The sequence below is a fragment of the Streptomyces sp. NPDC058295 genome, from assembly GCF_042880655.1.
Classification (GTDB): Bacteria; Actinomycetota; Actinomycetes; order Streptomycetales; family Streptomycetaceae; genus Streptomyces; species Streptomyces coriariae.
On record NZ_JBHVYO010000030.1, the window covers coordinates 55,353 to 108,371 of the forward strand.

Consider the following 53,019-nt stretch of genomic DNA (forward strand, 5'->3'; position numbering starts at 1 on the left):
GCACGGTCGTGGCCGCCGTCAACGGCGCGGCCCCGGGCGGCGGTTACGAGATCGCGCTCGCCTGCCACCACCGCGTGGTACCGGCAGGCCCGACGCCCGCGTGCGCCTGCCGAAGGTGACCTTCGGGCTGCTGCCCGGCGCAGGCGGGGTGACCCGCACGGTACGGATGTCCGGCATCGCCGACGCGCTGCGAAACGTACTGCCGGAGGGCCGTCGATACGCCCCGGCCGACGCCCTCGCCGCCGTCTGATCGACGAGATCGCCGCATCTGCGGCTGTACGTCCGCCCGGAGTTCCCTTCCCACACCGACCTGATCCAGTGAGCTGTCAGTGCCTGCTCCTGACAGGGGCCGTGCCATGGCGGCCCTGGTGGATCCTGGGCTCGTTGCGCGGGCTTGTCAGCCGTGCTTGGCTCGCCCGATGAACCTTCTGCTGACGGCGAGTGGCCTGCGCAACGAGACACTGCGGGACGCGCTGCGAGACATGCTGGGCAAGCCGTTCGGATCGGCGAACGTCGTGTTCGTTCCCACGGCGTCGGTCGCCGAGCCCGGGGACCACGGATGGGTCGTCGAGGACATGAACCGCCTGCACGGCCTCGGCTGGCGGGAGTTCGACGTCCTGGAGCTGAACGGCCTGCCCCGGCAGATGGTGCTCGACCGGCTGCTCCACGCCGACGTCATCTATGTCGAGGGCGGCAGCCACTACCACCTCGCGCGCAGCATCACCGGCAACGGCCTGGCCGACGGATTCCTGGAGGCGCTGGAGGGACGGGTTTATGTGGGGGTCAGCGCCGGATCGATGATCTTCAGCCGTCATCTCACCGGACACTCCGCCGACGTCATCGGGGACGCCACCGACCTGCACGTGCTCGGCGCGACGACGGTGGAGCCGCCGTTCGGCCTCTTCGACTGGTATCTCAAGCCCCACCTGTACTCGCCGGACTTCCCCGAGCGGGACGACGCCTGGGCTGATCGCATCGCTGCGCGGGCGGACTTCCCGATCTACTTCATCGACGACGACACGGCCCTTCGCGTCAGGGACGGCAAGGTGGATGTCGTTTCGGAAGGCCGGTGGCGGTTCCATCCGTGACGCGACGCGTGGCGGGGAGCCCCGGACAGGGCACTGCCGGGCCCAGGGGCGGGCTGCAGCGGAGCTGCGGGGGTGAGCACCTGCGTCAGGCGGCCTGCGCGAGGTAGTACGGCCCGACGTCACGACGTCGCCGCCCGGGCGGGTCGGCTGGTGTGCGGAGCGCGCTTCCTGCGTCAGCTGCCGAGCACATCGTCGACCACGGTGGGCCGTTCCGGCGCTCCAGCATCGGCAGCGCTTCCGCGCCGGCCCAGTGCTCATCGTCGGCGGCACGCTCGTGCCCACCCGCGACCACGGCGCCGCCGAGCTCCGATCATCAGGCACCCGGTGTTGAGACGCGGTGGCGCGTTTCAGGGAGTGCCGCAGTCAGTGGCTCCGCCGGGGAAGGTGACGCTGTCGTTGGACGCCAAGCCCGCGCTCCGCCGCCCACACCCTTCCGTGCACGCAGTATTCGGCCAGGAAATGGCCGGCGTTGCGATGTTCTCCGTCTCGCCGCCACCCGGGTCACGGAACGGGCGGGCGGCGAAGCCGGCAGCGAGGCAACGCCGCATGGCCATGAGCCGTCTCGTCAACCGAGATGGCGCCGAGTCGGTGCCCATCAGGAACGGAGCACATCGTGTTGATCGGCTTGTTGACCGCCGTCGCGGCATCCGTCTGTTACGGCACGGGCTCAGTCCTGCAAGCCATCGGGTCCCGCAGGTCCGCGCGGAGCGGTGCGGCCACCACTGCCAGCACCCAGTACGGGGGGCCCAGCCTCTCCTCCACCGCGAAGGCCGCGATGACCTGGGAATTCGTCGTCGGTACCGTCCTGGACTTCGTGGGATTCGCACTGGGTGCACTGGCTGCTCGGCTGCTGCCCCTGTTCCTCTCGCAAACCGTGATCAGCGCCAACCTGATCATCACCGCGGTGCTGAGCGTCAGGCTCCTCCGTATCCGGCTGACTCGCGCCGAGTGGACGTCCATCGGCGTGGTCTGCGTGGCGCTCGTTCTGCTTGCGACGGCGGCGGGGGAGGAGGGCAGTGGAGACGGTATCCCGGTCGCCACGCACTGGTGGCTCCTGGGGATCTCGCTTGCTCTGATGGTGGGCGGCACGCTCGCGGTACGCCTCCTCGGCCCCCGCGCCGCGATCCTTGCCGGACTGCTGTCCGGACTCGGATTCGGCGCGCTCGGCGTGGGCGTCCGTGTCCTGAACGGCATCACCCCCTTCGATCTGGCCGCCGTGCTGACGGATCCCGCCCTGTACGCGATCGTGACCGCCGGCGTAGGTGGGATGTACCTGCACACCGTCGCCTTGCAGATCGGTTCGGTCAACGCGGCCACGGCGGCCCTGGTCGTCGGCGAGACCGTGTTGCCCGGCGCAATCGGCGTGCTTTGGCTCGGCGACGCCTCACGGGCTGGTCTCGCCTGGATGGCGATGCTCGGCTTCGTCCTGGCGGTGGCAGGTGCGGTCGCGGTGGCATGGTTCGGCGGGCCTGCGGCGCCCGTGGAGGAGCAGCCGCAGCAGGCGGCAGAACTGACTCCCACGCGCTGAACGCCCGACTCAGGCCGGTGGTACGGCCCGTGAGGATCTCACCCATGCGGAGTGGGACCTGCCGGAGTCGTTCCTTGCTCGCGGCGGTATGCGCGGGGGCCGTCGGAGTGATCACCATCGGGTGATCAATGGGGTTCTGACTCTGCCCGCCCGGCGTACTCGCGCTCACTTGGGCCGCGCCGAGACTCATCGTCTCCCGCCCAACCTTCGACCATGAGTTCGGCACACCGGATCGACCCGTTGGAAGAGGAGGCCCGCCCGCAGCTGACCGGCGCGTGGTCACTCATGCTGGGCAGCATGGCTGTCGTGGCAATCGACTGCCCCACGCTTCCGGAGTCGGTCCCGAACCAGCCCCGCTACTCCCCTGTCTACCGCGTCCCGCCTGTGGGGGCGCACGGCCTGGAGAAGCTGGAGATCGAGTTCAGCCGTTCCGGCAAGCAGTGCTTCTGACGGCTACGAGAGACGGCAGGCGGTGACCGTCCGGGGCTTCGCTCCGCCGGTCGATCTGACGTCGTTCGCGACCCCGGCCGCGACGAAGGCCAGGGCCGTCGCGCTCATGCGGTGGCTGCACTCCCGGCGCTGACCGCGCGCAGGGTCAGGCGTCGAGCAGCGGCGCGAGGGCTTGACCTACGGCGCCAAGCCGGTCCTGCCCGCGGCCGTCAGTTGAGGAGGAAAGAGACTGCGACGCGCACCATCGGCTCTGCCGCGCAAACAGGTCGTCGAGGCCCGGCCGGCTGCATCGAACTGGACGACGAGGAACAGGCCCGCGCCCGCCGATGGAGGAGGGGAAGGACGACATGCCCTGCGCGGTGGGCTGAGAGGCGGACACTATGTGCATTTCTATCCCTCGTGGTGTTTTCCTTACCCTTAGGGCTGTAGGCCGGGATCTCGTATATGGGGTGGCGTCGAGAGAGTCGAAGATACAAAAGCTATTGACTTGTCTCACGGGCGGGGGCGCCAATACTCCGGACGCGACGGAGGAACGGAGGCGTCATGATCGGCGTGCCGCCCACGTCAGACCGATCATTTCGGCTGCATTCAGCGGTTGTTGAGATATCCGCGCAGATCCGGGCGCCGCGCGGGGGAGGGGTCGTCCGGCGCTGGGTCGGCGACGCCCGCGCCACCCTGATGGCACCCCGGCTGCTGCTAACTGAACGAGTACTGCCGCGGGATGCGGGACGTGGGCCGCGTACGGGGTCTGAAGGAGCAGTACCTTCCGCCGGACTGGCCCGCGTTCATCGACTACTACGACGAGATGGTCACCCACCGTTCCCTGGGAGCGTGCCGACGTGAACCCCGGTCCCGAACACCCCACGACCGCCGCCGCCCGACCCGGACGAGGCGACCCCGGCGCCCGTCCCGGCCCGGAGCCGTTCGGTCCGGGAACGATTCTCTGGGACATCGCCGGTGACGTACGTCTGCTGCTCTCCCTGCCGGCCGCCGTCGTGCTCCAGGTCGCCCACCCGGCGGTCGGAGCCGGCGTCGACGAGCACTCGGTGTTCCGCACCGACCCCTGGGGCCGGGCGCGCCGCTCCCTGGAATCCCTCCAGCTGTGGATCTACGGGGGTGAACGGGCGATCGAGGAGGGCCACAGGCTGCGCACGGTGCACAGGAGCATCAGCGGCACCGACACCCGGGGCCGCCCGTACCACGCGCTCACCCCCGCCCACTACGCCTGGGTGCACGCCACCGCCTACCCGACCTTCCTGTCGTCCGCCCGGTATCTGTCCCGTCCGCTCGACGAAGGCGAGGAACGCCGGCTGTACGACGAACTGCTCCGGCTCGGCGACATCCTCGGCATCGGACGCCGGGACATGCCGGCCACGCCCGAGGAGTACTGGCCGTACTTCGAGCGGATGGTCCGGGACGAGCTGGAGAACACGGTGGTCGTACGTGAACTGCTCGACCCGCGGCGGCCGGTTCCCCCGCCCGACGGCTCGGGCGCTCTCGTGCGCAGGCTCTGGCCCCTGTTCCGCCCGCCGCTGGCCCGGCTCCACGTCTTCGTCACGACCGGTCTGCTGCCGCCCGTCGTCCGTGACCGTCTGGGGGTGACGTGGACGGCGCGGGACGAGCGCAGGATGCACGCTGTGGGCTTCGTCGTCCGTACCGTCGTCCCGCTGCTGCCCGAACGCCTGCGCTACCTGCCCGTGGCCCGCGCCGCCCGGCGTGCCGCCCGGGCCTAGCCCGGCCCCCGTCTTCGTGCCGTCCAGGGACGGGACGGGCCGGGCCGGCGGGATCAGGAAGGGGACTCTGCTTCGAGCTCGCGCTTCAGGTTGCGCAGCGTCCTGGCGATGTTGTCCGTCTGGAAGTCGGCGAACGTCCGGCCGCCGGTGGCGACCCGGTCGAAGGCATGGGCGACGGCGGACGGCCATGCCCGCCGGTCGTCCGTCCAGGTCTCCGTGACGCGGGTGGCCCCGCCTTCGGGCTCGAAGCGGTACTCCCAGGTGGCGATCGGCCCTCGCAGCCGCGGCCGGTTCAGCCCGATGGCGTGCACACGGAAGGCGAAGCGGCGCCCGGAGTCCGCCGCCGTCACCGTGCACCGCGTGACCCAGCGGAACGCCCCCCGCTTGTTCCGGCCCTCGAACGTGGTTCCCAGCGCGGCCGACGTGTCCGGTGCCGACACGGTGGCCCCGAGGTTCTCCGGACTCCACCGTCCCATCTGCGCGGGCCGGCTGACCGCCTCGTAGGCCGCCTCCGGCGGGACCTCTATCACGATGCTGTCGGACACGGTGAACCTGCGGACCACGACGACTCCAATCTCCGGGAACGCGCAGCTTACTCGTCAGTAGTAAGTTGCGGAACGTACCGGTGCCGGTACCGGGCGGCAAGCCTCGCGGCAGCGATCCACGTCGGAGGGGGCGTCCTTCCAGGGGTGTCGGAGGGGTGTCATGCGGGCCCGGGAGCCTCCAGGAAGCGGAGCAGTACGGCGGCCTCCGCGCGGAGCAGCGCGGCACGGTCGGCGTGCGCGGGTGCCGTCAACCGCGCTGCTGCGTCGAGACGTTCGTCGGCTTCGGCGCGCACCACGGCCAGCACACTCTGCTCGCTCAGTTCACGCCGCGCCGCCTCGGTGGCGCCGGCACCGACCGGCGACTGCTCCAGGGCCGAGCCGCGGAGCTCCACCTCGCCCACGGGAACCGCCTCGGCGTTGTCCAGCGCCGCGAGTGTCGTGCGCAGGGCGCTCACCGCGACCTTGTCACGGGCGCGCATGGCTTCCGGCAGTGCTTGACGCATACGAAGACGTAGAGACATGTCGGCGACCCTATGGCGGCGCTCCTGCGGTCACAACGCGATAGGGGCGAGGGCATCGGACGTACGGCCGGCCGGGGAGGTCGTGGCGCCCCCACGCCCCGAGAAGATCGCTCGCGCCCGATCGGGTCAGAGGCGCTCGGCATCGGGTCAGAGGCCCTCGTCGATCCCGCCCGCGACTTTCACCGCGATCTCGATCGCCCGTGCCGCGAGCGGGGAGCGAGTGCGATGTGCCTGCCCCAGCAGGAAGATCTTCGCGTGGCGGGAGTTCCGGCTCGAGTGCGTGCACGCGCAGCGACGCGTCGGAGCCGAAGTCGGCACTGTGGACGGTGAGTTGGGGCAGGACCGCCGAACCCATGGCGGCGGGCGCCATCGACAGCGCGGTCTCGTTGCCCGCGGTGCGGGACACGATGTGCGGCCGAACGCCGTGACGGGCGAGCGCCTGCTCCATCCGGGCCCGGTCGCAGATCGGCGGGTACGCCACCATCGGTGCGCCGTCGAGCTGGGCCGGGAGCACCGGACCGCTTGCTCTAGCGTGGCGTTCATGACCGATCACCCCTCGCCCGGCGAGCAGTTCGTCGAGATCGACGATGTCGGGCTGTGCTTCGAGACCTTCGGAAGCCCCGCGAACCCGGCGATCCTGCTCATCGACGGTGCGACCGCCTCGATGCTGTGGTGGGAAACCGAACTGTGCGAACAGATCGCGCACGGCAACCGGTTCGTGATCCGCTACGACAACCGGGACACCGGCAGATCCACCAGCTACCCGCCGGGGCGGCCGGGCTACACGTACACCGACCTGGCAGGAGACGCGCTCGGCATCCTGGACGCCCTGCGGGTCGAGCGCGCACACATCGTCTGCCGGTCCATGTCCGGCGGAATCGGGCTCATCATCGGGGTGGACCACCCCGACCGGGTGGAGTCACTGACGTTCGTCTCCACCTCCACGGGCGAGGACGGACTCCCGCCCCCGTCGGAGGAACTCGACGGCGGCATTCCCGCAGACCCGGACCCCGCCGATTCCGGCGCGGTGGTGGACTTCGTCGTCGCCTCGGCCCAGGCGTGCTCGGGCGGCTCGCCCTACTTCGACGAGGCGGCCACGCGCGCGCTGGTCGAGCGGGACGTGGCCCGAACTCGCAATATCGCGTCGACCCTCGTCAACCACTACGCGATGAGCTTCGACGGGTCGTCCCGCGATTTCGCCGCCGTCGAGGCGCCGACCCTGGTGGTACACGGCGACCACGACCCGGTGTTCCCGCTCCCGCACGGACATGCCCTGCGCGACGCGATTCCCGGCGCGACGCTGCTGATCCTGGAGGGCGCAGGCCACGACCTGCCGAAGCCGCTGTGGGACGTGTTCGTCCCGGCCCTGCTCCAGCACACAGGCGGCGGCCGACCACGGTAGCGTCGAACCGCCGCGCCGTTCGCCGGAAACAGTGTCGCGGGACCAGGTGCGGGGCGTACCTCGCGGCGGCCCGGCCGACATCAGTATCGAGAGGACCCGGTGACGGTGATGTCCGACCTGTTCGACTACGACGCGGAATTGCGCCTGCACAACGAAGTCTTCCGCGCCGCCGCCCGCGTCGGCCCTCGCGACCGGGTGCTCGACATCGGCTGCGGCACCGGCCAGTCCACGCGCGAGGCCGCCCGTGCCGCCGCCGACGGAAGCGCGCTGGGCGTCGATCTCTCCGCACCCATGCTCGAACGAGCCCGCCGGCTCAGCGACGACCAGGGACTGGCCAATGTCACCTTCCAGGAGGCCGACGCCCAGGTCCACCCCTTTCCACCGGAGCGTTTCGACCTCTGTATCAGCAGGTTCGGAACGATGTTCTTCGCCGACCCGGTCGCCGCGTTCACCAACATCGGGCGGGCGCTGCGCCCCGCGGCGCGCCTGGTGCTGCTGGTCTGGCAGGAGCGCGACCGCAACGAGTGGGCCACCGCGATCCGCCGGAGCCTCACCGCCGCAGCGGCCCCACCCCACGGACCGAACCCGTTCTCACTCGCCGACCCGACTGTCACGGAAGGCATCCTGACGGCAGCCGGCTTCGCGGAGGTCGGCTTCACCGATGTGCGCGAACCTGTCTACTACGGCCCCGACGACGCCATCGCCTTCGATGCCGTGCTCCGCCTGTGGGAAGTCAAGGAACTGCTTGCCGGCCTCGACCCCGCGGCGGCCGACCAAGCACGCACACGGCTGCGCACCACCCTCGACGCCCACCACACCGACGGCGGCGTGTACTTCGACTCGCGTGCCTGGATCGTCACGGCTCGCCGCCGCCCCTGACACCCGATCGGACGGTCGGACCACCGGCGGTCGGACGGGTGCGGAAGACCTACGGCCCGACGCACTTGCCTGACGCGAGCATGATGCGCCGGACAGGTCCTACACGGACTACGCCACCGCGCTCATGGTGTCAGCGAGCCGGCGCCGGGTGGCGCGGGTCGCCGGCAGCGCCGCCAGCGCCAGGGCGCCCAGCAGTGCCGCCCCGCCGAACGCGGACAGCGCGACGGGGGACGGAGCCTGTGCGATCCCGGCTCCGATGCCGCTCGACCGGCCCTGGGCGTCGATCAGCCAGGAGGAGAGGGGAAGCCCCAGAGCGATGGCGACGGCGACCGCGGCGCCCACGGTGAAACCCGTGGCCGTCACGGTGATCGCGGTGATCTGCCGGGGCGACAGGCCGATCGCCTTGAACGCGAGCAGATCCCGTTCGCTCTCGCGCAGCGCACCGCCGATGATGGTCAGCAGATCGACGAGCCCGATGAGCGCCAGCACGCCGAGCAGGCCGACGACGACACTGCGCAGCGGCGACAGACCGTCGGCGGGGTTCGTCACGGTGTGCACGTCCAGCTGTCCACGCCCGGCCGCGGCGCTCAGTTCGGCGGCGACGCGGTGCGGATCCGCACCGTCCCGCAGCCGGACCTGGTACAGGGTCGGCCGGAGTTCGGCGTCGTTCTCCCGGAGGGTGTCGAGCGACGTGGAGATGACCCGGCCGGCGTTCTCCGGCTCGATGCTGCGGCCCACGATGTGCAGGATCTGGGGCCGGCCGCTCACGGTCATGCGCACCCAGTCGCCGACCCGGACGTCCAGCAGGTCCAGCAGTCCCTGCCCTGCCACCGCCTCGTCGGAACCGTGCGCGGGGCGGCCCTCGGCCAGCGTGTAGGGGTACGGATCCGTACGGGTGCCTAGACCGCGCAGGGCGATCGTCGCCGTCTGGCCCGGCACCAGGGCCGCCACCTCGACGCCCGGATAGGCGGCGGCGACCTCGGGACGCAGCGCCAGAAGCCTCCGGGTCGCGGCGTCGCTCGGACCGTCGTCGGCGCGGACGGTGAGCGCGGCCGCCAACCCCATCTCCTGCGGTGTGCGGTGGAAGCGGTCGATGGTCGTCCACGCGCTCATCGCCACCACGATCAGCGTCAGGGGCAGCGCGAGTCGGGCGATCGTGGCCAGCGAACGCGGGCGACGCGTGAACGCCTTGTGCCAGCCGAGGACCAGCGCGGGCGGCAGCCGCAGGCCGAGCGCGCGACGCGCCACGCCCGACAGGCGTCCCCCGGCGGGGGCCGCGGTCCGCGGTACCGGAACCGGCGGCACCCGTCCCGCCCGCCACGCCGCGAGCCCGGTGGTCGCGCCGATGAACAGCACCACTCCGGCCGGCACCACGACCAGGGTCGCCGCGTGTCCGGGCAGCCCCTGCCACACCCCGACCGCGTCACCCAGCCGCCCCGGCAGCCGGCTGCCCAGCGCCTGGGTGAGTGCTGCCGCGGCCACGGCGCCCAGCAGCGCGTAGGCGAGATGCTGGAGCAGGAAGACCCGCGTGACCTGGCCCGGTGTGAAACCGATCGCCTTGAGGATCGAGATGTCCCGCAGATGCCCCCGGATGCGGGTACCGATGGCCCCGTGCACGGCGAGTCCGGCGGCGACGAGCGCGCCGAGACCGAACAGGCCCAGTATCTGGCCGAGCAGCCGGTCGTCGCCCTGCGCCTCGGCTCGCGCCTGCTGCCAGGTGGCGACCTCGCGCACGGCGCCGGCGCCGAGCACGGTGACGGCGCGCTGGACGGCGTAGTCGGTGTCCCCGGGTTCCGTCAGGCGCAGCCCGATCACCTGGCCGCGATCGGTGCCGGCGCGCGGCACGGTGGACGGCAGCGCCCAGGCCAGTCCCGGCTGCTCACCCTGGCGGTAGCGCGGCTCGGGGCTGTCGGCGACACCGAGGACGGTCAGCGGCGCGGCGCCGCCCGGCAGGGTGAGCACATCTCCGGGCTCGGCCAGCAGCGCCCGGGCGAGGCTGCTCTCCAGCACCACTCCGTCGGGGGCCGCCGGGTCGAGCCAGCGGCCGGAGACGAGCAGGGGCCGTCCGACCGCGGGTCGCTCGGTGGTGTCGCGCAGCTCGACGGAGGCACGGGCGCCGCGGGAGGCGACCGTGGTGGAAGCGGTGGGGTAGGGGCCGGCGACGGACTCGACGCCGGGCAGCCCGGCGAGCTTGGCCACCTCGGCCGAGGGGCCGGTGTGGATCGACACATGTGCGCCACGGGACTGGGTGAAGACCCGCTCCCAGGGGTTCGTCGCATATCCGAAGAGCGCCGCCGCCAGCAGCAGGGAGGTGACGACGCCGGCGGTGGCGAGCACCAGGAACAGCGCTTCACCGCGATGCGTCCGCAGGTCCGAGTGCGCCCAGCGCAGCGTGGCTCGCATGGGTTCAGTCCTTCAGTTCCAGCACCGCGGATATCCCCTTGCGGGGCGACAGCGTGCCGTCGAGCGTCGCGTCGTCGGCGATCCGCCCGTCGAAGAAGCTGATCACCCGGTCCGCGGTGCTCGCCATGCGCGCGTCATGGGTGACCAGCAGGATGGTCTGGCCGCGCTGGTGGAACCGGGACAGCAGCCGGGTCACCTCGCGGGTGCCCTTGCTGTCCAGACTGCCCGCGGGCTCGTCCGCGAGCAGCAGGGGCGGATGGTTCACCAGGGCCCGGGCCAGTGCCACCCGCTGCTGTTCGCCGCCGGACAGCTCACCGGGCATGCTCCGCTCCTTGCCGGTCAGGCCGAGCTCGGCCAGCAGTTCCTCCCGCTCCGCGCGGGCCCGCTTGGGGGAGACCCCGGCCAGCAGCGCGGGCAGCTCGACGTTGTCGGCGACGGACAGGTTGGAGACCAGGTTGAAGAACTGGAAGACGACGCCGATCCGGCGCCGGCGCGCCACGGCCCACTGCGCCTCGCTGTAGCGGTCCGTGCACACGCCGTCCAGCCAGATGCTGCCGCTGTCCGGCCGCTGGAGGCCGCCGAGCAGATGCAGCAGCGTCGACTTCCCGGCGCCGGACGGACCGGTGACGGCCACGAACTCGCCCTGCCGCACGCACAGGTCCACCCCCCGTACGGCATGGGCGGGCGCGCCCTCGCCGTGGTGGGTCTTCACGAGACCCTCGGCCCGCAGCGCAGGAGTGGGGGTGTCGTTCACTCCGGCTCCTCCAGTTCTTCCTGGCAGCGTTCCAACCAGTCGAGGTCGGCCTGCAGGTGCAGCATGGCGCCCTCGATGAGCAGCCGGGCCGTCCGGTTGTCGCGGTTCTCGCCAGTGACGAGCTTCGACAGGGTGCGCATGGTGTTCAGGTAGTGGCGTCGTTGCTTGTTGATCAGGGCGATCTGGTCGGCGAGACCGGTCTGCGGGGCGAGCGCGAGCTTCATGAAGAACTCGTCCCGCAACCGCGGCTCGTCCGCCGTCTCCTCGTACCAGACGCGCAGCGCTTCCTGCCCGGCGTCCGTGAGGTGGTAGATCTTCTTGTTGGGCCGACTCGACTGCTCGACCTCCTCGCCCTCGATCAGCCCCGTCTTCTCGAGGCGGCTCAGAGTCACGTAGATCTGGCCGATGTTCGGCTGAGGGTACGCGGCGCCCAACAGTCGCTCAAGGTCCTGCTTGAGCTCGTAGCCGTGGGCCGGGCCGCGTGCCAGCAGGGCCAGGAGGGGCAGGCGCACTCGTGCTGTCCTCCTCGCAGCCTCGTATTGTGTTCCAGGCCCTAGTATCGCCCATACCTAACGGGTATACATAGCCTCTGACTCCGGGCGAGGGTGCCCGGTGCCGGTGTACTGGGAGGAACCTATGCGGTGGATGCGTGCCGCCGGTAGGGGCCTCCTCGTTCTCGCCGTCGTCCTGGCCGGTTACGGCGCGTCCGGCGCCCGGGCGGCCGGCGGGCTGGAGGGTCGCGGACCGCTCACCCTCGCCACCGCGGGCGACCTCACCGGCTATCTGGGCCCGCTGCTCCAGGGCTGGAACCGGGCGCATCCCGGGGAGAAGGTCACCCTCGTCGAACTGCCGGACTCGGCGGACGAGTCGCGCGCACAGATGATCACGGATCTGCGCGGCGGCACCCGCAGCCGGTTCGACGTCCTCAACATCGACGTCGCCTGGACCTCGGAGTTCGCCGCCGCCGGCTGGATCCGCCCGCTGCCGCGCGACCGTTTCCCGCTGGGCGCCTTCCTGCGGCCGGTCGTGGACACGGCGACGTACGACGGCCGGCTGTACGCCGTCCCGTACGTCACCAACGCCGGGCTGCTCCTCTACCGCAAGGACGTCCTCGCCGCGGAGGGCGTGCCGCCGCCCCGCACCTGGGCCGAACTGGAGCGGGCCGCGAAGACCATCGCGCCCCGGCACGGGCTCGACGGCTACGCGGGGCAGTTCCTGCCCTACGAGGGCCTCACCGTCAACGCGGCGGAGGCCGTGTACTCGGCGGGCGGCACGATCCTCGGCGACGAGGGCGACCGCGTCACCGTCGACTCGGCCGCCCGCGAGGGAATCGGCTTCCTCGCCCGTGGCGTCCGTGACGGCTGGGTGCCGAAGGAGGCCCTGACCTACACGGAGGAGGAGTCCCGGCAGGCTTTCCAGGACGGTCATCTCCTCTTCCTGCGCAACTGGCCCTACGCGTACGTCAGCGCCTCCGCCGCGGGCTCCGCGCTCGCCGGGAAGGTCGGCGCCGTACCGCTGCCGGGGCGTGACGGGCCCGGCACCAGCGTGCTCGGCGGCTCCAACCTGGCCGTCAACGCACATGCCGAGCACCCCGATACCGCCGCGCGGCTGATCGCGTACCTCACCAGCGAGGGCGTCCAGCGGCAGGTGCTCACCCGGGGCGCGCTGCCGCCCGTACGTGCGGATCTGTACGAGGACCCGGAACTGGTGCGCCGGTTCCCGTACCTGCCGACCCTGCGCGCGAGCGTCCTGACGGCCGCACCGCGGCCCAAGAGCCCGCGCTACGACCAGGTCAGCATGGTGGTGCAGGCGGTCGTGCACGACGCGATGGCCGGGCACTCGACGCCCGAGGCGGCGGTACGGCGGCTGGCCCGGGAGCTGGCGGACATCTCCCGCCGCGGCTGACACTCCTCAGCCGAGACCGACTCTCCTAGTTACATGTTAGGTAACGCCGACGTATCAACCGGGTGTGATTTGCCCAGGTAGATCCGATTATGTCGCACGCGCTCGTGAGATGGCTGCTGCCTGTTCGTTGACACCCCCGTGAAACGCCTACATAACATGCATGCATAACAGTCAGCCCGCACAGACAGGCCAACGGGTGAGCCTCCAGCACATCGACACGCGCATGGACACGCGCATCGGCACGCACCACTGGTGGCGTGACGCAGTGATCTACCAGGTGTACGTCCGCAGCTTCCTGGACAGCACGGGCGACGGCGTCGGCGATCTCGCCGGAGTCCGCGCCGGGCTGCCGTACCTGAAGAAACTGGGTGTCGACGGGATCTGGCTGAGCCCCTTCTACCCCTCCCCGCAAGCCGACCACGGCTACGACGTCGCCGACTACTGCGACGTCGACCCGCTCTTCGGCGACCTCGCCGAGTTCGACCGGCTGATGGCGGCCGCCCGGCGGCTGGGCGTCAAGGTGCTGCTCGACATCGTCCCCAACCACTGCTCCAGCGAGCACCCCTGGTTCCGCGAGGCGCTGGCCTCGGCGCCGGGCAGTCCCGCCCGGGCCCGCTTCCACTTCGCCGACGGGCGGGGAGCGGACGGCGCCGAGCCGCCCAACAACTGGCACGCCATGTTCGGCGGCCCGGCCTGGAGCCGGGTGACCGAGGCGGACGGCCGTCCGGGCCAGTGGTACCTGCACATGTTCACGCCCGAACAGCCCGACTGGAACTGGCGCGACCCCGAGGTCGCCGCGTCCTTCGACCGCGCGCTGCGGTTCTGGCTGGACCGGGGCGTCGACGGCTTCCGCATCGACGTCGCCGCCGGCCTCTTCAAGCACCCCGAGCTGCCCGACTCGCCGGATCCCGAGGCCGACGCCCGCACCCGCGACTCCGTCAACCCGCTCGCCTGGAACCAGCCCGAGGTGCACGAGGTGTGGCGGCGCTGGCGGGCGGTGTGCGAGGAGTACACGGCACACGACGGCCGTGAACGGCTCCTGGTCGGCGAGGTCTCGGTCCCGACGGCCCGCGAACACGCGCTGTACGTCCGCCCCGACGAACTGCACCAGGCCTTCTTCTTCGACCTGCTGAGCGCCTCCTGGGACGCCGACGCCTTCCGCAAGGTCATCACGGAGGCCATGCAGGACATCGCCGGAACGGGGTCGACCGTCACCTGGGTCCTCAACAACCACGACCAGGTCCGCACGGTCACCCGCTACGGCGAGCCGGCTGTGGAGGGCAGCGGCCTCGGTGCCGCCCGCGCCCGCGCGGCCGCCCTGCTGTTGCTGGCGCTGCCCGGGGCCGCCTACATCTACCAGGGCGAGGAGCTGGGCCTGCCCGAGGTCGTCGACCTGCCGGACGACGTGCTCACCGACCCGATCTTTCGCCGTACCGGCAGCCGGGCCCGTATCCGGGACGGCTGCCGGGTACCGCTGCCGTGGTCCGGGCAGGCCTCGCCGTTCGGCTTCACCTCCGGCGTCGACGCCACCAAACCCTGGCTGCCGCAGCCCGACTACTTCGCCGAGTACGCCACCGATCGCGCCCTCGCCGACACCCGCTCCTTCTGGCACCTCTACCGCGACGGCCTCCAACTGCGCGCCACCCTGCCCCAGTTGGGCGAGGGCGCGCTGCGCTGGCTGGACACCCAGCCCGGCGTCCTCGCCTTCACCCGCGGCGACGGCCTGGTCTGCGCCGTCAACTTCGGAACGGCGCCCGCTCCGGCGCCCGTTCCCGGGATCCCCCTGCTGTCCAGCGGCCCCTGCCAGGCCGGGGTGCTCCCCGGCTCCACGGCCGCCTGGTGGATCGGTGACGACACCGACTCCTGAGCACGACCACCTCTTCATCCGCCGCCAACTCCCCTCCTACGAACGGACATCGACGATGATGCGACGACGTACCACCCTGCTCAGCGGCTGCACCGCCCTCGTCCTGGCACTCGGCGCGACCGCCTGCGGAGGCGGCGACCCCGTCTCCGCGGGCGGCGGCGACAAGGCACTGGGCGGCCAGACGGTCACCGTGGCCGGTGTCTGGTCCGGTGCCGAGCAGAAGAACTTCCAGAAGGTGCTGGACGCGTTCACCGAGAAGACCGGCGCCAAGACCCAGTTCGTGTCCACCGGCGACAACGTCTCCACCGTCGTCGGCAGCAAGATCGAAGGCGGCAACGCCCCCGACGTGGTGATGGTCCCGCAGGTCGGCGTGCTCCAGCAGTTCGCCGGCAACGGCTGGCTCAAGCCGCTGTCCTCGACCACCCAGAAGTCCGTCGCCGCCAACTACGCGCCCGTCTGGAAGGACTACGGCAGCGTCAAGGGCACCCTCTACGGCCTCTACTTCAAGGCAGCCCACAAGTCGACCGTCTGGTTCAGCCCCGCCGCCCTCGACCAGGCCGGCGTCCAGCCGCCGAAGACCTACGACGAGATGCTGAAGGCCGGGCGGACCGTATCCGACTCGGGCCTCGCCGCCTTCTCCGTCGCGGGCCAGGACGGCTGGACGCTCACCGACTGGTTCGAGAACGTCTACCTCTCCCAGGCCGGCCCCGAGAAGTACGACGCCCTCGCCGCCCACGAACTGAAGTGGACCGACCAGAGCGTGGTCGACGCCCTCACCACGCTCGGCAAGCTCTTCCAGGACAAGCAGCTCCTCGCGGGCGGCCAGAAGGGCGCTCTCAACACCGACTTCCCGGGCTCCGTGGAGAAGGTCTTCGGGCCCGAGCCCGAGGCGGGCATGGTCTACGAGGGCGACTTCGTCGCAGGCGTCGCCAAGGACCAGTTCGGCCGGAAGATCGGCGAGGACGCGAACTTCTTCGCGTTCCCGCCCGTCGGCGGCGGCGCGGCACCCGTGGTCAGCGGCGGCGACGCGGCCGTCGTCCTCAAGGACGGCAAGAACACCAAGGCCGGCATGGCGCTCCTGGAGTACCTGGCCACCCCGGAGGCCGCCGCCGTATGGGCCGAGACGGGCGGCTTCCTCTCTCCGAACAAGAAGCTCGACCTCGCCTCCTACGGCGACGACGTCACCCGCACCACCGCCAAGTCGCTCATCGCCGCAGGGGACTCCGTCCGCTTCGACATGTCCGACCAGGCCCCGGCCGCGTTCGGCGGGACGAAGGGCGCCGGCGAGTGGAAGATCCTCCAGGACTTCCTGCGCGACCCGTCCGACCCGAAGGCGACCGCGGCGCAGCTGGAAACCGCCGCGGCCAAGGCCTACAAGGGCTGACCGGCGATGACCGCCACGCTGACGAAGACGGCCCCACCACCCGCCGCCGCGACCGTCGCCCGCAAGCGGCGGGCCCGGTGGCGGGGCAGGACCGTCGCCCTGCTCTTCGTCCTCCCCGCGCTGCTCCTGCTCGGCGCCCTCGTCGTCTACCCCGTGCTGTTCTCGGTCGGCCGCAGCTTCTTCGACGCCTCCGGGACCCGGTTCGTGGGCGGCGACAACTACACCGAGATGTTCCGCGACCCGGCCACCCTCAAAGCCGTACGCAACACCGCGATCTGGGTGGTCGTGGCGCCGACCCTGCTGACCGGCCTGGGCCTGATCCTCGCCGTGCTCGTCGAGAAGATCCGCTGGGCCACGGCCTTCAAGCTGCTGCTCTTCATGCCCATGGCCGTCTCCTTCCTCGCCGCGGGCATCATCTTCCGGCTCGCCTACGACGAGGACCCCGACAAGGGCGTCCTGAACGCGGCGGCCGTCGGCGTCCACGACGCCTTCCGGGACACCGCCTCCTACCCGACCGCCCGCGCCCGGGACGGCGAGGGCCTGACCCGGGGCGCCGACGGCTCGTACCGCACCGGCACGAGCGTGTCGCCCGGCGACACGGTCGCCCTCGGCCTGGTCGGCGTCGCGCCCAAGGACCTCCCGGCCGGCGCGGAACCGGCCTACCCGGCGGCCGCCCGCACGGCGGGCCCCGACGAGCTGCGCGGAGTCGTCTACCTGGACTTCACCCCCGGCGGGGGAGGGAAGCAGGGTGCGGTGGACCGCCGGGAGAGCGGGCTGCCGAAGATGGAGGTCGAGGCGGTGCGCGACGGCAGGACCGTCGCGAGCACCACCACCGCGGCCGACGGCTCCTTCCGCTTCCCCGGGCTGGAGACGGGCTCGTACACCGTCGCCCTCCCCGGCTCGAACTTCGCCCAGCCCTACGACGGCGTCTCCTGGCTCGGCCCGGCACTGGTCACCCCGGCGATCATCGGCGCCTACCTGTGGATCTGGACCGGCTTCGCGATGGTGCTGATCGGCGCGGGCCTGTCCACGCTGCCGCGTGACTCGCTCGAGGCCGCGCGGATGGACGGCGCCAACGAGTGGCAGGTGTTCCGCCGGATCACCGTGCCGCTGCTGGCGCCCGTGCTCACGGTGGTCTTCGTGACCCTCGTCATCAACGTGATGAAGGTGTTCGACCTCGTCTACATCATCGCGCCCGGCCCGGTGCAGGAGGACGCCACCGTGCTGGCCACCCAGATGTGGCTGGTGTCCTTCGGCGGCGGCAACGACCAGGGACTGGGCAGCGCCCTCGGCGTGCTGCTCCTGCTGCTGGTGATCCCCGCCATGGTCTTCAACGTCCGTCGTTTCCGAGGGAGTCAGCGATGAACCTCAGTGCGCTTCGGCGCGGGCTCGGCAACAGCCTGGTGCAGGCCGTCCTCGTGGTCGTCGGGCTGCTCTGGCTGACGCCGCTCGCCGGACTGCTCGTGTCGTCCCTGCGGTCGGCGCAGGACACGGCCAAGGGCGGCTGGTGGACGGCGCTCACCAGTCCGGGCCAGCTGTCCTTCGACAACTACACGTCGTTGCTGGGCAACGCCGGGATGACCAGGGCGTTCTGGAACACCGTGCTGATCTCGGTGCCGACGACGCTTCTGGTGGTGGCGATCGCCGCACTGGCGGGGTACGCCTTCGCCTGGCTGGAGTTCCCCGGCCGTGACGGCCTCTTCCTGCTCGTGGTCGCGCTCCTGGTGGTACCCGTGCAGATCGGCCTGCTGCCGGTGGCCAAGCTCTTCGGCCAACTGGGGCTGTTCGGCACGATTCCCGGCGTCGTCCTCTTCCACGTCTCCTACGGACTGCCGTTCGCGACCTTCCTGCTGCGGAACTACTTCGCCGAGATACCGCGGGAGATGCTGGAGGCGGCCCGCATGGACGGGGGCACCGAGTGGCGTATCTTCACCCGGCTCGTGCTGCCGGTGGGACGGCCCGCCCTGGCGAGCCTGGCCATCTTCCAGTTCCTCTGGGTGTGGAACGACATGCTGGTGGCGCTGCTGTTCGCCGACAGCTCGTCCCAGCCGTTGACCGTGGAACTCCAGTCGCAGATACGGCAGTTCGGCAGCAACATCGACGTGCTCGCGCCGGGTGCGTTCCTGTCCCTGATCGTCCCGGTGGCCGTGTTCTTCGCCTTCCAGCGGCACTTCGTGCAGGGGGTCATGGCAGGGTCCGTGAAGTAAGTGAAGTAGGTGAAGCAGGTCCGGCGCCGGCGCCCCGTGGCTCCGCGCGCCCGGACGGGGGACGTCCGACACCGCCGCGCGGGGCTGCTGCCCCGGTGCGCAGCCGCCCGACGGCACACTCGTGCCGTGACCCCTGACGCGCAACCGGAGCGCACCCCCGACGGACGGTTCATCGTCGTGGGCGGACGACGCTGGCGGGCGACGGATCCGCTCATTCCCGAGGAGGACGCCGCACGGCTCCGCTTCCACCTGATGGCGGCCCGGCGTGCGGTCGGGGCCGCCCGGCGGACGCAGGACCCGGAAGCCGAACGTGCGGCCCGCGCTCGCGTGCACCTGGCGAAGGTCGCCCTGGGCGAGCGTGGCACCCCGTGGTGGGAGCAGAGCGACAAGGAGCGCCGCGCCCGCTGGCACGAAGGGCTCAGGGCGCTCGACTGAGCGACGGGGGAGAGACGCGTACAACCCCGTCCCCTCGGTGGTGAGCAGGTCACCCCGCTCGCGGGCGTCGGCTTCGCCTGCCGGATCCAGCCCCGCACGCTCTCGCACCTCCGGCGGGTACTTCCTCGGCGCAGGCCTCTTCTGGGCTCCTCTCATGAGACCCACCTGACGCTCTGCCACAATTCCCCGCATCTCGGGCCGAACCAGTACCCGCCGACCGGCTGGCTTGTTGACCTTCGTCCGGTATCCAAGGGTCCTGCCGCCCCCTGCCGCCTTACTGCGGACACTGTACGATGTTTGATAGCCTAAATTTGTGATTCCCGAAACGGTCGAGCCAGGCGCTGTTGTGGCCGCCTTGGCGAAAACCGTCGAACATGCCTTGCTGTGCGTGGAGTTGACGCTGCCGCAGCACCGGATGCTGTCCGTGCTGACGCTGGCGGATCCGCCGACGGCATCGCGAGTGGCGTGGATGTTGTCCGTGACGCCGGCGACCGTCGCCACGGTCGTGGACGGCCTGGCGGCCGGCAAGTACGTGCGGCGTGAGCCGGATCCGGACGACCGGCGCAAGGCCACGCTCGTCGTCACCCGGTCCGGCCGGCATCTGCTGACCACGGCCGACCAGGAGATCAGCCGGAAGCTGGCCGAGGTGGCCTCGTCCCTCGACGAGGAGCAGGCCGAGCGGGCGATGGCCGCGCTGTCGCTGTGGCACGAGGCGATGAAGAGCGAAAAGCAAAACGAGTAGATCACCCACGAGGGCGCAGAAAGGGGAAAAACCAGGTGAGCGAGGCGTATCCGCCGCCGAGCGCGGCCATCGACCCCGATTCGAGCCGTTCCTGGCTATGGCGAGCATGGCCGCTGGTCCGGGCACATCGGTGGATGTTCGGCACGGCGCTGGTGTCGTCGGGGATCAGCCTGCTGGTGGCCGTCCAGGTACCGACACTGATTCAGGACGCGGTGGACAACTCGATCGTGTCGGACAGGGTGCCGCTGTCGCACTACCTGTGGTGGCTGGTCTGGCTGACGGTGGTCATGCTGGTCGTCGGCTTCCTGTCCCGGCAGTTACTGTTCCGCACCGCGGCCAAAATCGAGTACGACCTGCGCAACATCACGTACGGGCACCTGACCGCCATGTCGTTCCCGTTCTACGACCGGGTGCAGACAGGGCAACTGCTCTCCCGCGCCAACTCCGACATCCGCGCGATGCAGATGTATCTGGCGTTCGCGCCGTACCTGCTGGTGCAGTGCAGCATCTCGCTGGTGGCGTTCGGATACATGCTGGCGATCAACGTGCCGTTGGCCATCCTGGCCATGCTGCCGATGCCACTGTTGTACGCGACCAGCCGGCGCATGCAGCGCTCCTTGTTCCCGGTGTCGTGGCTGATCCAGGCCCGGTTGGCCGAAGTCGCGACCGTGGTGGACGAGAACGTCAACGGCGTGCGCGTGGTCAAGTCGTTCGCGGCCGAACGGAGTCAGCTGTCGCTGCTTCAGAAGGCCGCGGAGAAAGTCCGCTGGGCCAATGTGAAGGACGCGGATCTGCGCGCACGGTTTACGCCCGCGGTGCAGAACCTGCCCCGCGTCGGCATGGCGATCGTGCTGCTGTACGGCGGACACCTCGTCATTCAGGGGAGTCTGGGCATCGGCGCGATCCTGGCCTTCAACGCGTATCTGCTGATGCTCCAGGTGCCGTTCCAGGTGATCGGAAACCTGATCACGTTGGGGCAGCGGTCGTCGGCCGCGGCCAAGCGGCTGTACGAGATTCTGGACGAGAAGCCGGAGATCGTGGACGCCCCGCAGGCACTGGAGATCACCGGGGCGCGCGGTGACGTCCAGTTCGATGACGTCACCTTCGGCTACGGCGACGGTCCTGACGTGCTGCACGGGTTCTCGCTGAGGTTGCGCAGCGGCGAGACGGTGGCGCTGGTCGGCCGGACCGGCAGCGGAAAGTCCACCGTGGCCAGACTGCTGCCGCGGTTCTACGACGTGCGCGAAGGTTCCGTCACCGTGGACGGGCACGACGTGCGGGATCTGACCCTGCACAGTCTGCGTGACACCGTCGGCATCGTGCTGGACGAGCCGTTCCTGTTCTCGGCGTCGGTCCGTGACAACATCGCCTACGGGCGGCCGGACGCGGACATCACCGACATCGAGCGTGTGGCCCGGCTGGCCGGGGCGCACGGGTTCATCACCGAGCTGTCCGAGGGTTACGACACCGTCATCGGCGAGCGGGGCTACACGCTGTCCGGCGGGCAACGGCAGCGCATCGCGATCGCCCGGACGCTGCTGGTGAATCCGCCCGTGCTGGTCCTCGACGACGCCACGAGCGCTATCGACGTCCAGGTGGAGCAGGAGATCCACGCGGGTCTGCGGACCCTGTTCGCCGGCCGGACGACGTTGATCATCGCGCACCGGCCGTCCACGATCAGCCTGGCCGACCGCGTGGTGCTACTGGACGGTGGGCGGATCGTCGCCGACGGCACACACACGGAACTGTTGGCAGGCACGCCGCTGTACGCGGAAGTGCTCGCCCAAGCGGACGAGTGCAGCAAGGAACTGGGAGGTGTGGCGCGATGACGGTTCCCGGAGGTGGAGGCGGCGCGGCATTCAATGGCGGCGGCCGGGCAACCGCGTCGGCCCACCCGTTCGCCGGCGTTCCGCCGGAGATGCGGGCGAGCGTCGACGAGTTGCTCGAGGCCGAGCCGGAACATGCCGAGTCCGAGGTCGTCTTCGAGCACTCCCGGCCCGATCCCGACGGCGCGGGGCTGAATCTGCGGCGGCTGGTCCGTCCGTACGGGCCGTCGGCGCTGGTGGCCGGCGTGCTCGTGGGCATCGAGGCGCTGATGTTGCAGGCCGGTCCGAAGTTGACCCAGATCGGCATCGACGAAGGCATCATGGGGAAAGACCGCGGCGCGTTGGCGCTGGTCGCGGGCCTGTACCTGGTCAGTCTGGCGGTCACCGGTCTCGCACAGGCCGGGCGGGTCAAGGTGACCGGGCGGATCGCCGCGTCGGTGATGAACGACCTGCGGGTCCGGGTCTTCACCCAATTGCAGCGGCTGTCGCTGAACTTCTACACCGGCGAGAAGTCCGGCGTGATCATGACCCGGATGACCAGCGACATCGAGAACCTTCAGGCACTGCTGCAGGAGGGCCTGGTGCAGTTCGCCGTCCAGGGCCTGACCATGGTCATTGTCACGGTGATTCTGTTCACCTACGACGTGCGGCTGGCGCTCATCACCATCGTGCTGGTGGTCCCCATCCTGACCGCGCTGTCCCTGTGGTTCCGCCGGGCGTCCGGCAAGGGCTACCTGCGGGTGCGGGACACGGTCGCCGACGTGGTTGCCGACCTTTCCGAGAGCCTGCAGGGTGTTCGCATCGTCACCGCGCACAACCGGCAGCGGCACAACACCGAACGCCACCGGCAGGTCACCGGCAGGTATTACGACGCCACCGTGCAGACCGGAGTGATCAACTCGATCTACACGCCGAGCACCCAGGTCGTCGGCGTCGCCGGGCAGGTCGCACTGCTGGCCATCGGCGCCGGCATGGTCGTCGACGGGGACCTGACGATCGGCGAGCTGGTGGCGTTCCTGCTCTACCTGGGCGCCTTCTTCCAGCCGATCCAGCAGCTGGTGCAGCTGTACAACACGTACCAGCAGGGGCAGTCGTCGGTCGTGAAGCTGAAGGAGCTGCTGAGTACCCGGCCAGAGGTCGAGGAAGAGCCCGGAGCTGTCGACCTGCCTCGGGTCGAGGGTGAAATCACCTTCGACGACGTGACGTTCGGCTACCGTCCCGACCGGCCGGTGATCTCCGACGTGGCGCTGGACATCGCGGCCGGCGAGACCGTGGCGTTCGTCGGTCCGACCGGTGCAGGCAAGTCCACCCTCGCCAAACTGGTGACCCGGTTCTACGACCCCGTCTCCGGCCGGATCCTCATCGACGGGCGCGACCTGCGGGACGTGCGGATCGAATCCCTTCGCAGGCAGATCGGCGTCGTGCCGCAGGAGCCCTTCCTGTTCGCCGGGCCGCTTCGGGACAACATCCGCTTCGCCGCCCCGGACGTCTCCGACGACCAGGTCTGGGAGGCGTTGCGGGCGGTCGGTCTGGTGGACGTGGTCGAGCGGCTGCCCGACGGTCTCGACACCGTCGTCCAGGAGCGAGGCCAGTCCCTGTCCTCCGGTGAACGGCAGCTCGTCGCCCTGGCCAGGGCTTTCCTGGCTCAGCCCCGGGTGCTGGTCCTCGACGAGGCCACGTCCAATTTGGACCTCCAGTCCGAGGCCAAGATCGAGGATGCCCTGGACGTGCTACTGGAGGGCCGCACCGCGATCCTGATCGCGCACCGGCTCTCCACCGCCATGAAGGCCGACCGCATCGTCGTCGTCGACGAGGGCCGGATCGTCGAGGTCGGTTCGCACGACCAGCTCGTCGATGCCGACGGCAAGTACAGCCAGATGTACGCCACCTGGACCAGCCAAGCCGCCGAAGTCCACTGACGAACCTCGCGAGTTCCGCTCCCGGACGTGGAGCGGGACTCGCGTGCCTCCTGGCCCGTACTCCTACCGGTCACCTCGACCGGTTCCGCTGACTCGGCGTTCCTGGCGGTCCGGGACAGGAAGACGTCATCGAGGCTCGGCTCGCGCGTACCGATATCGCCGATCACGGCGCCGGACGCGTGGAGTTCGCCCATGATCTGCGGGACGGTCGGCACCACATCCACCGCGGCGACGACGATGTGCAGTCCGTCCGCTTCCGGACGCTGCCCGGTGAGCCTTTTCGGCGTGGATTCAAGCTGGGCCGGCCTGCCTTCGGCGATCAGATCACGGTGGTCGATCACCCTCACGGCCGAGGCGAGTCGGTCCACCTCCTCCAGGCCGGTCAGCGCGGCGACGTACGCGACGGGCAGGTCTACGCACGTACGATGGTTGGCGTGCCGAAACCGAAACCCATCATCTGGATGCGAGCGGAGAAATCCACGCGAGGTCCGGCTCCGCAGCACAGTCGCGAGCAGATCGCCGAGGTGGCGATCGAGATCGCGGACGCCGAAGGCATAGAAGCCGCGTCGGTGCGGAACATCGCCAAGAGACTGGGCGCCGCCGCGATGACCCTGTACCGATACCTGCCCACCAAAGAAGACCTGTACGCGGTGATGATCGACCAGGCGACCGGCTTCGAGCAGCAGGAGCCGACCGGCGATGTCCGCGCCGACCTGACGACCTTGGCGCGCCGCCGCAGGCAGACCTTCCTGCGGCACCCCTGGCTTGCTCCGCTGCTCAGCACCCGCCCGGTCATGGGCCCCAACTTCCTGCGCGGCATGGAACGCGATCTCGCCCTTCTCGCCGGCTGCGATCTCGACATGGAGGAGTCGCTGGCCGTCCTCGACCTCATTCACTCCTGGGTCAGCGGCATCGTGCAGGCCGAGCTGACCGAGCGGGCGGTCGCTCAGCGCTCCGGCATCGATCGTGATGCCTGGCGGCGGCACATGCAGCCGTATTTGATGTCCATGCTCGCGACCGGTGAGTTTCCGTATCTGAGCAAGATGATCCGGGCGTCCGAGATCGGCGAAGGTGACGAACGGTTCGAGAACGGCCTTACGACCATCCTGGACGGAATCGAGGCCCGGTTCCTGGCGAACACCGAGAACGACGGCTCGCGCCCGGTCGAGTAACCGCACCGACCTCAGATCGCCTTCGACTTGTATGTCGTTCCCTCAGTGCGACGCGCGCAGTTCGACGACGGACAGACGAGCGGCCTGCACGATCGAGGCGATCTCGAAGCCGTTGGATCCGGCCAGTTCGCCCAGCTGCTCGAGGGTGTGCTGCCTGCCTCCGAAGTAGCAGGGGAGCCCGAAGGAATGCGATCGGTGCTCGACATCGAGGGTGCCATCGGGCACGCCGAGCTGAGCCTCGTCCATCTGTTGCACACGGTTCGCACCGGAGAGTCGGCGTTCCCGCAGCAGTACGGCCTGTCGTTCTGGGACGACCTGTCCGCCAGCGACGAACGTGGCGAGTCGTTCGACGCGTTGATGGACGCTCGGCTGAAGGCACGTGCATCCGCCGTGGCCGAGGCATATCTCTGGGGAAGACTGCGTCCTGGTCGGCGTGCACAGCCTTGGCCGGCGCCTCGGTCGTCCGGGTGCCCGCGGCGATGTGGTCGGCCAACCGCAACGTCGCCGCCACTCGAATGGCCATCGGCGTCAGCAGATCGGCAGCTGCCCATATCCGCCGCCCCTGGCGGTCTTCACCTCGGCCATAGCTCCTCCTGCCTCGACGATTTCCTGTTTGCCCGACGATGCGTGCCCGACTCAGAAGCCGGCGCGCTCCTCCGCAAATGTCTTGGCGAGGCGAAGGCGGCCCGACGACGGGCTGTGCCCCCGATCACCTGCCCGACAGCACGATGCCAACGACGGCCCTCCCGCGTTGCTACGCACCCGACACACCTCACTGCATCGGTGACGCGCCCACAAACCTCCTTGCGAGGGCTGGCACAGCAGGCGGAACACCCACGCCAGTCTGGCCGCTGGATCTGCTTTCGGGAGCCGGGGAGCTGCAGCGCGGTTCGGCCGGCGCGGCAGGACGGCGGACTGGCAGCTGACGGATCCCGCCGCCGATGCCCTGCTGGTGGCGGCGCAACTGCTTTCCCACGCCGATCAAGCACGCGGGCGGCCCCACGCGGGCCAGCGTCGACCACGTCGGCGGGCAGCTCCGGGTCGCCGCCACCGACCCCAATTCCACACCGCCGAGCCGGATCCACCACCGCCCGGCGAAGGCCGGCGGCCACGGGATCTTCCTCGTCGACCACCTCGCCCGGCGCCGGGGCACCCGGCTGCCCGATGTCCCGGGCATGACTGTACGGGCGGACTGCCCCTTCCCGCCTGAGGCGAGCCGGTGACAGGGTGTGGCACTCTCACCGACAACAGCAGCCGCACCGGCATGGTGTTGTCGGCCCACACCACCGGGGCCTGCATCCACCACGTCGGAGGATGCAGGCCCCGCCGGTTCCGGCACCGTGGGCGGCGGTCGCCGGCAAGCGCCTTACGGCGCGATCTCGAACTGCGGCGGCTGGAGTCCCGCGAGGCAGCTGGTGTCCGGCGCGGTGGGACGGGCGAAGAACGACGTGGTGATCGTCTGCGCGCACCGCGAGTCGGCGAACACCACGTGCGCGACGTAGGGGACCGTGACGGCGGTGGAGCGACTCAGCGTACGGGCGACGTACGCCCCGTTGCTCGGCGCCGTCTGGGCGTCGAACCCGCCGGACAGAGCGAGGGTCGGGATGTCGCTGCGGGTCACGTCCCGGACCGACGGGGGCGCCGGGGGAACGTCCCAGGCACGGCAGTCGTCGTGGAGCCAGGCGAGCTGCGGGGCGTTGGCCAGCATCGACCGGGGGAACGTCGGGAACGCGCGGTGTCCGCCGCGGATGATGTCGGCCCGGCTCTCGTACGGGGTCCACTGGCTGCAGAAGACGCCGTAGACCAGCCCGTGGGCGACCCTTCCGATGGCCTGCGGGCTGTACTTGCCGCCCGCGAGCTGCTCGGCGATCCGCTGCGGGTTGCCACGGGCCAGCTCGTCGATGGAGCGCGGCACCCCTGCAGCCACGTGGGTGGCCGAGGTCAGCCAGGCGACCAGGTTGCCCCCGTCCAGCACGACCTTCACCGGCTCCGGGTGGACCGGGACCGTGACGGTGGTGGTGATCGGCTTGGCCTCCAGCTCACTGACGAGGCGGAGGAAGGTGGCCTTCAGGTGCGGGTAGCGGGTGTTGCAGGCGGGCTGCTTCTCGCAGGCCTTGAACAGGCCGTCGAAACCCTCTCGTGCCGCCTTCCAGGTCACGGCCCCGCCGGCGATGGACGGCGGCAGGACGCCGTCGATGCCGACCGAGCGGATGCCCTTCGGGTGCAGGCGCATGTAGTTGAGCGCCAGGTGGGTGCCGTAGGAGATCCCGAAGACGTTCCACTTCTTGACACTCAGCGTCTTGCGCAGGGCGTCGTAGTCGGCGGAGCTCTCGATGTCGTTGTACGTGCTGCGGTCGGCGCCCTGGGCGTCCACGCGGTCGCGGCAGGCCCGGGTCGCCTCGACGTGCAGGCGCCCGGTGGACGGCGCGTTGGAGACGAGGCCGAGGGCGCGGGCGTTGAACCGGTCGATGTTCGGGCAGGTGAGCTCCGGGTCGGCCGAGTAGGTGCCACGCTGAGACATGAAGATCACATCGCGGTCGCGGTTCAGGTGGCCGGCGAGCGCCATCGGGATCTCGGAGACCGCGTCGTCGCCGGGACCGCCGGCGAGCCACACGATCGGGTCGGGCGCGGGGCTGCTGCGCTCCGCGGGCATGATCGCGACAGCGAGGGTGATCGTGCGTCCGTCGTGGCTCCCGTACCCCTGGGGTTCCTTGGGCCCCTTGGCCTGGGAACGCTTCTCGGGCACGGTGAGGGTGCCGCAGCGGGCGCGTGCGAGATCGGGGATCGGGTCCGCCGTCCTGGGACAGGGGCCCGGTTCGAAGTGGGCGTCGCCCACCGTACGGGCGACCGTGCCGATCGGCCGGTCGGTGCCGGGCCCGGCGTGTGCGGGCATCGTGGCGAGGCCGATGAAGAGGGCGCCGGCCGTGGCTCCGGCCAGTGTTGCCGGGAGCCGTCGAGCGGGGCGCCGGCTGAGGGTCGTACCTGGGGACATTGTGCGTACTCCGGTCAGGGGACGATGGTGAACGGTTTGGGTCGGACTCCCGACACGCAGCCGGTGTCGGGCGAGGTCGGCCGCGCCAGGAAGGAGAGCAGGACCGACGCGGCGCAGGGGTTCTGCGGCACCACCCAGTGGGTGATTCCGGGAATCACCACGGCGGTCGAGCGGGGCAGCGTACGGCCGGTGAACGGCCCCCAGCTCGCCCCGGTCTTCGCGTCGAAGGTTCCGGTGATGATGAGCGCGGGCACCTTGCTGCGGGTGGCCACCCGCTGGACCGCGGTGCGGTCCGGGACGTTCCAGACGCGGCACAGGTCGTGCTCGAAGGGCAGCTGCGGTGCGTGGGCCAGCACCGAGTCCGGCCATCCGGGGAAGGCCCGGCGGCCCGCCTTGAGCACGTCGCGCTTCGAGAAGCCAGGGACCCACTCGGCGCAGGCCACCGAGTGCGTCAGGCCGTGGGCGAACTCGCCGATTGCGGGCGTCGCGCCGGCGGCCTGGGCCCGCGCGAGGCGCTCCGGATTGCCGGCGGCGAGTTCGTAGAGCGCCGCGGGGACGTCGGCGGACGGTACGAGTCGGCCGTTGGTGACCAGCAGGTTCACCAGCGTGCCCCCGTCGAGGACGACCTTCACCGGGGTTCCGCCACCGCGCGGCGGCACGGTCAGCGTCAGGGGGTTCGCCTCCAGCCGCCGGACCTGCTGCGTGAGCGTGCGGGAGAGGTGCGGGTAGCGGGACTTGCAGGCGGGCTGGGCCGCACACGCCGCGAAGATCGCGTTGATCCCCTCCTGGGCGCTGTCCCAGGCCCACGGCAGGCTCACGATCTGGGGCGGCACGACCGAGTCGATCGCCAGCGAGCGGATGCCTTGCGGGTGCCGGCGCAGGTAGGTGAGGCCCAGGTCGGTGCCGTAGGAGTAGCCGTAGACGTTCCACTTCTTGATGCCCAGGGCTTTGCGGAGGGCGGCGAAGTCCGCGGCGTTCTCGGTGGTGTTGTAGGCCGTGAGGTCGTTCCCCTCGGCCGTCAGACGGTCCCGGCAGGCCTTCGCCGCGCGTACCAGCCCTCGTCCGGTGGACGGCGCGTCGTAGGGCAGGCCGACGGCGGTCGCGTTGTATCGGTCCATCTCCGGGCAGGCGAGGTTCGGCTGTGAGTGGAGGGCGCCGCGCTGGGCCACGACGATCAGATCGCGGTCGCGGTTCACGTCGGAGTCGATCAGGAAAGGGATGGCTCCGAACGCGTCTCCGCCGGGACCGCCCTCCATGAACACCACGGGGTCCTCGGCCCGCGTCTTCGACGCTGCCGGGATGATGGCGACGGCCAGCCGGATGGTCCGCCTCGTGGGGTGCTCGCGGTTCTCGGGGACCTCCAGGAAGCCGCACCGCCCGGGAACCGGGTCCGGTGTCTGTGGGCAGGGGCCCGGCACGAACCGCGCCGGATGCCGCGGCGGCGGCTCGCCGGCAGGCGTCGAGCGGGCGCTGCTCGGCGCGGTCCCGACGGCACCGAGGACACCAAGACACGCGGCGAGGAGCGCCGCATTCGTACGCGCCCTCCGGCCGAGTCGAGGACGGGTGTGTCGAGCCCGGCTCCGTACGGGGGTCCCGGTCCCGGTAAGGGAGGGGAGGGGCCCGGGACCGATGTCGTGTTCCGCCATGTGATCTCGTCTCTCTGACGTCCCTGGCCACCCCGGTCGGGGACGGTTGGCATGGCTGCGCCCCGCCGCACGGCCGGGCAGGGCGCCACGCCAGCCTGCGATCGGGCCGGGGCCTGCACCACTCGTCGCCTCCACTTGGAGCAGCCCTGCCTCGGCCCGGGGGCTGTCCCGGGTCACCCGGTCACCCGGTCACCCGGTCGGCGGGGGCGGGGAGCTACCCCCGCTCCGGTGGTGGTCGCTCGGCCGTATGCCCGAGGCTCCGAGGCAGGCTGCGCGCGCTTCGTTGCCGCCACCTCGTCCGCATGCACGCCCTCGGATCACCCCGTAGCGTGGAGCACGTGCGTTCCGCCAACACCGCCTCGGCGTTGCCCGGGTGGCGCCATGGCTGTCGGCCGGCGCGGCATCACGGCACACCGGCAGCGGCGCACCCGCAGCGGACCTCAACCCTCCGAAGCGCGAGACGGCACTGAGCCGATCGCGTTGCAGGTGGCGAAAGCAGGTGGTGTCCGTGAGTCGGACGGCGTCGTTGTGTACCGCCGCGGGCGCCATGGCTGTGGTCGCGCCGGCGGGTGTCGCGGACCCGCATGCCTACGCGAGCGGGCAGTACGGAGTCGGGTCCGTCCCCACCACCCCTGGAGAAGCAGTCCGCTGGGCCGATGACTGCCGCACTGGCCGCATCGGCGGAACCGAACTGCTCGCCGGCGTCACGGACGGAGCGGTGCGTAGGGGCGATGTCCCGCGCCCGCGCGGCATCGAGGAACGGTGCTACGGGCCCGACAACTTCCGTGCGGCGAACCGACTGCTGGACGTCTACGTCTGGACCAAGTGATGCGTCTGGGCCGTCCGGCATGTGCAAGCTCGCCTCGCCCACGACGTTCCGGGCGGTCCCTCCTGCCTGTGCTCATCCTCATCGCGTTCCTGATCGTCGTGGCGGTTGCCGTTGGCTCGTGGCTGCAGTTCACCGAGCGGCAGGCGGTCGACACGGTGCACGCCGTCGGATCCTCGGCCGCCGACCGGGTGGACGTGGAGGCCGCCGTCCAAAGTGTCGACGCCGCGGGCAGAGAGCTGGTCCTGCGGGTCTGGGTGACCCCGCGCGGGGCCCTCGGCGAGGCGGACGGGGCGGCCCCGGTGGCCGATCTCAGCCTCCAGACCTCGGGGGCGACCCTCAGCGACCTGGAGTTCCCGGCGCATCAGCGGCTCGCGACGCGAGACGTGCAGGTTGCGCTCTCAGGGGGATCGATCAGTGACTACCCGTTCGACACCTACGAGACGGACATCGGGTTCCGGGCGCAGCTGGGCGGCCAGCAGGTGCCGGTACGGATGCTGTTCTCCAACAACGACACGCTCTTCTCGATCTCCGTGCAACCTGTGCCCTCCCGGCAGGATGCCGTGGTGGCGCTGGGGCTGGCGCGATCGGGCAGCCTGCTCGTCTTCGCGGTCTTCATGATGGTGGTGATGTGGGCGCTGGCGGCGTCCGTGCTCATCGGGGCCTGGTACCTGGCGACCGGCAACGAGGGCCTCGTCTGGCCCGGCCTCGCCTGGATGGCCGCCACCCTGTTCGCCCTCGCCGCGTTCCGTAACACCGCCCCCGGCACACCTCCGATCGGCTGCGTGCTGGACTGGTTCGCGTTCCTGTGGGCCGAGACCATCATCGCCCTCTGCCTGATCACCGTGGTCATCACCGGCGTCAACAAGGCCCTCCACCAGGACGCGCCGCGCACGTAGTGGCTCCGGGCCCTGGCTGAGACCGCCTGGAGGGCCCCGTGCCCACGGCGGTGTTCCGGCGTGAGCGACAGGTCGACAATTGTCCGCACCGGCCCGTCCGTTCACGGCAGCGCATCGCACCACTCGAACAGCGCGTCACCCCGTGCGGTCGGACCGGCGGGCAGCCGGCCGGCAATCGCGATGCGTTCACGGTGTGGTGGCATGGCGTCCGCGGTATCGGGCACGCGCCATGGAATGCAGGGAAACCAGACGTATCCGATGAGCGACGCGCACGGCCGACCTGGAACACGGGAAGGCGCCTCAGCACGGCGGGCCGAGGGAAGGCACCGGCGCACCGGACGGCGAGGGGGCCGGTGGCACCGCAGGCTGCTGGCCTATCGCGAGATCGAGCTGCTGCCGTCCTCCTCCCCAGAGGGCGGCGCGGGCGAGGAGTGTCTGCTCCTGGTGCACATCCGCAAGGTGGTCGGACGGGTCACCTATCGAGCGTGCGAGGAGTGCGCCGAGGGCGTGATCACCGGTGTCGTCCTGGACGAACCGTTCCGCGACTGCGGGCTGGGCACCAGGGCACTGTCGCACCTGCGCTCCCGCCACCCCGACGTCACCTGGCGCACCACCCTCGACACCCGCCTCACCCGCGGTCTGCTGCGCCGGATGCGCATCCCCAGGGCGGCCGTGGCAGGGAACTGCTCCCACGGCCGGCCCGGCCTCGTGGTCCCCGCCGGTACCTGAGAGGCCGCCGTCAGGCCCGTCTCACCGAGGACTCGTACAGGCGTTTGGTCGCGGGATGTGCGGCTACTAGCACAGTAGTCCGCACCCCACCGAGGAACAGCGCCGACGAGACCACGACGAGACATCAGGGCAAGGGGGTTTGCCGTCATGACCGTGGCGACGCAGCAGGGCGGCGGGGGCGGTTCGAGTGGCCTCTACGACGTCCTCGAGCTCATCCTCGACCGAGGACTGGTGATCGACGCCTTCGTGCGCGTCTCGGTGGTCGGCATCGAGATCCTCAAGATCGACATACGCATCGTCGTCGCCAGCGTCGACACCTACCTCCGCTTCGCCGAGGCGTGCAACCGGCTCGACCTGGAGGCGGGACCACGCAAGCCGGCCGGGCTCCTGGAACTCACGGAGAAGATCACCGAGTCCGGCGCCCGCGGCAAGACCAAGGGAGCGCTGTCCGGCGCCGCGGAGACGATCTTCAGCGCCTATCAGCAGGCCCGGGACGAGGGCCGGAGGCGCCAGGGGACACGGTCCCCGCGCAGATAGAGAAGGCGAGTGACGAGCCCCCGCGTCCGCGGAATCGTCCGCGGAAGCTCCGCGCCCTGCCGCCCTGCCGCCCTGCGGCGCCCTGCCGCGTTCGACGCGGAACGCCGTACCGTCGGGCTTGACTGCCCGGTGGGTGGGAGCCCGGTAGGGCCCCACCCACCGGCGACCGCCTCGCCATGGCCGAGGCGATGTGCCGCCCGCGGGTCACGCTCGCGACACACGATGGGGCGGGTCCGCCCTGCGGAGCCGACGCCTCAGCCCCGGGCCCGACGGGCGAGGATGCCGACCCCGGCGCGGCCCATGCTGCGGCCCTTGACCTCGAGGGTGACGTCCTCGAATCCGGCTTTGACCAGTTCGTCGTGGAGCTGTTCCGGAGTGGTGTTCATCGTGTGGCGGTGATGCACGATGACGAGTCGGCCGCCGGGGCGCAGCACGCGCTGCAACTCCGCGTAGGCCGCCGGACGGTCCCACAGGGTCACGTTGTTGACGGACAGGGCCGCCGAGACCGACTCGTCGGGCAGACCGGTGGCGTCCGCGGTCCCCTCCCGGAGTGTCGCGTGGCCGACCGCTAGGTGCAGGGCACAGCGCTGCCGGGCCATGGCCCGCATCGTGGCCGACGGATCCACCCCGATCGCACGGCCACCCGGCGCGACCGCCTCGGCGGCCAGGGCGAGTCCGATGCCGGGACCCGGTCCCACCTCCAACACCTGCTCGCCCGGTTTCAGGTCGGCGAGTTCGACGCCCCATGCCTCCTGTTCCGCGTTTCCGCGCTGCATGATGGCGCCTCCGATGAGGCCCGGAATTCCACTGGGGCGTCCGAAGACCGGCCCGAGCAGCGTCAAGAGGAGCGAGTTCATCCGGCGGCATCCCAATCTCTGTGAGTGACGTCCCCGGTGTCCGGGGCCGTCCGGGGTGGGCGGAGCGCCCTGTACCGAGGGCCTGGGAAAGCCTCGGGGCCGTTGCTAGAGGCGCGCTGGAGTCCGCCGGCCGATCGGCCCCCGTCGCACGGGAATCCGGGCCCGCCCCACGCGTCCAGCGGTGCTCGACTGCCAGTCGAGCACCGCCGCCGACCGTGACGGCACATCGAACGGAAGGGGCGTCATGAGCGGGTTCACCCTCACCGAATTCCAGAAGGTCGTGGAGCTCTGCTTCGAAGGAGGAGCGGACCTCACCGCTCTTGACGAGACCGTGCTCGGCACGGATTTCGGCGACCTGGGCTTTGACTCCCTGGTCGTCTACGAGATCGCGATGCGTGTACAGGACGAGTACCGGGTCGCCATCCCGGACGAGGCATTCGACGACCTGCGCACGCCGGGCGCGTTCATCGCCTACGTGGACGCCAGGATCCCGGCGGACCGATGACCCACACGCCTTGCGAGGAGCTGCTCCAGTGAGCCGAACAGTCGCCATCACCGGCATCGGGGTCATGGCCCCCAGCGGTGTCGGCCGGAAGGCGTTCTGGGATCTGCTGGTCTCCGGACGTACCGCCACCCGCACCATCTCCAGTTTCGACGCCTCCCGGTTCCGCTCCCGGATGGCGGCAGAGGTGGACTTCTCCGTCGAGCGGCAGAGCCTCACACCGCGTGAGCTGCGGCGTCTCGACCGCGCCGCGCAGCTCGCCGTACTCAGCACCCGCGAGTGCCTGGAGGACAGCGGCCTCGACCTCGACGCGTTTGACCCCGAGCGCATCGGTGTGAGCGTGGGCACCGCCGTCGGCGGCACCACCAGCCTGGAGCGTGAGTACCTGGTGCTCAGCGACAGCGGCCGCCTGTGGGAGGTCGACGGGGCGTATCTGTCGCCGCATCTCTACGACGCCTTCGTGCCCAGCTCCTTCGCGGCCGAGGTCGCGGCGATGGTCGGCGCGGAGGGGCCGACCGCGGTCATCTCCACGGGTTGCACGTCCGGAATCGACTCGGTGGGCCACGCGCGGGACCTGATCGTCGAGGGCGCCGCGGACGTGATGATCGCCGGCGCGGCCGACGCCCCCGTCTCGCCGGTCGCCGTGGCGTGCTTCGACGCGATCAAGGCCACCTCGCCGCGCAACGACGACCCGGAGCACGCCTCGCGTCCCTTCGACCGCACGCGCGACGGATTCGTCATCGCCGAGGGGGCGGCCATGCTCGTCCTGGAGGAACTCGAGCACGCGCGCGCCCGGGGCGCCCACGTCTACGCGGTCATCGGCGGACACGCCTCGCGGTGCAACGCCTTCCACATGACCGGCCTGAAACCCGACGGCCGGGAGATGGCGGACGCGATCACCGCGGCGCTGGACGAGGCACGGCTCGCCCCCGAAGCCGTCGACTACGTCAACGCCCATGGATCCGGCACCAAACAGAACGACCGGCACGAGACGGCGGCCTTCAAGCTGGCGCTCGGCGAGCACGCGTACCGGACACCGGTGAGCTCGATCAAATCGATGGTCGGGCATTCGCTCGGTGCGATCGGCACCATCGAGATCGCCGCCTGCGCCCTCGCCATGCAGTACGGCGCGGTGCCGCCCACGGCCAACCTGCACGAGGTGGACCCCGAATGCGACCTCGACTACGTACCGCTCGAAGCACGCGAACGTGACCTCGGCACCGTACTGACCGTCGGCAGCGGCTTCGGCGGGTTCCAGAGCGCCATGGTCCTCTCCCGGGAGCCGCGCGGTGCGCGAGGAGCGGCGGCATGAACCCGGCCACCACGACGGCCTCACCCGCGGTCGCGGAGCGGCAGGCCGGCGCAGCAGCCGCACCGGTCGTCACCGGCATCGGGGTGATCGCCCCCAACGGCCTCGGCACACCGCAATGGTGGGACGCGACCTTGCGGGGCGAGTCCGGGATCCGCAGGGTTCCAGGGTACGACTCCGCTCGCTATCCCTCGCCGCTCGCCGGTGTGGTCGACGGGTTCGACGCGGCCGCGCTGCTTCCCGGGCGCCTGCTTCCCCAGACGGACCGGGTCACCCGGCTGGCGCTCGTCGCAGCGGACCAGGCCTTGCGGGACTCGGGCGCCGACCTGTCGGCACTGCCCGACTACGCGGCCGGTGTGGCGACCTCCAACGCGACCGGGGGTTTCGAGTTCACCCACCGTGAGGTACGCAAGCTGTGGACCAAGGGACCCCAACACGTCAGCGTCTACGAGTCGTTCGCCTGGTTCTACGCCGTCAACACCGGACAGATCTCCATCCGGCACGGTCTGCGTGGCCCCGGCAATGTGATCGTCGCGGACCAGGCGGGCGGCCTCGACACCTTCGGGCAGGCCCGGCGCATGCTGGGCAAGGGTGCCGCACTGGTGGTGTCCGGCGGGGTCGAATCCGCCCTGGACCCCTGGGGGTTGCTGTCCCACCACTCGGGTGGGCGGCTCTCGGGCGTGCGCGACCCGCTCCGCGCGTACCTTCCGTTCGACGAGGCGGCGGCCGGGCACGTGCCCGGGGAGGGCGGCGCCCTCCTCGTCGTGGAGAGCGCGGCCGCGGCCGCGCAGCGCGGAGCCCGCCAGGTGTACGGGCACCTCGCCGGACACGCGTCCACCTTCGACCCACGGCCCGGTACGGGGCGCCCCCCGGGCCTGGCCCGCGCGGCGCGGCTGGCGATCGCCCAGGCGGGACTGCGGCCCGGAGACATCGACGTGGTGTTCGCCGATGCCGCTGCGCAGCCCGCGCTCGACGACATCGAAGCCGCCGCCGTCGAGGCGCTCTTCGGCCCCTACGGCGTACCCGTGACCGCCCCCAAGACACTCACCGGGCGACTGACCGGGGGAGGCCCGCCCGTGGACGTCGCCGCAGCGCTGCTCAGCATGCGTGACGGCCTGATCCCCCCGACCGCGCACGTCGACCGGCCCGTCCCGCGGCACCGGCTCGACCTCGTGCGCGGCGAGCCCCGCGCGACCCGGGTCCGTGCGGCGCTCGTGCTGGCCCGGGGCCATGGAGGCTTCAACTCGGCTCTGGTCGTCACCGGAGCCGACCGGCGACAAGAAGAGGGAGGCACCTCATGAACGATCAGGTCATCGAAGAGAGCGTCAGGAGAGAACTGCTCTTCACCGACTTCCGTGCGATTCTCGTCGAATGTGCCGGGGACGAGGAGGACTCCCCACTCACCGAAGCCGTGCTCGATGTGCCCTTCACCGACCTCGGGTATGACTCGCTCGCGGTCCTGGAGACGGCGGCGGCGGTCGGCCAGCGCTATGACGTCACGCTGCGGGACGAGGACGTGGCCGAGGCAGTGACGCCGCGGGCCTTCCTGCTACTGGTCAACCACGCCCTGTCGAGCGCCGCTTGAGGAGCCCCGCCATGAACGAAATCTCCACCTCCCCCGTCAAGGGACCCGCACTGGTGACCGGCGCCACCCGGGGCATCGGTCGCTCCGTCGCGCGGGAACTCGCCCGCAGGGGACACCCGGTGTTCCTCTGCGCACGCGACGAGACCGCCGTCGACGAAGAGGTCAAGCGTCTCGCCGATCTCGGACTCACGGCCGCGGGCGCCGCCTGTGACGTGACCGATCCGGCCCGGGTCCGCGGCTGGGTCGAGGCCGCCGTCGAGCGCTTCGGTCCCGTACAGGTGCTCGTCAACAACGCGGGCCGCAGCGGCGGCGGGCCGACCGCGGAACTTCCCCACGAGCTCTGGTACGACGTGATCGACACCAATCTCAACAGCGTCTTCCTGGTCACCCGCGAGGTACTGACCACGGGCGGCATGACCGGTCGCGGCAGCGGACGCATCATCAGTATCGCCTCGACCGGAGGCAAGCAGGGCGTCGTGCTCGGCGCCCCCTACTCCGCCTCCAAGCACGGCGTGGTCGGCTTCACCAAGGCCCTCGGCCTGGAGCTGGCCAAGTCCGGCATCACCGTGAACGCCGTCTGCCCCGGCTATGTGGAGACGGAGATGGCGGGTGAGGTCCGTCGGGGATACGCCGCTCTGTGGGGGACCGACGAACAGACCGTCCTCGAGCGGTTCGAGGCCAAGATCCCGATCGGCCGGTACACGGAGCCCGAGGAAGTGGCCGCGTTCGTCGGCTTCCTCGTGAGTGACGAAGCCGCCGCCATCACCGCGCAGGCGCTCAACGTCTGCGGCGGTCTCGGAAACTACTGACTCGGGAAGGGGTCGGCCATGCCGATCGATTCGACCACCCGGCACAGCGCGGAGCACACGGCGCGCTACGCCGGCCCGGCTCTCCGCGGCTACGGGCTGATCGCCGACGTGACTCGCTGGCCGGTCCTCTTCCCGCCGTGTCTGGCGGGTGAAGTCCTGGAGAGCGACCGGGACTCGGAGCGGATCCGGCTGTGGGCCGTCGTCGGCTCCGGGATCCGCACCTGGACCTCGCTGCGCAAGCTGGACGAGGACCGGTTGCGCATCGACTTCCGGCAGGAGACGCCGGGGCCCCCGCTGGAGTGGATGAGCGGGCACTGGGCGTTCGAAGGGAGCGCCGACGACACGCGCCTGGTCCTCGGACACGAGTGGGTGCTCGCAGCCGGCGCCGAGGACACCGGCGCGACGGTTGCCGAGGCACTGGACCGCAACAGCGAAGCGGAGGTCGAGGCGGTCGTCCGCTGGGCGGGGCATCCCGAGGGCCTCGAAGAACTGCTCTTCACCGTCCGGGACGCATACGTCGTACGGGCGCCGCTGCCCCAGGTCTACGACTTCCTGTACCGGGCGGACCTGTGGCCCTCGCGCGTACCGCACGTCGTCGCCCTCGACCTCCAGGAGGACAGCGAGGTCCTGGTCGGCGGCGCCCACGTGCAGACCCTCGACATGCGTACCCGGAGCGACGACGGGTCCGTACACGGCACCCAGTCGATCCGGCTCTGCTTCCCGGACGAACGCATCGTCTACAAGCAGACGACGGTCCCGCGCGGACTCCTGGGCCACAGCGGCGCCTGGCTGCTGTCGGAAGCCGGTGACGAGACCCATGTCACCGCGGTGCACCAGGCCGCTGTCGATCCCGCCGCGCTGGAGGAGGTCTTCGGGCCGGGCGTCACTCTCGCCGCCGCGCGGGACCGGGCCGCGGCGCTCCTGGCCGGCAACAGCCGGCGCACGCTGGAGCGGTGCGGCACCCACCTGGCGGCGGAGGCGGCCCGGTGACCGGGACCCGCGGGCCGACCTCCACCGCCCACGGGCCAGTCGTCCTGAAGGAGATCGCGGACGGCGTCCACGCCTATCTGCAGGAGACGGACGGCTGGTGTGTCAACAACGCCGGTGTGCTGCTGGACGAGGGCCGGGGACCGGTGGTCGTGGACACCGTCGCCACCGAGGCGCGCGCCCGCCGGCTGGGCGACGCCGTCCGCGGACTCGGCGGCAGCGAGCCCCGCCTGCTCGTCAACACGCACTTCCACGGGGACCACACGTTCGGCAACGCGCTGGTCGGCGGTGCGGGCACGGTGGTCGTGGCGCACGAACGCGCCCGGCAGGAGATGGCGGCCGCCGGGCTGGGGCTCACCGGACTGTGGCCGGGCGTCGACTGGGGCAAGGTGGAGCTGCGGCTGCCCGACCAGACGTACGACGGTCGCATGGACCTGCACCTCGCGCGGCGGACGGTGCAGCTGCTCCACCCCGGGCCGGCCCACACCACCGGAGACACACTCGTGTGGCTACCCGAGGACCGGGTGCTGTTTGCGGGGGACATCGTGATGTCGGGGTGCACGCCGTTCCTGCTGATGGGATCCCTGCACGGATCCCTGAGCACCATCGCCTTCCTGCGCGAGCTCGCACCGCGCGTCGTGGTCGGTGGGCACGGGCCCCTGAGCGGGCCGGAAGTGCTCGACGAGACGGAACGCTACCTGCGCTGGCTGCTCGCGACGGCCGAGGGGGCGAAGGCGGCCGGACTCGCTCCGCTGGAGGCGGCGCGCCAGCTCGGCGCCCACCCCTACCAGCACTGGACGGACCCCGAGCGGCTCGTGGGCAACCTGCACCGCGCGTACGCGGAGTCGAACGGCGGCCCGTACGGTGAACCCCTCGACGTGGTGGGAATCTTCAGCGAGATGGTGGAGTTCAACGGCGGTCGGCTGCCCACGTGTCACGCGTGACCGGCCTACCGCTCCCGGAACCGCATAGAGCACAGGCGGGTACATCCCCGTGGGAGATCGTGCTGTTCAGCGCGAAGGAGGCCGCGTACAAGGCATGGTCGGCGCACGGCCGCCGCCCCACCCTGCGGGAGGCACAGGGGTCCGGCACGCCCGGCTCGCGGTGCCACGCCTGACCGGGCGTACGCGTTGGCGTCGGGGCTGGTCGTGACCGTGCCGTTCCGCGCGGCCCGCACCGGCGCTGAGCCCTGAGCCGCCGCCGTGCTCACGCCTCGACGGCCGCCATGGCCCGGGCGAAGGCGTCGGCGTCCGCGGGCCCGCCCGTCTCCCGGACCGGGGCGAGCAGGGGCAGCACCCTGGACGCCCCGGACCGGACGGCGGGATGCCGGCGAGCCGGGGCGCCGAGCGAACGGTCGGGCGCCGCGTCGAGGAGCAGCAGCCCGGGATCGGTGCCCCAGGTGTCGAGCAGCGACTCGAGCGCGGGCCAGTACCGCACGGGCAGGGCGAGCTGGTCGGCCCAGAACGCGGCGTCCACCGCCTCCCGTTCGCGCAGCGGTCGTGCCGTGCGGCCGGACACCACGACGGCGCGGGCGGGGGCCGGACGCAGAGCCGCAACTTCCACGGCGAAGCGCCGGGCGGTGGCCTTCATCGCGGGGGTGTGGAAAGCGTGTTCCGAGCGCAGCCGCAGCACGGTGCGGCCGGCGGTCGTCAGCAGGTCGCGTACCCGTTCCAGGGCGTCGAGCGGTCCGGCGAGCACCGTCTGCCGCGGGCCGTTGACCGCGGCGACCGCGACCGGGCCCAGTGCGACGGGCAGGTCGTCCGGAGCGGCGGCCACCGCGAGCATCCCGCCGCGGCCGTCGTCTCCCAGCACCTGTGTCCGAACCGATGCGAGCTGGCCCACGTCGGAGTGCCGGAACACCCCCGCCAGACAGGCGGCGGCGAGTTCACCGACGCTGTGCCCGAGCAGCAGCCGCGGTGGACCGGAGGTGGCCGCGACCGCCCTGCCGAGGGCGTAGCCCACACCGAGCAGCAGCGGCTGGGCGACCTGTGCCTCGTCGAGGCCCGGATGCGGTGCACGATGCAGCCACTGCGCGGCCAGCCGGTCGCCTGCCGCGCCGAGCGAGCCGAAGAACTCGTTCATGGTCCTGGTGAATTCCTCCTGTACGTCGTACAGACCCGCCGCCATGCGCTCGCGCTGACCACCCTGGCCGGGAAGCAGCAGCACGGTCATTCGCCGGTCCACTCGGGACCCCCTTCCGTCGGGTCGCTTCCGTGGACGGTGTGGGCCGCCGCTCGATCCGGAGTGGACGCAGGCTCAAGCGGATCTCGTTGCGGCGTCCGGACACTGACGCCCCGACGACGAGCCCGGAGGGATCATGGAGCAGCTGTTCGACGACGATTTCCGCGACGGCCTCGGCGGCGCCTGGGAGGTGCCGCCGCTTCAGAAGACGGTCGTGCGATGGGCCGCCGGCGCCCTGACGGTCGAGCCGGCCGGCGCCGATCCGGTGACGGGAGAGCCCGCGTTCGCGCCCCTGGCCGACGGGAGTGGGGTCGGGTCGGGGCCGGAAGGGCACCTCAAGTGGGTCGCTCTGGTGCGCGGCTCCCAGGACGGCTCGCGGGGATTCGCGGTCCCCGACGGCGGGAGCGTCGAGTGCACGGCGACCCTGTCGGCGCGCGTCCTCGGCGGCGCACAGCAGCCTTTCGGGGACGCGGTGCCCGATCCCGACGACGACGTACGACTGGCCACCGCGGCGCTGATCACCATGGACCCTGCCACGCACGTGGTCTGCGACTTCCTGCTCACCAACACCCGCGTCCACGCCCTGTACGAGCGTGTGCCGTCCCCGGGTGCGCGCTATGCCTCGTTCTCCTACGCCGTACCGGTCGCCAACCGTCGTCCCGGGCAGTGGCACCGGCTCTCGGTCCGGTTCGAGGCGGGTGGTACGCGCGTGGTGTGGGCGGTGGAGGGCGCGGAGGTCCTACGGATCGACCGTCCCGGGCACCGCCTCGCGGACCGGCGGCACATGCTTCTCGACCACGGTGGAGAGGAAGGGGAGCCGGTGCGGCTGGGCCGGATGGTTCCCGCGCTCGGCCTGCTCACCCTGCTGGACGGGGCGGGCCCCGACGGCCGGGGTCTGGTCCGTCCGGCGCCCGGTGGCCCACCCGCTTTCGCACCGCGGAGCGGGGCGCCGCGGCCTCAGGAGTTCGTGGCCGACACGGACCTGGCGAGGTGGTCGTCGTGGAGTTCGGGCGCGGTGCTCGGGGTGCGTCGCCTGACGGTGCGAGCCGCGGTTGACAGCGCGGTGCGGTGATCCTAGATTCGTCATTGAGTTTGCTTTCAAAGCAAATAAAAAAATCCTCTGTACCGACAGTCCGACGGAGACTCTCATGACTGAAGAGCAGACAGGCAGCGGTCTGAGCTGGAACGAGCGCGTCATCCAGGAGTTCCGGGCGAACAACGGCCGGGTGGGCGGAATGTTCGAGGGGGCGCCCATGGTGGTGCTGACCACGATGGGCCGCAAGACCGGCCGACCGCATGTGAACCCCGCGATCTACTACAAGGACGGCGACCGCTACCTCGTCTTCGCCTCCAACGCCGGACGTGCCACCAATCCGGACTGGTACCACAACCTGCTGGAGAGCCCCCAGGTCACGATGGAGATCGGCACGCAGGAGGGCGCTGTCAGGCCGTTCGCCACCCGGGCCCAGGTCCTGGAAGGGGAGGAGCGCGACCGGTACTGGGAGGCGCAGTGCTCGATCGACGCGACGTTCCGTGACTACGAGGCGAAGGCCGGCCGGACCATTCCAGTGGTCGCGCTGCACCCGCTGAACCTCGGTGTGATCACGGACCGGAGCCGGATGATCGGCGCCCAACTCACCAAGCACCATGCGGACTTAAGGGCGGAACTTGCTCGTGTCCGCGCGGCGGTCGACGAGACCCTCAGCGCGGACGGAGCGACCGCGCTGCCCGCCGCCGACCTCGCGGAGCAGCTGCGCCGACGCTGCCTGACGTACTGCTACGGGCTGCAGATGCACCACATCCGGGAGGACGGCTCGTTCTCCGCCTTCGAGGACCGGTTCCCCCACCTCGTCCCGGCCATCGGCCGCCTGCGGGCCGAGCACAAGGTGGTCGAGGACGCGCTGGCCGAGTTCGAGGAGCTGCTGAACAAGGGCGGCTTCGACAAGCCGGAAGAAGTGGAGCGGCTGCGTGCGGAACTGGACCGGGTCGTGAGCGGCCTGGAGGACCACTTCCGCTACGAGGAAGAGACGCTGTTGCCCGCCCTGGAGGGCTGACCCATGACCGAGATGCGCTACCGGGTGCTGGGCAAGACAGGGCTACGGGTTTCCGAACTCGCCCTGGGCACCATGACCTTCGGGGACGACTGGGACCTCCCCGAGGATCGTCCGGGCAAGCTCCTGGAGCAGTTCGCCGAGGCCGGCGGCAACGTGATCGACACCTCCAACGAGTACGGGCGCGGCAGCGCCGAATCCACCCTCGGCGCACTCCTGCGCGACCGGCGCGACGCCTTCGTGCTCACCACGAAGTACACCCTTCAGGTCCGCCCGGGAGACGTGAACGCCGCGGGCAACCACCGCAAGAACCTGGTGGTCTCGCTGGAGGACAGCCTGCGCCGCCTGAGGACCGACCACATCGACATGCTGTGGGTGCACGCCCGAGACACCCTCACCCCGGTGGCGGAGGTCATGCGGGCCCTGGACGACCAGGTGCGGGCCGGCAAAGTGCTCTACACCGGGGTCTCCAACTGGCCGGCCTGGGAGATAGCGCAGGCCAATACCCTGGCGGAGGAACGCGGTTGGACCCCCTTTGCGGCCATGCAGGTCCACTACAACCTGCTGGACCGCGCGGCCGAGAACGAGTTCCTGCCGATGGGGCACGCCTTCGATCTGCCGGCGTTCGTCTGGGGCCCGCTCGCCGACGGGCGGCTGACCGGCAAGTACCTCAGGGGCGAACAGGGCCGCCTGGACAAGGTTGCCTGGGGGAGGGCCCGCGGCGACGGGGACGACGTGGTGCGCGAGGTGGTACGGATAGCCGAGGAGCTCGGGCGCCCACCCGCCCAGGTCGCCCTCGCCTGGCTGCGGTCCCGGCCCGGCACCGTGATCCCGGTGATCGGGGCCACCACCGAGGAGCAGCTGCGGCAGAACCTCGGAAGCGTCGATCTCGAACTGGAGCGCGCCCACCTCGCGGACCTGGACAAGGCGACCGCGGTGCCCGCCGGATATCCGCACCTGTTCCTGCGCTTCCCCGCCATGACCCGCATGATCTACGGCGAGCACTGGCAGCGCGTCGACGACCGCCGTACCACCACACGGCGCGCCGTCACCGATGACCTGTTCCGTACGGCGGACTGAGCGCCCCCTCATGACGGCGGACCCAGCGCCCCTCATGACGCGACGCCCGGTCGGGAAAGTTCCGGCCGGGCGTCGCGTCGGTGATCAGCTCACTCCGAGGTGGTGATGCTGAAGGACCGCACCTTCAGCGTGACGCCCTGACCCCACAGCCGGTTCCTGAGCAGGCTCTTGTCGTCGTGGAACGTCTGCGGCGCGGGAGCACCCTCGGCCGGGTCGTAGTAGAAGTCCGCGCTGTCCTCCAGGCGCACCAGACCTGCCTTGTCGCGGTCGCCGACGCCTCCGCCGCCGTCCAGCAGGTTGCCGGTCGCCAGACCGCACTGCACCGAAGAGGCCTTGACCTGCTCCTGCGGGCCACCGTGCTCGATGCGCAGGTACTTGGAGGCGAAGGCCTTGGTCCCGATCCGGTCGGTGGACAGCACGGTCTTGCCGTTGACCAGCCAGCTGACCCTTTTGCCGCCCTCGTCGTAGCGGATCCGCAGCTTCACGGGCTTGTTCGCGGTGCGCTTGGCGACCGGGACCGAGTAGTGGAACGCCGCGTAGGCACCGCCCTCCACCGGGAGCCGCTCGTAGACCGCGTGCACTTCGTGGTTGGTCACCGAGAAGTTGGCCACGGTGTGGGTGGCGTGGTCGACGGTGATGACGGTGGCGCTGGCCAGTCGGGGGTCGGACTGGGGGTCGCTCACCGCTTTGCCGAACGGCTGCTGGTCGACGCCCTCCGCCTTGACGGTGACGTCCGCCGAGCAGTTCCAGGCCCCGGTCGCAGGGATCGGGAACCCGTTCGCCGCAGACACGCGGGGCTGGGCCACCCACTTGAGGTGGTCGCCGGTACCGCCGCCGAACCCGGAACCGTTCTGGTCGGTGGTGGCGGCGAACGCGGGGCGGCCCGTGCGCGGGTTGCGGCCCGTCGGCACCACGGTGATGCCGTCGGCGCCGGACGTGATGACCCCGTCGCCCTGCGCCAGCGTGCCGTCCGGGGTGTTGGCCGAGCCGAGCTGCCAGGTCTGCGATGCGTCGAACCCCTTGCTGAAGTCGTCCTGGAAGAGGATCTTCTCCGAGCGCGACGCGCCGGTCTGCTCGGCGGCGCCGGCACCACCGGTGAGGGTGAGGGCCGAGCACGCGGTGGCCGCGGCCACCAGGGCCACGGCCGCCCGGCGTGACCGGACCAAGGGGCGGCGGGTGCTACCAGCCTCTGCGGGCATGAGATCTCCTCAGATCAGTCCGTCGGATGCGCAGGCCGGTACGTCCCGCGCGGCAGCACCGTGACAACCGCCTCTCGATTACCGCTCGAACCACCCGACCCGGCACACGACGAAGGTTCCAGCGGGGTTCGAGCCGTGCTGCCCACGATGTGCGCGAAAAAAGTGAGCCCCTCTGTCCCCGCACGCACACGGAAAGGACGGCAGACACATGGACGGCATGGATCCGTTTCTGGACGTCTCCGAGGAAGTGGCCACCGCCCTCGCTGAGGAGCGGCCGGTGGTCGCTCTGGAGTCCTCCCTGATCACCGCCAGCCCCTCGCTCGAACTCCCGCTGGCCATCGAGAAGTCCGTACGGGACGCGGGCGCCGTACCGGCCACGATCGGCGTCGCCGGAGGGCGTCTGCTGGTGGGCATGGACTCCGAACAGATCGAGCGCGTTCGCAGCGCCGCACACGTGCAGAAGGTGAGCGCACGGGAGTTGGGCGCAGCGCTGGCAGGCGGTGGCCTCGGTGCCACCACCGTCGCGGGCACGATCGTCGCCGCCGAGCGGGTGGGCATCGAGGTGTTCGCCACCGCGGGAATCGGCGGGGTGCACCGGGGAGCTCAGCAGACCTTCGACATCTCGCCCGATCTGCTCCAGTTCACGCGTACCCGGATGACCGTCGTGTCGGCCGGAGCCAAGAGCATCCTGGACGCCCGGCTGACCGCCGAGTACCTGGAGACGGCCGGGGTCCCCGTCTTCGGCTACGGCACCGACCGGCTGCCGCGGTTCTACGTGCGGGGCGGCGATATCCCGGTGACCCGCATCGACGACCTGCGTGCGGCCGCCCGGGCGATCCGTGCCCACTGGTCGCTCAACGGCCGCAGCGCGGTCCTGCTGACCGTTCCGGTGGACGAGGCGGAGGCGGTCGACGCGGCCTTGGTCGAGGAGGCCATCGCGGGCGCCCTGGCGGAGGCCGAGCGGACCGGGGTCACCGGCAACAAGGTCAGTCCCTTCCTGATGCGTGCGGTGTCCAGGGCCACCGGCGGCCGCACCGCCGCCGCCGGCCGTTCGATCCTGCTGGGCACCGCGCGCGTCGCGGGTGAAGTGGCCGTCGGTCTCGCCGCCGAGCGCGCCGGGACCGTGCGGGCGCAAGGGTGACCCCGGCACCGCAGGGCCCGGGCACCCCCGTGGCCGGGCTCGTCCTGGACCTCGACGGCACCCTTGCCGACACTCCGCGGGCCATCACCGCGATCATGCTGAAGATCCTGGCCGACCGGGGCGTACCGACGGACGAGGCGGTGCTCCGCTCCATGGTCGGCCGCCCTCTGGAGCAGAACTTCGCCCAGCTGCTGGGATGCGCGCCGGACGCCCCCGAGATCGCTTCGGTCCTGGCCGCCTACCGTGACCTGTTCCGGGCTCACCTGGAGGGCATCGACCCCGCCGCGCTCGCCTACCCCGGAGTCGTCGAGGGGCTGCGCCGGGCGAGGACCCGAGGTCTGCGGCTGGGGCTCGCCACCTCCAAGCCCCGGCGCGCGGCGGAGCGGATGCTGGCCCTGATGGGAGTCGCCGACCTGTTCCAGGTCGTGGCGGGGGACGACAGCGTGCGGCACAGCAAGCCCGACCCGGAAATGGCCCGTCTGGTCGCCGACGGACTGGGACTCCCGCCCGGCCGCTGTGTGGTCGTGGGGGACGGAGTCGCGGACATGGCGATGGGCCGCGCCGCCGGCATGCGAGTCGTCGGGGTCTCCTACGGGGCCGCCACCCCCGCCGAACTGAAGGCGGCGGGCGCCGAAGAGGTCGTGGACTCCTTCGCCGCTGTCCTGGCACTCGTGACCGGACCCACCGCAGGCGGCCCGACAGCAGACAGCCCGGCGGACGACGGCTCGCCCTCCGACAACTCGCCTTACGACAGCCCGCTCTGCAACAGCTCGACAGACGACAGGGAGTCATCATGACCCAGCCGATCGCCGACCGTGCCACCGTCCTGTGGCAGGACGACTTCAGCGAAGGGGTGCGGACCGGCGGACCTCAGGCGCCGTGGCGCTTCGTCCAGGCCAGCGCCGAACTCATCGCCGACGACGCGGTGATCAGCACGGACGCCGAGGGTCTGCGTCTGGTCGCGCGGGGCCGCAATCCGCGTACCGGCGAGCCCGCCTTCACCCGTACGGTCGCCCGGGAGACCGGTGAGCCCGGGTCCATTCCCGGCTTCGCCGACCACGCGAAATGGATCGCCTACGTCAACCGGCAGTCCGCAGCGGGGTTCCAGGGGTTCGACACCGAGCCCGGTCGCGTTCTGTCCGTCGAGGCCGTCGTCTCCGGCCGTACCTACGGCACCGCGGACCACCCCTTCGGTGACGCGGTCGCCGACCCGGACGACGACCTCCGGCTCGCCGGGGCGATGCTCAACACCATCGATCCGGAGACCTCCGTGGCCTTCGACTTCGTCCTCACCAACAAGCAGGTGTACGCCTTCTACGGCCGGACGAACTTCGCCCGGCGCCACCTCGGTGACTACGGCTCCTTCGCGAACACGGTCCCGTTGGCCCGCCGTTCGCCCGGCGACCGGCACCGGGTGAGGATCGCCCATGACCGGTCGGCCGGAACCGTGCGCTGGATTCTGGACGGCGAGACGGTGCTGACGGTCGACCGTATCGGCCACCCCCTGGAGCGGGACACGCTCACTCTCGACGAGGGCGGTGCGCTGACCGTTGTGGAACCACGTCAACTCAGCTTTGGCATGGGCTTGTTGAGCCTTCTCGACGGCTCCTGGCCCACTGGCCGCGGACTCGTCCGGCTCTCCCGGGCGACCACGTACTACCGGCCCCATCAGGGGGCGCCGGCCGAGCAGAGCTTCGTGGACGAGGACAGCGCCGAGAGCAGCAGGCTCTTCGGCCAGGGCGCCGAACTCCGCATCAGCGACTACGTCGTGTCGAGCGAACCCGCCTCCTGAACGGGATGCAGTGAGGGGCCGCCGACGTTCGGCGGCCCCTCACTGCATGCCCAGTCAGGACCGGTCGCCCACCGGTACCGCGAGGCGGGCCGCACCGAACCGCCGGCCGGCCGGCTCCCATTTGAGGACGGCATGACCCGCCGCGGTGTTGGCGTCCCGCCAGAACCGCTGCAGGGGGCCGCTGAGGGACTGGGCCCCGGTGCCGCCCGTGCGCTGGAGCCGGTTGACGGCGTCGAGCAGGAGGTCCACCGCGACGACGTGGTCACGCTGCGCGCGGGCCCCGGCGAGTTCCGTGTCCAGCACGCCCAGGTCGGCGTCGCGTGCGGCCCGGATCAGGAGCAGTTCGGCCGCGTCCGCCTGGGCGGAGCTGCGAGCCAGGTCGAGCTCGGCCGATACCGCGGGCGGCTGGGCGGCGTTCGTCGCCGCCCGCTTGTGCGCCGTGGTCCGCGTCCAGGTGTCGAGGGCGCCGCGGACGGCACCGAGCACCGGCGCCGCGAAGGTCAGGCCGCTGACGTTCTTGTGCGGGACGGACAGCGAGCCCGGGCCGCCGCCCTCCGGTTCCTGACCTGAGGTCAGTTCCCGCACCAGGAAGGTGTGTTCGGCCGGCACGAAGACCTCGTCGAGGACCAGTGTGTCACTGCCCGTGCCGCGCATGCCGACCGTGTCCCACGTCCGCTCGATGCCGTAGGCGGCTCGCGGCACCAGGAGGAAACGCGTCTGCGACCGCCCGGAGGCCAGGGGGACCTGTGCCGCGAGGAGCGCGAAGTCGGAGTAGTGCACGGCGCTCACATAGGGCCAGCGACCGGCGAGCAGCCAGCCGCCCGATGCCGTACGCGCCGTGCCGCCGGGCACCAGGGCGCCGACCACGAGGGAGTCCGGACCCTGCGCCCACACCGTGCGCCGTCCTTCCTCCGGCAGGAACGCCGCCATGCGGGAGAGCGAGGCGAGGATCGCGGCGCACCAGCCGGCCGAGGGGTCGCCGCGCGACACGTCGGCCACGGCCGTCAGGCAGTCCTCGAAACCGCCCTCGTGCCCGCCCCACCGCGAGGGCACGAAATGGCGGGCGAAACCGGCTTCGCGGAGGGCTTCGACCACCTCGGGGTGAAGCTGCTTCTCCCGTTCCGCGTACGGTGCGTGCCGGGCGGCCAGGGCGGACGCCACCTGCGGGCGTGGTCCGTTCGGCTGCCGGGCGGGTGCCTGGTACGTCGTCATCGTGTCCGGCACGAGTCCTCCCCACGGGCGGGCCGCCGTGCTGTGTGCGGCGGCCGGGAGGGCAGCGTCGGCCGACGAGGTCGAAGCTGCCTCGACAGCGGCTGGACCAACGCGCGGCGATGTCGCCGGCCGTCTCTCCCCGCAGGGAGCGGCGGCCGGACGTCACCCCGGCACCGGGGGAGGCCGGGCCGGGGTGCCTCAGTCGGTCGTCCGCCGGGAGGCCAGCGATTCGGACGCGTCGTCGGTGTCCTTCGGCCTCTCCTCCTCACCGTCCGTGGCGGCACTCGGCTGTTGCTTCGGCCGGGCACCGCCCGCGGAGGCGAACATCAGGCGCCCCGGCGGGAGGATGAGCGCGGCGGGGGACGCGAGCAGGTACAGGATCACGACCGTCACCAGACCGGCCACCGCCGAGTCCACGGCTCCGTCGTGGTCGTCCAGAGATCCGAAGTAGACCGTGCCCACGACGGCGATGCCGACGGCCACACCGATCTGGATGGCGGTGTTGACCAGCGCGGCGGCGGAGCCGGCGAGCCGACCCGGGGTCTTCGCCAGCACGGTGGCGATGAGGACGCCGGACGTCATGGAGACCCCCAGGCCCGCGATGAGCATCCCGGGCACCAACTGCCAGGAGTTCAGGTCCTCGCCGGAAGCACGGACGGCGAGCAGGTTGATGCCCATGCCGATGGCCGCGAGCAGCGAACCGACGACGGCGACCGGTCGGCCGTACTGGCGGATCTTCGGGGCGAAGGGGCTGAAGAGGCCGACACCCACGGCGAACGGGATCATGGTCAGCGCGGTGTGCAGGGGGCTGAAGCCGAGTCCGCTCTGCAGGTGCACGGTGATCACCAGGGTGTAGCCGGTCCCGGCGAAGAACAGCACGGCGACGGACAGACCGCCCATCGGCGCGCGTTCCCGGAGCAGCCCGGGGTCGATGAGCGGTGCGTGGCCGCGCCGCACCACGCTCTGCTCGTAGCGTCCGAAGAGCCACAACAGGAGCGGGCATGCCGCCATCAGCGTGAAGGTCCACCAGGGCCAGCCCATGGTGCGGCCCTCGACCAGGGGGTAGAGAAGGGCGAGCACGGCGAGTGTCGCGATGGCGAGGCCACGTACGTCGGTGGTGGCGGCGCGCTCGGCGCGGGATTCGCGGGCCAGGACGAAGGTGCCGATCAGTGCGGCGAGACCGATGGGGATGTTGACGAAGAAGATCGGCCGCCAGTCGAGCCCGAACAGGTCGGCGTTCAGGATCAGCCCGCCGATGAGCGGACCCGCGACGCCGCCGATGGAGAAGTTGAGGCCGAAGAGGGTGGCGGCCTTGTGCTGCTCCTCCGGGGGGAACTCGACCCGGAGCATCGCCAGCACCTGCGGCACCATCAGGGCGGCCGAGGCTCCCTGGGCGATCCGCGCGCCGACCAGCATCTCGGCGTTGACGGCGAGGCCGGTGAGGGCGGAGGTCAGAACGAACGCGGCCAAGCCCGCCTGGAAGATCCGTAACCGCCCGAACCGGTCGCCGAGGCGGGCCGCTGTGATCATTCCGGAGGCGAAGGCCAGTACGTAACCCGCCACGGCCCATTCGAGCTGGGTCGTCGACGCCCCGAGATCCCGGCGCAGCGAGGGGAGTGCGACGTTGATCACGGTCGTGTCGACCAGATCCATGAAGGCTGCGGACAAGGTGACGACGAAGGCCGCCCAGCGCCGGGGGTTGTACGTGGCCATGTCCGATGTGGGTGGGTGGGAAATCGACATCGACCGTCCCTTTCTTGATCGGGCCCGGAACGCGGGTGTCCGGTATCGTGGAGAACAGAGAGATGATTTGCTTTGAAAGCAAAGGTATTGGGGGTGGCGGCCGATGTCAACGCAGCACGGGGCGCGACGAGTTCAGCGGAACCGGCCCGACGCCGACGTGGGCGTGGCCGATGACGAGGGAATGAGCCGGGACGACGCCGTGCGGGCGATGCTCGTGCTGATGCCGCGCGTGGCGCAGCGGCTGAAGCGGACGACCGTCCCCGAGAAGCTGCGGACGCTGAACCTCGCCCCCCGGCACCTCTCGCTGCTGTCGCATCTCGTCTTCGACGGCCCGGCCCCGGTGAACGAGCTTGCCGCCCGCCTCGAGGTCGCGCCGACGACGGTGAGCCTGATGGTCGCGGACCTGAGCCGCCAGGGGGTCGTCGAGCGCAAGCCGGACCCGGCCGACCGCCGCCGCACGATCGTCTCCATCTCCGACGACCCGGAGACCCGCGAGGCGATCAACGGATGGCTCGCCAAGGGCGCCAGCTCGTGGGAGGCGGCGCTCGACCCGCTGACACCCCAGGAACGCGCCATGTTCGTACGGACCATGACGGCGTACGAGAGCGGAGCGTCGGCCGGCCAGAAGGAGTGACGGCGGCGCCGGAGTCGACGAGCGGTTCTGGAGTGTGATTCGAGCGGGCGTTGGTCTGCTGCTCCCGAACGGCGGGCGGACGGCCCGCCTCGCACTCCGGGAGGACGCGCATGCCCGACTCCGTGCTGGTCACCGGGGCCACCGGAACCGTGGGACGTCATCTCACCGAGCTGCTGTGCGGCCGTGCCGTGCCCGTGCGTGCGATGGTCCGCGACACCGGGCGGGCCGCCGCGGTGCTGCCCGCCGCGGCCCGGACCGTGCCGGGAGACCTGACCGACCCCGCCGCCGTGGCCGACGCCCTCGACGGCGTCCGCACCGCCTTCGTGGTGCTCGCCGACGACGCGGGCGAGGCCTTCGCGCAGGCCGCCGAGAAGGCCACCGCGCTGCGGCATCTGGTGGTCGTCTCCGCGGACGCGCCCCAAGACTCCGCGCACCGGGGGCCGCTGTTCGCCAGGCACGCGGACGGCGAGACACGACTGCTCGCCACCGGCGTGCCGGTCACCGTACTGCGGCCCGCCCCGTTCGCGACGCAGGCGCTCGCCTGGGCGGCGGACCTGGCGGTCGGGGACACGGTGGGCGTGGTCCACCCCGACCTGGCGGTGCCGGTGATCGACCCGCGGGACGTGGCCGAGGCGGCCGCCGCCGTGCTGCGGGGCCCCGCGCCGGTGCGTCGGCGGATTCTCGCTCTCTCCGGGCCGGACCTGCTCGACGTCCCGGCGCGGGTGGACATCATCGGCGCCGTCCTCGGCCGGCGGCTGAGCGTGACGCGCCTGGAGCCGGACGCGTGGGTGGCCCGCGTCGTCGGGCGCGTCCCGGCGGCCTACGCCCGGGGCCTGCTGGACGTGGAGCGCTATCTGTACGAGCGCCGGCTGCCGGTCGTGCCGACCGTGCGGCAGATCACCGGGCGGCCACCCCGGCCCTTCCGTACCTGGGCCGAGGACCATGCCGCGGCATTCGGCGCCCCCGTCCGGGGGCGGTCATCGAAGGAGGCACCATGAGCACCGCAGCGCACCCAGCAACTCCCTCGTCCATTCGGCGGACCGCCCGATCGGGGCTCTACGCGGAGGTCCAGCTCTTCTACGCGCGCCAGGTCCACCACCTCGACGCGGTGCGGGCCGAGGAGTTCGCCGCCACCTTCGCCGAGGAGGCCGTGTTCGCGCACTCGCCGGACGCGCCCGCGGTGAGCGGGCGCGTGAACATCGCCCGGGAGGTGCGCGACTACAACGAGCGGCGCTTCGCGGCCGATCCGGTGCAGCGCCGGCACTGGTTCACCATGCTCGACGTGGAGGAACAGGCTGACGGCTCCGTGCACACCGAGTTCTACGCGCTCGTGGGCACCACCCGGCCCGGCGAACCGCGTCCGGTGATCTCACCCAGCTGCATCGTGCGGGACGTGCTCGTCCGCGAGGACGGCGAACTGCGGACTCTGCGGCGCAAGGTGACGCAGGATCAGGAACTCCTCGGCTGAGACGTCCCCGGCGTTCCGGCGGCACGGCCGGACCGCGCTGGGGGGCCGGGCGCCCACGCCCCCGCCCCCCCCGCGGGTGC

General features: G+C 71.1%; 53 protein-coding genes and 2 pseudogenes (2 of these 55 running past the window's edge). 40 read left to right on the forward strand and 15 right to left on the reverse strand.

Annotated features, from left to right (window positions below):
• Positions 1-4, reverse strand: partial view of a hypothetical protein gene (locus tag ACFVYS_RS28540; RefSeq protein ID WP_389506560.1) — the beginning only. It extends 293 nt beyond the left edge of the window; the window shows 4 of its 297 coding nt (coding positions 1-4); its start codon is at positions 2-4; its stop codon lies beyond the left edge, outside the window.
• Between ACFVYS_RS28540 and ACFVYS_RS28545 the strand changes: the two are divergent.
• The 7 genes and pseudogenes from ACFVYS_RS28545 to ACFVYS_RS28575 all read left to right on the forward strand — a co-directional run.
• Positions 1-267: pseudogene (locus ACFVYS_RS28545) on the forward strand (enoyl-CoA hydratase-related protein) (its annotated part extends 1 nt beyond the left edge of the window); the annotation flags it as partial. The gene ACFVYS_RS28540 and the pseudogene ACFVYS_RS28545 overlap by 5 nt on opposite strands.
• Positions 268-419: 152 nt before the next feature.
• Positions 420-1,088 carry a peptidase E gene (locus ACFVYS_RS28550; protein ID WP_389506562.1) on the forward strand — a complete coding sequence of 223 codons (669 nt, stop codon included), beginning with the start codon at positions 420-422 and terminating at the stop codon, positions 1,086-1,088.
• A 173-nt stretch (positions 1,089-1,261) separates the two neighbouring features.
• Positions 1,262-1,395: pseudogene (locus tag ACFVYS_RS28555) on the forward strand (IS5/IS1182 family transposase); the annotation flags it as partial.
• A 306-nt stretch (positions 1,396-1,701) separates the two neighbouring features.
• A complete protein-coding gene (locus tag ACFVYS_RS28560) occupies positions 1,702-2,616 on the forward strand; it encodes a hypothetical protein (RefSeq protein WP_389506564.1) in 915 nt (304 codons plus the stop codon).
• Positions 2,617-2,829: 213 nt separating this feature from the next.
• Entirely contained in the window at positions 2,830-3,066 is a 237-nt protein-coding gene (locus ACFVYS_RS28565; RefSeq protein ID WP_389506566.1) for a hypothetical protein, read from the forward strand.
• Between the two features lie 721 nt (positions 3,067-3,787).
• Positions 3,788-4,027, forward strand: coding sequence for a hypothetical protein (locus ACFVYS_RS28570; protein ID WP_389506568.1), 240 nt, complete (start codon positions 3,788-3,790; stop codon positions 4,025-4,027).
• Positions 4,005-4,799, forward strand: a complete 795-nt coding sequence (locus tag ACFVYS_RS28575) for an oxygenase MpaB family protein (protein ID WP_389506649.1) — start codon at positions 4,005-4,007, stop codon at positions 4,797-4,799. Before ACFVYS_RS28570 ends, ACFVYS_RS28575 begins: the two co-directional genes overlap by 23 nt.
• Before the next feature lie 53 nt (positions 4,800-4,852).
• Here ACFVYS_RS28575 and ACFVYS_RS28580 read toward each other — a convergent pair whose 3' ends face one another.
• The 3 genes from ACFVYS_RS28580 to ACFVYS_RS28590 form a co-directional block, all read right to left on the reverse strand.
• Entirely contained in the window at positions 4,853-5,362 is a 510-nt protein-coding gene (locus ACFVYS_RS28580; protein WP_389506570.1) for an SRPBCC family protein, read from the reverse strand.
• A 140-nt stretch (positions 5,363-5,502) separates the two neighbouring features.
• On the reverse strand, positions 5,503-5,823 hold the full coding sequence (locus ACFVYS_RS28585) for a hypothetical protein (protein ID WP_389506651.1): 321 nt from the start codon (positions 5,821-5,823) through the stop codon (positions 5,503-5,505).
• A gap of 52 nt (positions 5,824-5,875) precedes the next feature.
• Positions 5,876-6,418 carry a LysR family transcriptional regulator substrate-binding protein gene (locus ACFVYS_RS28590; protein ID WP_389506572.1) on the reverse strand — a complete coding sequence of 181 codons (543 nt, stop codon included), beginning with the start codon at positions 6,416-6,418 and terminating at the stop codon, positions 5,876-5,878.
• Between ACFVYS_RS28590 and ACFVYS_RS28595 the strand changes: the two genes are divergently transcribed.
• Both ACFVYS_RS28595 and ACFVYS_RS28600 read left to right on the forward strand, forming a co-directional pair.
• Positions 6,407-7,267: an alpha/beta fold hydrolase gene (locus ACFVYS_RS28595; RefSeq protein ID WP_389506574.1), complete on the forward strand. Its 861-nt coding sequence runs from the start codon at positions 6,407-6,409 to the stop codon at positions 7,265-7,267. The genes ACFVYS_RS28590 and ACFVYS_RS28595 overlap by 12 nt on opposite strands.
• 108 nt (positions 7,268-7,375) lie before the next feature.
• Entirely contained in the window at positions 7,376-8,146 is a 771-nt protein-coding gene (locus tag ACFVYS_RS28600; RefSeq protein WP_389506576.1) for a class I SAM-dependent methyltransferase, read from the forward strand.
• Between the two features lie 108 nt (positions 8,147-8,254).
• Here the strand turns inward: ACFVYS_RS28600 and ACFVYS_RS28605 are convergent, their stop codons facing one another.
• The 3 genes from ACFVYS_RS28605 to ACFVYS_RS28615 are packed head-to-tail and all read right to left on the reverse strand — an operon-like array spanning position 8,255 to position 11,815.
• On the reverse strand, positions 8,255-10,549 hold the full coding sequence (locus ACFVYS_RS28605) for an ABC transporter permease (RefSeq protein ID WP_389506578.1): 2,295 nt from the start codon (positions 10,547-10,549) through the stop codon (positions 8,255-8,257).
• A 4-nt stretch (positions 10,550-10,553) separates the two neighbouring features.
• A complete protein-coding gene (locus ACFVYS_RS28610; RefSeq protein WP_389506580.1) occupies positions 10,554-11,303 on the reverse strand; it encodes an ABC transporter ATP-binding protein in 750 nt (249 codons plus the stop codon).
• Positions 11,300-11,815, reverse strand: a complete 516-nt coding sequence (locus ACFVYS_RS28615) for a PadR family transcriptional regulator (protein ID WP_310431145.1) — start codon at positions 11,813-11,815, stop codon at positions 11,300-11,302. Before ACFVYS_RS28615 ends, ACFVYS_RS28610 begins: the two co-directional genes overlap by 4 nt.
• Before the next feature lie 124 nt (positions 11,816-11,939).
• On the opposite strand from ACFVYS_RS28615, the gene ACFVYS_RS28620 reads away from it, so the two are divergent.
• The 10 genes from ACFVYS_RS28620 (at position 11,940) to ACFVYS_RS28665 (ending at position 24,760) form a co-directional block, all read left to right on the forward strand.
• Positions 11,940-13,208, forward strand: a complete 1,269-nt coding sequence (locus ACFVYS_RS28620; RefSeq protein WP_389506582.1) for an ABC transporter substrate-binding protein — start codon at positions 11,940-11,942, stop codon at positions 13,206-13,208.
• Positions 13,209-13,431: 223 nt separating this feature from the next.
• Positions 13,432-15,075 (forward strand): glycoside hydrolase family 13 protein, encoded by a 1,644-nt coding sequence (locus ACFVYS_RS28625; RefSeq protein ID WP_389506584.1) that lies wholly within the window; start codon positions 13,432-13,434, stop codon positions 15,073-15,075.
• A 55-nt stretch (positions 15,076-15,130) separates the two neighbouring features.
• Positions 15,131-16,459, forward strand: coding sequence for an ABC transporter substrate-binding protein (locus ACFVYS_RS28630; protein ID WP_389506653.1), 1,329 nt, complete (start codon positions 15,131-15,133; stop codon positions 16,457-16,459).
• 6 nt (positions 16,460-16,465) lie between these two features.
• A complete protein-coding gene (locus tag ACFVYS_RS28635) occupies positions 16,466-17,824 on the forward strand; it encodes an ABC transporter permease subunit (RefSeq protein WP_389506586.1) in 1,359 nt (452 codons plus the stop codon).
• Entirely contained in the window at positions 17,821-18,666 is an 846-nt protein-coding gene (locus ACFVYS_RS28640; protein WP_389506588.1) for a carbohydrate ABC transporter permease, read from the forward strand. Before ACFVYS_RS28635 ends, ACFVYS_RS28640 begins: the two co-directional genes overlap by 4 nt.
• Positions 18,667-18,792: 126 nt before the next feature.
• Positions 18,793-19,101, forward strand: coding sequence for a hypothetical protein (locus ACFVYS_RS28645; protein ID WP_389506590.1), 309 nt, complete (start codon positions 18,793-18,795; stop codon positions 19,099-19,101).
• Between the two features lie 355 nt (positions 19,102-19,456).
• Positions 19,457-19,843 (forward strand): MarR family winged helix-turn-helix transcriptional regulator, encoded by a 387-nt coding sequence (locus ACFVYS_RS28650; protein WP_389506592.1) that lies wholly within the window; start codon positions 19,457-19,459, stop codon positions 19,841-19,843.
• Between the two features lie 35 nt (positions 19,844-19,878).
• Positions 19,879-21,672: an ABC transporter ATP-binding protein gene (locus ACFVYS_RS28655; protein WP_389506594.1), complete on the forward strand. Its 1,794-nt coding sequence runs from the start codon at positions 19,879-19,881 to the stop codon at positions 21,670-21,672.
• Positions 21,669-23,588: an ABC transporter ATP-binding protein gene (locus ACFVYS_RS28660; protein WP_389506595.1), complete on the forward strand. Its 1,920-nt coding sequence runs from the start codon at positions 21,669-21,671 to the stop codon at positions 23,586-23,588. The genes ACFVYS_RS28655 and ACFVYS_RS28660 overlap by 4 nt, the downstream gene beginning before the upstream one ends.
• A gap of 239 nt (positions 23,589-23,827) precedes the next feature.
• A complete protein-coding gene (locus ACFVYS_RS28665) occupies positions 23,828-24,760 on the forward strand; it encodes a TetR/AcrR family transcriptional regulator (protein WP_389506597.1) in 933 nt (310 codons plus the stop codon).
• A gap of 42 nt (positions 24,761-24,802) precedes the next feature.
• Here the strand turns inward: ACFVYS_RS28665 and ACFVYS_RS28670 are convergent, their stop codons facing one another.
• Positions 24,803-25,006 (reverse strand): hypothetical protein, encoded by a 204-nt coding sequence (locus ACFVYS_RS28670; protein WP_389506598.1) that lies wholly within the window; start codon positions 25,004-25,006, stop codon positions 24,803-24,805.
• A 695-nt stretch (positions 25,007-25,701) separates the two neighbouring features.
• Between ACFVYS_RS28670 and ACFVYS_RS28675 the strand changes: the two genes are divergently transcribed.
• The gene (locus tag ACFVYS_RS28675; protein ID WP_389506599.1) at positions 25,702-25,983 is read left to right on the forward strand and encodes a hypothetical protein; all 282 of its coding nucleotides are present in this window, start codon (positions 25,702-25,704) and stop codon (positions 25,981-25,983) included.
• 143 nt (positions 25,984-26,126) lie between these two features.
• Here the strand turns inward: ACFVYS_RS28675 and ACFVYS_RS28680 are convergent, their stop codons facing one another.
• Together ACFVYS_RS28680 and ACFVYS_RS28685 are read right to left on the reverse strand one after the other, a co-directional pair.
• Complete coding sequence (locus tag ACFVYS_RS28680) at positions 26,127-27,752, reverse strand: alpha/beta fold hydrolase (RefSeq protein WP_389506601.1); 1,626 nt, start codon at positions 27,750-27,752, stop codon at positions 26,127-26,129.
• A gap of 14 nt (positions 27,753-27,766) precedes the next feature.
• Positions 27,767-29,170: an alpha/beta hydrolase gene (locus ACFVYS_RS28685; protein WP_389506603.1), complete on the reverse strand. Its 1,404-nt coding sequence runs from the start codon at positions 29,168-29,170 to the stop codon at positions 27,767-27,769.
• A gap of 775 nt (positions 29,171-29,945) precedes the next feature.
• Between ACFVYS_RS28685 and ACFVYS_RS28690 the strand changes: the two genes are divergently transcribed.
• From ACFVYS_RS28690 to ACFVYS_RS28705, 4 genes are all read left to right on the forward strand, one after another.
• Positions 29,946-30,227, forward strand: coding sequence for a hypothetical protein (locus ACFVYS_RS28690; RefSeq protein ID WP_389506605.1), 282 nt, complete (start codon positions 29,946-29,948; stop codon positions 30,225-30,227).
• 62 nt (positions 30,228-30,289) lie between these two features.
• A complete protein-coding gene (locus ACFVYS_RS28695; protein WP_389506655.1) occupies positions 30,290-31,123 on the forward strand; it encodes a DUF4436 family protein in 834 nt (277 codons plus the stop codon).
• 258 nt (positions 31,124-31,381) lie between these two features.
• Positions 31,382-31,852, forward strand: coding sequence for a hypothetical protein (locus ACFVYS_RS28700; RefSeq protein WP_389506607.1), 471 nt, complete (start codon positions 31,382-31,384; stop codon positions 31,850-31,852).
• Between the two features lie 147 nt (positions 31,853-31,999).
• Positions 32,000-32,389 carry a gas vesicle structural protein GvpA gene (locus ACFVYS_RS28705; protein WP_389506609.1) on the forward strand — a complete coding sequence of 130 codons (390 nt, stop codon included), beginning with the start codon at positions 32,000-32,002 and terminating at the stop codon, positions 32,387-32,389.
• A 254-nt stretch (positions 32,390-32,643) separates the two neighbouring features.
• On the opposite strand, the gene ACFVYS_RS28710 is transcribed toward ACFVYS_RS28705, so the two are convergent.
• Positions 32,644-33,246 (reverse strand): methyltransferase domain-containing protein, encoded by a 603-nt coding sequence (locus ACFVYS_RS28710; protein ID WP_389506611.1) that lies wholly within the window; start codon positions 33,244-33,246, stop codon positions 32,644-32,646.
• Positions 33,247-33,490: 244 nt separating this feature from the next.
• Here ACFVYS_RS28710 and ACFVYS_RS28715 point away from each other — a divergent pair, with 244 nt between their 5' ends.
• Genes ACFVYS_RS28715 through ACFVYS_RS28745 form a run of 7 tightly spaced genes read left to right on the forward strand, consistent with a single transcriptional unit; the run spans position 33,491 to position 39,382 of the window.
• Positions 33,491-33,751: an acyl carrier protein gene (locus tag ACFVYS_RS28715; protein ID WP_389506613.1), complete on the forward strand. Its 261-nt coding sequence runs from the start codon at positions 33,491-33,493 to the stop codon at positions 33,749-33,751.
• A gap of 28 nt (positions 33,752-33,779) precedes the next feature.
• Positions 33,780-35,060: a beta-ketoacyl-[acyl-carrier-protein] synthase family protein gene (locus ACFVYS_RS28720; RefSeq protein ID WP_389506615.1), complete on the forward strand. Its 1,281-nt coding sequence runs from the start codon at positions 33,780-33,782 to the stop codon at positions 35,058-35,060.
• Complete coding sequence (locus ACFVYS_RS28725; RefSeq protein ID WP_389506617.1) at positions 35,057-36,358, forward strand: ketosynthase chain-length factor; 1,302 nt, start codon at positions 35,057-35,059, stop codon at positions 36,356-36,358. The genes ACFVYS_RS28720 and ACFVYS_RS28725 overlap by 4 nt, the downstream gene beginning before the upstream one ends.
• Positions 36,355-36,642 (forward strand): acyl carrier protein, encoded by a 288-nt coding sequence (locus tag ACFVYS_RS28730; protein ID WP_389506619.1) that lies wholly within the window; start codon positions 36,355-36,357, stop codon positions 36,640-36,642. Before ACFVYS_RS28725 ends, ACFVYS_RS28730 begins: the two co-directional genes overlap by 4 nt.
• Positions 36,643-36,653: 11 nt before the next feature.
• A complete protein-coding gene (gene fabG, locus ACFVYS_RS28735; protein WP_389506621.1) occupies positions 36,654-37,451 on the forward strand; it encodes a 3-oxoacyl-ACP reductase FabG in 798 nt (265 codons plus the stop codon).
• Between the two features lie 18 nt (positions 37,452-37,469).
• Complete coding sequence (locus ACFVYS_RS28740; protein WP_389506623.1) at positions 37,470-38,441, forward strand: SRPBCC family protein; 972 nt, start codon at positions 37,470-37,472, stop codon at positions 38,439-38,441.
• Positions 38,438-39,382 (forward strand): MBL fold metallo-hydrolase, encoded by a 945-nt coding sequence (locus tag ACFVYS_RS28745; protein WP_389506625.1) that lies wholly within the window; start codon positions 38,438-38,440, stop codon positions 39,380-39,382. Before ACFVYS_RS28740 ends, ACFVYS_RS28745 begins: the two co-directional genes overlap by 4 nt.
• A 262-nt stretch (positions 39,383-39,644) precedes the next feature.
• Here the strand turns inward: ACFVYS_RS28745 and ACFVYS_RS28750 are convergent, their stop codons facing one another.
• Positions 39,645-40,610: an acyltransferase domain-containing protein gene (locus ACFVYS_RS28750; protein ID WP_389506627.1), complete on the reverse strand. Its 966-nt coding sequence runs from the start codon at positions 40,608-40,610 to the stop codon at positions 39,645-39,647.
• A 145-nt stretch (positions 40,611-40,755) separates the two neighbouring features.
• Here ACFVYS_RS28750 and ACFVYS_RS28755 point away from each other — a divergent pair, with 145 nt between their 5' ends.
• The 3 genes from ACFVYS_RS28755 to ACFVYS_RS28765 all read left to right on the forward strand — a co-directional run bounded on the left by ACFVYS_RS28755 (position 40,756) and on the right by ACFVYS_RS28765 (position 43,750).
• Positions 40,756-41,691 (forward strand): DUF6081 family protein, encoded by a 936-nt coding sequence (locus ACFVYS_RS28755; RefSeq protein ID WP_389506629.1) that lies wholly within the window; start codon positions 40,756-40,758, stop codon positions 41,689-41,691.
• Positions 41,692-41,767: 76 nt separating this feature from the next.
• Positions 41,768-42,673: a nitroreductase/quinone reductase family protein gene (locus ACFVYS_RS28760; RefSeq protein ID WP_389506631.1), complete on the forward strand. Its 906-nt coding sequence runs from the start codon at positions 41,768-41,770 to the stop codon at positions 42,671-42,673.
• Positions 42,674-42,685: 12 nt separating this feature from the next.
• Complete coding sequence (locus tag ACFVYS_RS28765) at positions 42,686-43,750, forward strand: aldo/keto reductase (RefSeq protein WP_389506657.1); 1,065 nt, start codon at positions 42,686-42,688, stop codon at positions 43,748-43,750.
• An 89-nt stretch (positions 43,751-43,839) separates the two neighbouring features.
• Here the strand turns inward: ACFVYS_RS28765 and ACFVYS_RS28770 are convergent, their stop codons facing one another.
• Positions 43,840-44,949, reverse strand: coding sequence for a DUF6081 family protein (locus tag ACFVYS_RS28770; RefSeq protein ID WP_389506633.1), 1,110 nt, complete (start codon positions 44,947-44,949; stop codon positions 43,840-43,842).
• Positions 44,950-45,157: 208 nt separating this feature from the next.
• On the opposite strand from ACFVYS_RS28770, the gene ACFVYS_RS28775 reads away from it, so the two are divergent.
• The 3 genes from ACFVYS_RS28775 to ACFVYS_RS28785 are packed head-to-tail and all read left to right on the forward strand — an operon-like array spanning position 45,158 to position 47,882.
• Positions 45,158-46,090, forward strand: a complete 933-nt coding sequence (locus ACFVYS_RS28775; protein ID WP_389506635.1) for a pseudouridine-5'-phosphate glycosidase — start codon at positions 45,158-45,160, stop codon at positions 46,088-46,090.
• The gene (locus tag ACFVYS_RS28780) at positions 46,087-46,887 is read left to right on the forward strand and encodes an HAD family hydrolase (RefSeq protein WP_389506637.1); all 801 of its coding nucleotides are present in this window, start codon (positions 46,087-46,089) and stop codon (positions 46,885-46,887) included. The genes ACFVYS_RS28775 and ACFVYS_RS28780 overlap by 4 nt, the downstream gene beginning before the upstream one ends.
• Entirely contained in the window at positions 46,884-47,882 is a 999-nt protein-coding gene (locus ACFVYS_RS28785; RefSeq protein WP_389506638.1) for a DUF6081 family protein, read from the forward strand. Before ACFVYS_RS28780 ends, ACFVYS_RS28785 begins: the two co-directional genes overlap by 4 nt.
• A 54-nt stretch (positions 47,883-47,936) precedes the next feature.
• Here ACFVYS_RS28785 and ACFVYS_RS28790 read toward each other — a convergent pair whose 3' ends face one another.
• Both ACFVYS_RS28790 and ACFVYS_RS28795 read right to left on the reverse strand, forming a co-directional pair.
• The gene (locus tag ACFVYS_RS28790; protein ID WP_389506640.1) at positions 47,937-49,106 is read right to left on the reverse strand and encodes an acyl-CoA dehydrogenase family protein; all 1,170 of its coding nucleotides are present in this window, start codon (positions 49,104-49,106) and stop codon (positions 47,937-47,939) included.
• 186 nt (positions 49,107-49,292) lie between these two features.
• Positions 49,293-50,807: an MFS transporter gene (locus tag ACFVYS_RS28795; RefSeq protein ID WP_389506641.1), complete on the reverse strand. Its 1,515-nt coding sequence runs from the start codon at positions 50,805-50,807 to the stop codon at positions 49,293-49,295.
• Positions 50,808-51,018: 211 nt separating this feature from the next.
• Here ACFVYS_RS28795 and ACFVYS_RS28800 point away from each other — a divergent pair, with 211 nt between their 5' ends.
• From ACFVYS_RS28800 to ACFVYS_RS28810, 3 genes are all read left to right on the forward strand, one after another.
• Entirely contained in the window at positions 51,019-51,471 is a 453-nt protein-coding gene (locus ACFVYS_RS28800) for a MarR family winged helix-turn-helix transcriptional regulator (protein ID WP_389506659.1), read from the forward strand.
• Positions 51,472-51,581: 110 nt separating this feature from the next.
• Positions 51,582-52,469, forward strand: a complete 888-nt coding sequence (locus ACFVYS_RS28805; RefSeq protein WP_389506643.1) for an SDR family oxidoreductase — start codon at positions 51,582-51,584, stop codon at positions 52,467-52,469.
• Positions 52,466-52,939: a nuclear transport factor 2 family protein gene (locus tag ACFVYS_RS28810; protein WP_389506645.1), complete on the forward strand. Its 474-nt coding sequence runs from the start codon at positions 52,466-52,468 to the stop codon at positions 52,937-52,939. The genes ACFVYS_RS28805 and ACFVYS_RS28810 overlap by 4 nt, the downstream gene beginning before the upstream one ends.
• The last annotated feature ends 80 nt before the right edge of the window (positions 52,940-53,019 follow it).

Coding starts and splice junctions, on each gene's coding strand:
- ACFVYS_RS28550 (WP_389506562.1), top strand. CDS start 420: ATGAACCTTCTGCTGACGGCGAGTGGCCTGCGCAACGAGACACTGCGG.
- ACFVYS_RS28565 (WP_389506566.1), top strand. CDS start 2,830: ATGAGTTCGGCACACCGGATCGACCCGTTGGAAGAGGAGGCCCGCCCG.
- ACFVYS_RS28570 (WP_389506568.1), top strand. CDS start 3,788: ATGCGGGACGTGGGCCGCGTACGGGGTCTGAAGGAGCAGTACCTTCCG.
- ACFVYS_RS28585 (WP_389506651.1), bottom strand. CDS start 5,823: ATGCGCGCCCGTGACAAGGTCGCGGTGAGCGCCCTGCGCACGACACTC.
- ACFVYS_RS28595 (WP_389506574.1), top strand. CDS start 6,407: ATGACCGATCACCCCTCGCCCGGCGAGCAGTTCGTCGAGATCGACGAT.
- ACFVYS_RS28600 (WP_389506576.1), top strand. CDS start 7,376: ATGTCCGACCTGTTCGACTACGACGCGGAATTGCGCCTGCACAACGAA.
- ACFVYS_RS28605 (WP_389506578.1), bottom strand. CDS start 10,549: ATGCGAGCCACGCTGCGCTGGGCGCACTCGGACCTGCGGACGCATCGC.
- ACFVYS_RS28620 (WP_389506582.1), top strand. CDS start 11,940: ATGCGGTGGATGCGTGCCGCCGGTAGGGGCCTCCTCGTTCTCGCCGTC.
- ACFVYS_RS28625 (WP_389506584.1), top strand. CDS start 13,432: ATGGACACGCGCATCGGCACGCACCACTGGTGGCGTGACGCAGTGATC.
- ACFVYS_RS28630 (WP_389506653.1), top strand. CDS start 15,131: ATGATGCGACGACGTACCACCCTGCTCAGCGGCTGCACCGCCCTCGTC.
- ACFVYS_RS28635 (WP_389506586.1), top strand. CDS start 16,466: ATGACCGCCACGCTGACGAAGACGGCCCCACCACCCGCCGCCGCGACC.
- ACFVYS_RS28640 (WP_389506588.1), top strand. CDS start 17,821: ATGAACCTCAGTGCGCTTCGGCGCGGGCTCGGCAACAGCCTGGTGCAG.
- ACFVYS_RS28660 (WP_389506595.1), top strand. CDS start 21,669: ATGACGGTTCCCGGAGGTGGAGGCGGCGCGGCATTCAATGGCGGCGGC.
- ACFVYS_RS28670 (WP_389506598.1), bottom strand. CDS start 25,006: ATGGACGAGGCTCAGCTCGGCGTGCCCGATGGCACCCTCGATGTCGAG.
- ACFVYS_RS28675 (WP_389506599.1), top strand. CDS start 25,702: ATGCCCTGCTGGTGGCGGCGCAACTGCTTTCCCACGCCGATCAAGCAC.
- ACFVYS_RS28680 (WP_389506601.1), bottom strand. CDS start 27,752: ATGTCCCCAGGTACGACCCTCAGCCGGCGCCCCGCTCGACGGCTCCCG.
- ACFVYS_RS28690 (WP_389506605.1), top strand. CDS start 29,946: ATGGCTGTGGTCGCGCCGGCGGGTGTCGCGGACCCGCATGCCTACGCG.
- ACFVYS_RS28700 (WP_389506607.1), top strand. CDS start 31,382: ATGAGCGACGCGCACGGCCGACCTGGAACACGGGAAGGCGCCTCAGCA.
- ACFVYS_RS28705 (WP_389506609.1), top strand. CDS start 32,000: ATGACCGTGGCGACGCAGCAGGGCGGCGGGGGCGGTTCGAGTGGCCTC.
- ACFVYS_RS28710 (WP_389506611.1), bottom strand. CDS start 33,246: ATGAACTCGCTCCTCTTGACGCTGCTCGGGCCGGTCTTCGGACGCCCC.
- ACFVYS_RS28715 (WP_389506613.1), top strand. CDS start 33,491: ATGAGCGGGTTCACCCTCACCGAATTCCAGAAGGTCGTGGAGCTCTGC.
- ACFVYS_RS28725 (WP_389506617.1), top strand. CDS start 35,057: ATGAACCCGGCCACCACGACGGCCTCACCCGCGGTCGCGGAGCGGCAG.
- ACFVYS_RS28730 (WP_389506619.1), top strand. CDS start 36,355: ATGAACGATCAGGTCATCGAAGAGAGCGTCAGGAGAGAACTGCTCTTC.
- fabG (WP_389506621.1), top strand. CDS start 36,654: ATGAACGAAATCTCCACCTCCCCCGTCAAGGGACCCGCACTGGTGACC.
- ACFVYS_RS28740 (WP_389506623.1), top strand. CDS start 37,470: ATGCCGATCGATTCGACCACCCGGCACAGCGCGGAGCACACGGCGCGC.
- ACFVYS_RS28750 (WP_389506627.1), bottom strand. CDS start 40,610: ATGACCGTGCTGCTGCTTCCCGGCCAGGGTGGTCAGCGCGAGCGCATG.
- ACFVYS_RS28755 (WP_389506629.1), top strand. CDS start 40,756: ATGGAGCAGCTGTTCGACGACGATTTCCGCGACGGCCTCGGCGGCGCC.
- ACFVYS_RS28760 (WP_389506631.1), top strand. CDS start 41,768: ATGACTGAAGAGCAGACAGGCAGCGGTCTGAGCTGGAACGAGCGCGTC.
- ACFVYS_RS28765 (WP_389506657.1), top strand. CDS start 42,686: ATGCGCTACCGGGTGCTGGGCAAGACAGGGCTACGGGTTTCCGAACTC.
- ACFVYS_RS28770 (WP_389506633.1), bottom strand. CDS start 44,949: ATGCCCGCAGAGGCTGGTAGCACCCGCCGCCCCTTGGTCCGGTCACGC.
- ACFVYS_RS28775 (WP_389506635.1), top strand. CDS start 45,158: ATGGACGGCATGGATCCGTTTCTGGACGTCTCCGAGGAAGTGGCCACC.
- ACFVYS_RS28785 (WP_389506638.1), top strand. CDS start 46,884: ATGACCCAGCCGATCGCCGACCGTGCCACCGTCCTGTGGCAGGACGAC.
- ACFVYS_RS28795 (WP_389506641.1), bottom strand. CDS start 50,807: ATGGCCACGTACAACCCCCGGCGCTGGGCGGCCTTCGTCGTCACCTTG.
- ACFVYS_RS28800 (WP_389506659.1), top strand. CDS start 51,019: ATGAGCCGGGACGACGCCGTGCGGGCGATGCTCGTGCTGATGCCGCGC.
- ACFVYS_RS28805 (WP_389506643.1), top strand. CDS start 51,582: ATGCCCGACTCCGTGCTGGTCACCGGGGCCACCGGAACCGTGGGACGT.
- ACFVYS_RS28810 (WP_389506645.1), top strand. CDS start 52,466: ATGAGCACCGCAGCGCACCCAGCAACTCCCTCGTCCATTCGGCGGACC.